The 57,671-nt window shown below is 36.8% G+C and carries 44 protein-coding genes, 2 rRNA genes and 1 pseudogene; 28 read left to right on the forward strand and 19 right to left on the reverse strand.

The window, feature by feature from the left end:
• Together LJY09_RS27055 and LJY09_RS27060 are read right to left on the reverse strand one after the other, a co-directional pair.
• A 23S ribosomal RNA gene (locus LJY09_RS27055) occupies positions 1-2,026 on the reverse strand.
• A 225-nt stretch (positions 2,027-2,251) separates the two neighbouring features.
• Positions 2,252-3,803: ribosomal RNA gene (locus LJY09_RS27060) — 16S ribosomal RNA — on the reverse strand.
• Together the 16S and 23S rRNA genes form the textbook arrangement of a ribosomal RNA operon.
• Positions 3,804-4,832: 1,029 nt before the next feature.
• Between LJY09_RS27060 and LJY09_RS27065 the strand changes: the two genes are divergently transcribed.
• From LJY09_RS27065 to LJY09_RS27080, 4 genes are all read left to right on the forward strand, one after another.
• Complete coding sequence (locus tag LJY09_RS27065; protein ID WP_228307892.1) at positions 4,833-6,173, forward strand: FAD-binding oxidoreductase; 1,341 nt, start codon at positions 4,833-4,835, stop codon at positions 6,171-6,173.
• Between the two features lie 494 nt (positions 6,174-6,667).
• Positions 6,668-6,949, forward strand: coding sequence for a hypothetical protein (locus LJY09_RS27070; protein WP_014462143.1), 282 nt, complete (start codon positions 6,668-6,670; stop codon positions 6,947-6,949).
• 72 nt (positions 6,950-7,021) lie between these two features.
• The gene (locus LJY09_RS27075) at positions 7,022-7,264 is read left to right on the forward strand and encodes a hypothetical protein (RefSeq protein WP_014462142.1); all 243 of its coding nucleotides are present in this window, start codon (positions 7,022-7,024) and stop codon (positions 7,262-7,264) included.
• A 207-nt stretch (positions 7,265-7,471) separates the two neighbouring features.
• Entirely contained in the window at positions 7,472-7,660 is a 189-nt protein-coding gene (locus tag LJY09_RS27080) for a hypothetical protein (protein ID WP_014462141.1), read from the forward strand.
• 152 nt (positions 7,661-7,812) lie between these two features.
• Here the strand turns inward: LJY09_RS27080 and hepT are convergent.
• Positions 7,813-8,216, reverse strand: a pseudogene (hepT, locus tag LJY09_RS27085) (type VII toxin-antitoxin system HepT family RNase toxin).
• 555 nt (positions 8,217-8,771) lie between these two features.
• Here hepT and LJY09_RS27090 point away from each other — a divergent pair.
• From LJY09_RS27090 to LJY09_RS27115, 6 genes are all read left to right on the forward strand, one after another.
• The gene (locus LJY09_RS27090) at positions 8,772-10,019 is read left to right on the forward strand and encodes a S8 family peptidase (RefSeq protein WP_099000270.1); all 1,248 of its coding nucleotides are present in this window, start codon (positions 8,772-8,774) and stop codon (positions 10,017-10,019) included.
• A 212-nt stretch (positions 10,020-10,231) separates the two neighbouring features.
• On the forward strand, positions 10,232-10,912 hold the full coding sequence (locus LJY09_RS27095) for a DUF1796 family putative cysteine peptidase (protein WP_033580836.1): 681 nt from the start codon (positions 10,232-10,234) through the stop codon (positions 10,910-10,912).
• Positions 10,913-11,097: 185 nt separating this feature from the next.
• Positions 11,098-11,748, forward strand: a complete 651-nt coding sequence (locus tag LJY09_RS27100; protein WP_323134981.1) for a DUF1796 family putative cysteine peptidase — start codon at positions 11,098-11,100, stop codon at positions 11,746-11,748.
• A gap of 403 nt (positions 11,749-12,151) precedes the next feature.
• The gene (gene wecB / locus LJY09_RS27105) at positions 12,152-13,243 is read left to right on the forward strand and encodes a non-hydrolyzing UDP-N-acetylglucosamine 2-epimerase (RefSeq protein WP_228307893.1); all 1,092 of its coding nucleotides are present in this window, start codon (positions 12,152-12,154) and stop codon (positions 13,241-13,243) included.
• Positions 13,236-14,222 (forward strand): polysaccharide biosynthesis protein, encoded by a 987-nt coding sequence (locus LJY09_RS27110; protein WP_014462133.1) that lies wholly within the window; start codon positions 13,236-13,238, stop codon positions 14,220-14,222. The genes wecB and LJY09_RS27110 overlap by 8 nt, the downstream gene beginning before the upstream one ends.
• Positions 14,223-15,047, forward strand: a complete 825-nt coding sequence (locus tag LJY09_RS27115) for a dTDP-4-dehydrorhamnose reductase family protein (protein WP_228307894.1) — start codon at positions 14,223-14,225, stop codon at positions 15,045-15,047.
• 204 nt (positions 15,048-15,251) lie between these two features.
• On the opposite strand, the gene LJY09_RS27120 is transcribed toward LJY09_RS27115, so the two are convergent.
• From LJY09_RS27120 to LJY09_RS27135, 4 genes are all read right to left on the reverse strand, one after another.
• Positions 15,252-15,440 (reverse strand): SPOR domain-containing protein, encoded by a 189-nt coding sequence (locus LJY09_RS27120; protein ID WP_014462131.1) that lies wholly within the window; start codon positions 15,438-15,440, stop codon positions 15,252-15,254.
• 309 nt (positions 15,441-15,749) lie between these two features.
• Entirely contained in the window at positions 15,750-16,373 is a 624-nt protein-coding gene (locus LJY09_RS27125; RefSeq protein ID WP_228307895.1) for a DUF1796 family putative cysteine peptidase, read from the reverse strand.
• 137 nt (positions 16,374-16,510) lie between these two features.
• Positions 16,511-17,428 carry an NAD-dependent epimerase/dehydratase family protein gene (locus LJY09_RS27130; RefSeq protein WP_014462129.1) on the reverse strand — a complete coding sequence of 306 codons (918 nt, stop codon included), beginning with the start codon at positions 17,426-17,428 and terminating at the stop codon, positions 16,511-16,513.
• 115 nt (positions 17,429-17,543) lie between these two features.
• Positions 17,544-18,767 (reverse strand): glycosyltransferase family 4 protein, encoded by a 1,224-nt coding sequence (locus tag LJY09_RS27135; RefSeq protein WP_115652734.1) that lies wholly within the window; start codon positions 18,765-18,767, stop codon positions 17,544-17,546.
• 215 nt (positions 18,768-18,982) lie between these two features.
• Here LJY09_RS27135 and LJY09_RS27140 point away from each other — a divergent pair, with 215 nt between their 5' ends.
• The 3 genes from LJY09_RS27140 (at position 18,983) to LJY09_RS27150 (ending at position 22,697) form a co-directional block, all read left to right on the forward strand.
• The gene (locus LJY09_RS27140; RefSeq protein WP_228307896.1) at positions 18,983-19,873 is read left to right on the forward strand and encodes an NAD-dependent epimerase/dehydratase family protein; all 891 of its coding nucleotides are present in this window, start codon (positions 18,983-18,985) and stop codon (positions 19,871-19,873) included.
• A 276-nt stretch (positions 19,874-20,149) separates the two neighbouring features.
• A complete protein-coding gene (locus tag LJY09_RS27145) occupies positions 20,150-20,881 on the forward strand; it encodes a glycosyltransferase (protein ID WP_014462126.1) in 732 nt (243 codons plus the stop codon).
• A gap of 571 nt (positions 20,882-21,452) precedes the next feature.
• A complete protein-coding gene (locus LJY09_RS27150; RefSeq protein WP_115652735.1) occupies positions 21,453-22,697 on the forward strand; it encodes a glycosyltransferase family 4 protein in 1,245 nt (414 codons plus the stop codon).
• Between the two features lie 34 nt (positions 22,698-22,731).
• On the opposite strand, the gene LJY09_RS27155 is transcribed toward LJY09_RS27150, so the two are convergent.
• The gene (locus tag LJY09_RS27155; protein ID WP_014462123.1) at positions 22,732-23,814 is read right to left on the reverse strand and encodes a glycosyltransferase family 4 protein; all 1,083 of its coding nucleotides are present in this window, start codon (positions 23,812-23,814) and stop codon (positions 22,732-22,734) included.
• A 154-nt stretch (positions 23,815-23,968) separates the two neighbouring features.
• Here LJY09_RS27155 and LJY09_RS27160 point away from each other — a divergent pair, with 154 nt between their 5' ends.
• From LJY09_RS27160 to LJY09_RS27170, 3 genes are all read left to right on the forward strand, one after another.
• Positions 23,969-24,685 carry a glycosyltransferase family 2 protein gene (locus tag LJY09_RS27160; protein WP_034327523.1) on the forward strand — a complete coding sequence of 239 codons (717 nt, stop codon included), beginning with the start codon at positions 23,969-23,971 and terminating at the stop codon, positions 24,683-24,685.
• 145 nt (positions 24,686-24,830) lie between these two features.
• Positions 24,831-25,355, forward strand: a complete 525-nt coding sequence (locus LJY09_RS27165; protein ID WP_014462121.1) for a hypothetical protein — start codon at positions 24,831-24,833, stop codon at positions 25,353-25,355.
• A gap of 15 nt (positions 25,356-25,370) precedes the next feature.
• The gene (locus tag LJY09_RS27170) at positions 25,371-25,589 is read left to right on the forward strand and encodes a hypothetical protein (RefSeq protein WP_014462120.1); all 219 of its coding nucleotides are present in this window, start codon (positions 25,371-25,373) and stop codon (positions 25,587-25,589) included.
• Between the two features lies 1 nt (position 25,590).
• Here LJY09_RS27170 and LJY09_RS27175 read toward each other — a convergent pair whose 3' ends face one another.
• A complete protein-coding gene (locus tag LJY09_RS27175) occupies positions 25,591-26,907 on the reverse strand; it encodes a glycosyltransferase family 2 protein (RefSeq protein WP_034327521.1) in 1,317 nt (438 codons plus the stop codon).
• Between the two features lie 243 nt (positions 26,908-27,150).
• On the opposite strand from LJY09_RS27175, the gene LJY09_RS27180 reads away from it, so the two are divergent.
• Positions 27,151-27,585 carry a hypothetical protein gene (locus LJY09_RS27180; protein ID WP_014462118.1) on the forward strand — a complete coding sequence of 145 codons (435 nt, stop codon included), beginning with the start codon at positions 27,151-27,153 and terminating at the stop codon, positions 27,583-27,585.
• Positions 27,586-27,791: 206 nt separating this feature from the next.
• On the opposite strand, the gene LJY09_RS27185 is transcribed toward LJY09_RS27180, so the two are convergent.
• The 3 genes from LJY09_RS27185 to LJY09_RS27195 form a co-directional block, all read right to left on the reverse strand.
• Complete coding sequence (locus LJY09_RS27185) at positions 27,792-28,220, reverse strand: spore coat protein (protein ID WP_014462117.1); 429 nt, start codon at positions 28,218-28,220, stop codon at positions 27,792-27,794.
• Between the two features lie 25 nt (positions 28,221-28,245).
• On the reverse strand, positions 28,246-28,806 hold the full coding sequence (locus LJY09_RS27190) for a spore coat protein (RefSeq protein ID WP_014462116.1): 561 nt from the start codon (positions 28,804-28,806) through the stop codon (positions 28,246-28,248).
• A 138-nt stretch (positions 28,807-28,944) separates the two neighbouring features.
• Positions 28,945-29,160, reverse strand: coding sequence for a spore coat protein (locus LJY09_RS27195; RefSeq protein WP_014462115.1), 216 nt, complete (start codon positions 29,158-29,160; stop codon positions 28,945-28,947).
• Positions 29,161-29,456: 296 nt separating this feature from the next.
• Between LJY09_RS27195 and LJY09_RS27200 the strand changes: the two genes are divergently transcribed.
• A complete protein-coding gene (locus LJY09_RS27200; protein ID WP_154992531.1) occupies positions 29,457-30,278 on the forward strand; it encodes a YncE family protein in 822 nt (273 codons plus the stop codon).
• Between the two features lie 142 nt (positions 30,279-30,420).
• Here the strand turns inward: LJY09_RS27200 and LJY09_RS27205 are convergent, their stop codons facing one another.
• Positions 30,421-31,164, reverse strand: coding sequence for a hypothetical protein (locus tag LJY09_RS27205; RefSeq protein ID WP_228307897.1), 744 nt, complete (start codon positions 31,162-31,164; stop codon positions 30,421-30,423).
• A gap of 169 nt (positions 31,165-31,333) precedes the next feature.
• Between LJY09_RS27205 and LJY09_RS27210 the strand changes: the two genes are divergently transcribed.
• From LJY09_RS27210 to LJY09_RS27235, 6 genes are all read left to right on the forward strand, one after another.
• The gene (locus tag LJY09_RS27210) at positions 31,334-31,483 is read left to right on the forward strand and encodes a hypothetical protein (RefSeq protein ID WP_014462112.1); all 150 of its coding nucleotides are present in this window, start codon (positions 31,334-31,336) and stop codon (positions 31,481-31,483) included.
• 240 nt (positions 31,484-31,723) lie between these two features.
• The gene (locus LJY09_RS27215; protein WP_033580846.1) at positions 31,724-32,380 is read left to right on the forward strand and encodes a PIG-L deacetylase family protein; all 657 of its coding nucleotides are present in this window, start codon (positions 31,724-31,726) and stop codon (positions 32,378-32,380) included.
• Positions 32,377-33,681 (forward strand): glycosyltransferase family 4 protein, encoded by a 1,305-nt coding sequence (locus tag LJY09_RS27220; protein ID WP_049166414.1) that lies wholly within the window; start codon positions 32,377-32,379, stop codon positions 33,679-33,681. Before LJY09_RS27215 ends, LJY09_RS27220 begins: the two co-directional genes overlap by 4 nt.
• Before the next feature lie 3 nt (positions 33,682-33,684).
• Positions 33,685-34,860: a carboxylate--amine ligase gene (locus LJY09_RS27225; RefSeq protein WP_014462109.1), complete on the forward strand. Its 1,176-nt coding sequence runs from the start codon at positions 33,685-33,687 to the stop codon at positions 34,858-34,860.
• Between the two features lie 5 nt (positions 34,861-34,865).
• Positions 34,866-35,921, forward strand: coding sequence for a phosphotransferase (locus tag LJY09_RS27230; RefSeq protein WP_099000285.1), 1,056 nt, complete (start codon positions 34,866-34,868; stop codon positions 35,919-35,921).
• Positions 35,922-36,060: 139 nt separating this feature from the next.
• Complete coding sequence (locus tag LJY09_RS27235) at positions 36,061-36,453, forward strand: hypothetical protein (protein WP_228307898.1); 393 nt, start codon at positions 36,061-36,063, stop codon at positions 36,451-36,453.
• Positions 36,454-36,644: 191 nt separating this feature from the next.
• Here LJY09_RS27235 and LJY09_RS27240 read toward each other — a convergent pair whose 3' ends face one another.
• Complete coding sequence (locus LJY09_RS27240) at positions 36,645-37,157, reverse strand: hypothetical protein (protein ID WP_014462106.1); 513 nt, start codon at positions 37,155-37,157, stop codon at positions 36,645-36,647.
• A 425-nt stretch (positions 37,158-37,582) separates the two neighbouring features.
• Entirely contained in the window at positions 37,583-38,059 is a 477-nt protein-coding gene (locus LJY09_RS27245) for a hypothetical protein (RefSeq protein WP_228307899.1), read from the reverse strand.
• 709 nt (positions 38,060-38,768) lie between these two features.
• Between LJY09_RS27245 and LJY09_RS27250 the strand changes: the two genes are divergently transcribed.
• Entirely contained in the window at positions 38,769-39,326 is a 558-nt protein-coding gene (locus tag LJY09_RS27250) for a DUF4183 domain-containing protein (RefSeq protein ID WP_228307900.1), read from the forward strand.
• Between the two features lie 85 nt (positions 39,327-39,411).
• On the opposite strand, the gene LJY09_RS27255 is transcribed toward LJY09_RS27250, so the two are convergent.
• Positions 39,412-39,696 (reverse strand): DUF4183 domain-containing protein, encoded by a 285-nt coding sequence (locus LJY09_RS27255; RefSeq protein ID WP_224980802.1) that lies wholly within the window; start codon positions 39,694-39,696, stop codon positions 39,412-39,414.
• A 317-nt stretch (positions 39,697-40,013) separates the two neighbouring features.
• Between LJY09_RS27255 and LJY09_RS27260 the strand changes: the two genes are divergently transcribed.
• The 3 genes from LJY09_RS27260 to LJY09_RS27270 all read left to right on the forward strand — a co-directional run bounded on the left by LJY09_RS27260 (position 40,014) and on the right by LJY09_RS27270 (position 41,928).
• Entirely contained in the window at positions 40,014-40,418 is a 405-nt protein-coding gene (locus LJY09_RS27260) for a DUF4183 domain-containing protein (RefSeq protein ID WP_014462102.1), read from the forward strand.
• A 211-nt stretch (positions 40,419-40,629) separates the two neighbouring features.
• Positions 40,630-41,331 (forward strand): DUF1796 family putative cysteine peptidase, encoded by a 702-nt coding sequence (locus tag LJY09_RS27265; RefSeq protein ID WP_224980801.1) that lies wholly within the window; start codon positions 40,630-40,632, stop codon positions 41,329-41,331.
• A gap of 108 nt (positions 41,332-41,439) precedes the next feature.
• Positions 41,440-41,928 carry a spore coat protein gene (locus LJY09_RS27270; RefSeq protein WP_228307887.1) on the forward strand — a complete coding sequence of 163 codons (489 nt, stop codon included), beginning with the start codon at positions 41,440-41,442 and terminating at the stop codon, positions 41,926-41,928.
• Between the two features lie 420 nt (positions 41,929-42,348).
• Here LJY09_RS27270 and LJY09_RS27275 read toward each other — a convergent pair whose 3' ends face one another.
• The 3 genes from LJY09_RS27275 to LJY09_RS27285 form a co-directional block, all read right to left on the reverse strand.
• Positions 42,349-42,876: a P-loop NTPase family protein gene (locus LJY09_RS27275; protein WP_049166418.1), complete on the reverse strand. Its 528-nt coding sequence runs from the start codon at positions 42,874-42,876 to the stop codon at positions 42,349-42,351.
• 152 nt (positions 42,877-43,028) lie between these two features.
• Positions 43,029-55,745, reverse strand: a complete 12,717-nt coding sequence (locus tag LJY09_RS27280; protein ID WP_228307888.1) for a tandem-95 repeat protein — start codon at positions 55,743-55,745, stop codon at positions 43,029-43,031.
• Positions 55,746-55,921: 176 nt separating this feature from the next.
• Complete coding sequence (locus LJY09_RS27285) at positions 55,922-56,815, reverse strand: helix-turn-helix domain-containing protein (protein ID WP_099331500.1); 894 nt, start codon at positions 56,813-56,815, stop codon at positions 55,922-55,924.
• Between the last annotated feature and the right edge of the window lie 856 nt (positions 56,816-57,671).

Raw genomic sequence — 57,671 nt, forward strand, 5'->3', positions numbered from 1 at the left:
TGCCCAGATCGTTACGCCTTTCGTGCGGGTCGGAACTTACCCGACAAGGAATTTCGCTACCTTAGGACCGTTATAGTTACGGCCGCCGTTTACTGGGGCTTCGATTCAGAGCTTCTCCCAAAGGATAACCCCTCCTCTTAACCTTCCAGCACCGGGCAGGCGTCAGCCCCTATACTTCGCCTTGCGGCTTCGCAGAGACCTGTGTTTTTGCTAAACAGTCGCCTGGGCCTATTCACTGCGGCTCTCTCGGGCTATACACCCTACCAGAGCACCCCTTCTCCCGAAGTTACGGGGTCATTTTGCCGAGTTCCTTAACGAGAGTTCTCTCGATCACCTTAGGATTCTCTCCTCGCCTACCTGTGTCGGTTTGCGGTACGGGCACCTCCCGCCTCGCTAGAGGCTTTTCTTGGCAGTGTGGAATCAGGAACTTCGGTACTATAATTCCCTCGTCATCACAGCTCAGCCTTTATGATGAGCGGATTTGCCTACTCATCAGCCTAACTGCTTGAACGCGCATATCCAGCAGCGCGCTTACCCTATCCTACTGCGTCCCCCCATTACTCAAACGGCGGGGAGGTGGTACAGGAATATCAACCTGTTGGCCATCGCCTACGCTTTTCAGCCTCGGCTTAGGTCCCGACTAACCCTGAGCGGACGAGCCTTCCTCAGGAAACCTTAGGCATTCGGTGGACAAGATTCTCACTTGTCTTTCGCTACTCATACCGGCATTCTCACTTCTAAGCGCTCCACCAGTCCTTACGGTCTGACTTCACAGCACTTAGAACGCTCTCCTACCACTGACATCAAAGATGTCAATCCACAGCTTCGGTGATACGTTTAGCCCCGGTACATTTTCGGCGCAGAGTCACTCGACCAGTGAGCTATTACGCACTCTTTAAATGGTGGCTGCTTCTAAGCCAACATCCTGGTTGTCTAAGCAACTCCACATCCTTTTCCACTTAACGTATACTTGGGGACCTTAGCTGGTGGTCTGGGCTGTTTCCCTTTTGACTACGGATCTTATCACTCGCAGTCTGACTCCCATGGATAAGTCTTTGGCATTCGGAGTTTGACTGAATTCGGTAACCCGTTGGGGGCCCCTAGTCCAATCAGTGCTCTACCTCCAAGACTCTCACAACATGAGGCTAGCCCTAAAGCTATTTCGGAGAGAACCAGCTATCTCCAGGTTCGATTGGAATTTCTCCGCTACCCACACCTCATCCCCGCACTTTTCAACGTGCGTGGGTTCGGGCCTCCATTCAGTGTTACCTGAACTTCACCCTGGACATGGGTAGATCACCTGGTTTCGGGTCTACAACCACATACTAAACGCCCTATTCAGACTCGCTTTCGCTACGGCTCCGCCTTATCAGCTTAACCTTGCATGGGATCGTAACTCGCCGGTTCATTCTACAAAAGGCACGCCATCACCCGTTAACGGGCTCTGACTACTTGTAGGCACACGGTTTCAGGATCTCTTTCACTCCCCTTCCGGGGTGCTTTTCACCTTTCCCTCACGGTACTGGTTCACTATCGGTCACTAGGTAGTATTTAGCCTTGGGAGATGGTCCTCCCAGCTTCCGACGGAATTTCACGTGTTCCGCCGTACTCAGGATCCACTCAAGAGGGAACGAAGTTTCAACTACAGGGTTGTTACCTTCTTCGACGGACCTTTCCAGGTCGCTTCATTTACTTCGTTCCTTTGTAACTCCGTATAGAGTGTCCTACAACCCCAAGAGGCAAGCCTCTTGGTTTGGGCTAATTCCGTTTCGCTCGCCGCTACTCAGGAAATCGCATTTGCTTTCTCTTCCTCCGGGTACTTAGATGTTTCAGTTCCCCGGGTCTGCCTTCAATATCCTATGTATTCAGATAAAGATACTGTTCCATTACGAACAGTGGGTTTCCCCATTCGGAAATCTCCGGATCAAAGCTCACTTACAGCTCCCCGAAGCATATCGGTGTTAGTCCCGTCCTTCATCGGCTCCTAGTGCCAAGGCATTCACCGTGCGCCCTTTCTAACTTAACCATTAGCGAATAAATGGTACAACATAAAGTTGTGTTATTTATTGGTTTGATTAAAGAAAAGTTTCACTTTTCCTCAGCAATTACTGTTATCTAGTTTTCAAAGAACAATCGCAACCAAAATTCTTCTTATCTAATAAGAAGAAAGTAGTGTGCTTTCTATAATTGAGAGATTGAACTCTCAAAACTGAACAAAGTGTCAAAACGTACGTCATGTAAAAATCCTTAGAAAGGAGGTGATCCAGCCGCACCTTCCGATACGGCTACCTTGTTACGACTTCACCCCAATCATCTGTCCCACCTTAGGCGGCTAGCTCCTTACGGTTACTCCACCGACTTCGGGTGTTACAAACTCTCGTGGTGTGACGGGCGGTGTGTACAAGGCCCGGGAACGTATTCACCGCGGCATGCTGATCCGCGATTACTAGCGATTCCAGCTTCATGTAGGCGAGTTGCAGCCTACAATCCGAACTGAGAATGGTTTTATGGGATTGGCTTGACCTCGCGGTCTTGCAGCCCTTTGTACCATCCATTGTAGCACGTGTGTAGCCCAGGTCATAAGGGGCATGATGATTTGACGTCATCCCCACCTTCCTCCGGTTTGTCACCGGCAGTCACCTTAGAGTGCCCAACTAAATGCTGGCAACTAAGATCAAGGGTTGCGCTCGTTGCGGGACTTAACCCAACATCTCACGACACGAGCTGACGACAACCATGCACCACCTGTCACTCTGTCCCCCGAAGGGGAACGCTCTATCTCTAGAGTTGTCAGAGGATGTCAAGACCTGGTAAGGTTCTTCGCGTTGCTTCGAATTAAACCACATGCTCCACCGCTTGTGCGGGCCCCCGTCAATTCCTTTGAGTTTCAGTCTTGCGACCGTACTCCCCAGGCGGAGTGCTTAATGCGTTAGCTGCAGCACTAAAGGGCGGAAACCCTCTAACACTTAGCACTCATCGTTTACGGCGTGGACTACCAGGGTATCTAATCCTGTTTGCTCCCCACGCTTTCGCGCCTCAGCGTCAGTTACAGACCAAAAAGCCGCCTTCGCCACTGGTGTTCCTCCACATCTCTACGCATTTCACCGCTACACGTGGAATTCCGCTTTTCTCTTCTGCACTCAAGTTCCCCAGTTTCCAATGACCCTCCACGGTTGAGCCGTGGGCTTTCACATCAGACTTAAGAAACCGCCTGCGCGCGCTTTACGCCCAATAATTCCGGATAACGCTTGCCACCTACGTATTACCGCGGCTGCTGGCACGTAGTTAGCCGTGGCTTTCTGGTTAGGTACCGTCAAGGTACGAGCAGTTACTCTCGTACTTGTTCTTCCCTAACAACAGAGTTTTACGACCCGAAAGCCTTCATCACTCACGCGGCGTTGCTCCGTCAGACTTTCGTCCATTGCGGAAGATTCCCTACTGCTGCCTCCCGTAGGAGTCTGGGCCGTGTCTCAGTCCCAGTGTGGCCGATCACCCTCTCAGGTCGGCTATGCATCGTTGCCTTGGTGAGCCGTTACCTCACCAACTAGCTAATGCACCGCGGGCCCATCTGTAAGTGATAGCCGAAACCATCTTTCAATCATCTCCCATGAAGGAGAAGATCCTATCCGGTATTAGCTTCGGTTTCCCGAAGTTATCCCAGTCTTACAGGCAGGTTGCCCACGTGTTACTCACCCGTCCGCCGCTAACGTCATAGAAGCAAGCTTCTAATCAGTTCGCTCGACTTGCATGTATTAGGCACGCCGCCAGCGTTCATCCTGAGCCAGGATCAAACTCTCCGAAGAAATGTTTGACTTGCTCATTTAAAAAATAAAAATTAACGTTGACGTTTGTCGCTTTGTTCAGTTTTCAAAGTTCAAGCGCCGCCCTTAAGCGACTTTAATATCATAACAATCCATTAAACAAATGTCAATAACTTTTTTAAAAATCGTTATCAACGCTTTCTCTCTTAACGACGCTTTACCATTATAATTCACTTATTTTTAAAAATCAATAGTTTTTTATTTTTTATTTTAGTTGTATTTTGATCTCCTACCTGAATTGGTAACGATTATATTTCAGTTGTAAAATTTATAACTCAACCCAAAATAAGAGATTTGATGAAATAGTGTTCCATAGCTTAAACGAGACTTAATTAAAGTACCATACCCTTCAGAATATATGTTGAAACAAGAAAAAAGCAAAAAGATTAATCTTTTTGCTTTAAATTAACTATTGCTCTATTCTATAAAAAATAAAAACGATTAGTCTTTAGAAGTACAAGGTATATTAGGTACACAATTTGGAACGTCAGGTACACAGTTTGGTATCTTAGGCATACAGTTTGGCACTTTAGGTAGACAATGCGGTATCTTAGGCATACAACGTGGAACATCAGGTATACATCTTGGCATCATTTTTGTCCCTCTTTTCAATATTCATTTACTTATTATATGTATAAACCTAAGGACAAGCTTGTACGCTCGTCCAATATCATAGAAATTTTTCTAACTTAATATATTGACGCAGATAGAAATAAACTTAGTATAATTCCTTAAATCGCATAATCTTCAATTAACGTAATTCATTCAAAGAAATTAGAATCATTCAGTTCAATAATTTTTATCATGTCTAAATAGGTGCAACCTCTTTTTTTTCTTAATCCATAACCTTTCTAATAATAAAAATTTCTTTTCTAAAACATATTTATTACAAACAATACCTTTAACAACCTTGGCATATATTTTTTAGTTACTAGATAACTCACCCAAGAGTTTGTCCTATTTTCACATATACTAATATTAGAAATCTAACCTTTATTGGGAGTGAAATACATGTCAACACCGTTAACAGGACGAGTCATCTTTAAGGGAGATCCTGGCTATCAACAAGCGATTAAGAACTGGAACCCTTATGTTGATGTCTATCCTCTTGTCTTTGTTTTTGCACAAAATTCTTACGATGTCAGTAATGCTATTAAATGGGCTCAGGAAAATAAAGTACCTTTACGTGTCAGAAGCGGACGCCATGCTTTAGATAAGAACCTTTCAGTAGTAAATGGCGGAATTGTTATTGATGTAAGTGACATGAATAGAGTTTGCCTTGATAAAAAAAGTGAGATTGCAACGGTTCAAACAGGAATTCACGTGGGTCCACTTGTAAAGATGCTAGCTCGAGAAGGCTTTATGGCTCCGTTTGGAGATAGCCCCACTGTTGGAATTGGAGGAATTACGATGGGAGGAGGATTTGGAGTAGTCTCACGATCAATTGGCCTTATAAGCGATAACCTTCTTGCCCTGGAAACAGTAGATGCCAAAGGCCATATTCTTCAAGCAGACCAATCTTGCAATAAGGACTTATTTTGGGCTTCTAGAGGTGGTGGCGGTGGGAACTTTGGATATAATACCGAATACACGTTTAAAGTTCACCGTGCCCCTAAAACTGCAACCGTCTTCAATATTATTTGGCCATGGGATCAATTAGAAACAGTATTTAAAACTTGGCAAGAATGGGCACCATTTGTAGACGAACGATTAGGGTGCATACTTGAGATTTACAGCAAAGTAAATGGTTTGTGTCATGCAGAAGGGATTTTCTTAGGTTCAAAAAAAGAACTGACTAAATTGTTAAAGCCTTTACTAAATGCTGGAACCCCAACACAAACAGTTATAGAAACATTGTCCTATCCAGATGCTATAGATTTCTTAGACCCTGACGAACCAATCCCTGGCAGATCCGATCAGAGTGTTAAATTTTCATCGGCTTGGGGACTTGATCTGTGGTCCGAAGAGCCTATTTCATCTATGAAAAAGTTTTTAGAAGAAGCTACTGGTACAGAAGCCAATTTCTTTTTTATAAATTGGGGTGGTGCTCTAAGCAGAGTACCAAGTAATGAAACAGCCTTCTTTTGGCGCCGTCCATTGTTTTATACAGAATGGACATCTAGTTGGGAAAATAAATCCCAAGAAGCTTCCAATCTTGCATCAGTTGAAAAAGTACGTCAGCTAATGAAACCATATGTAAAAGGGTCCTATGTTAATGTTCCAGACCAAAATATTGAAAAGTTCGGAAAAGCATATTATGGGTCAAACTTCGCAAGACTTCGAGAAATAAAGGCTAAATATGATCCTGAAAATTTATTTCATTTCCCTCAAAGCATCCCACCATCTTGTTAATTACTCAAAATTCAATCAAGCCTCAACCTATACAACTGAATATTTAATATAGAAAGAACTATTGACGGAAAAAAGCAGCAATAGTTCTTTCTATATTTAAACCCTATATAGTATAGAAATCTCTTCAATACAATGGCCTGTATATCACACATAAAAATCTTTCACCTTAAAAAATTTATCCAAATATATGAAAAAGAGCTTTACTATTACATATAACCCCTAAACCCCCTTGGCTTTTATAACAGGCTGTTTTAGAAGTCGTAGTTTCCTTAGGAAGGAAATGTTCATCCAATTAGATCTTTTAACAATAAAAACACCCCTTGTACATTTAAATGTACTTACTCTCGTATCACAACAGCCACTAGACCTAATATGAAAGGCTCTTTTTACCAAATATAGGCTTTTTCATATTGCAGCTTGTCTACCTATGAATACACTATTAATGAGTAAAAGTGAATTTACTCACGTCTTCTCCCTAACTTATCAGAAAAGAGGTGATCGAAATAGAAAGGAATAATTCTCATCATAATAAAAAATCTAATTGCAGCTCAAAAAACAAAAAGAAAAAAAGAGAAAAAAACTGCACCTATATTAGCATTTATATTTATAACCATGCAGAAACTGGAGGACAGATTAGTGGTAACCACAGTCAAAATGCTAATCAGGGCGGTCAGGTTGCTAAACATGGGGGACAAAATGCGAACCAAGACGGTGTAATTGTTAAAGAATGTGGAAGAAGAAATAAAAATGCTAAAGTAAAAAAAGTTCAGTTTTGAAGAGAAGTGAAGAAAAAACCATTCTAATAATATCTCGCAAGATCCCTCTAAAATATAAGAGGTATAGAAAAGGTGATTAAAATACAAACATATTATATGAAGTATAATTTTAAAAATGGTATGTATTATGTAGACAAGTCCTTCCCACAAAAAAAGAAGAAAAGAAGTGTAAGTATTAATCCCCCAGCAGAAACAGCCAGTAAGAACCCTAATTCTAAAATAGCTACTCATGCTTATAACGTAGGAATGGGATTTACAAACACTGAGATAATTTCTTCAAGGATAATTGTAATAGATGGCGGTATGAAGTTTTAGCTAGTATGAAAACTCCATTATATGTAAGGGCTTAAAAGAGATTTCATATAACAATTCCCTCTTAAAGTCCTTATTTTCAATCACAAAAAAAGATTAAATGAAAATGATTAAATAGTACAAGCCTTTGCTTAAAACTTACATATAATAAATTAAATATAGATTCATATGATCTGTATTTAATTTGGTATAGCAAGGGGGACACCGCGTATGATTCCAGAGGTTTTGAGAATTCTTGATCCTGGCACACCGATTGCAAGTGTACTTTTAAGCGGTACTCAAATTAATAACGTTATTTTTTCAAGCTTCGATGAGGCAAGATCTTTAGCTTATTTCGCTACTTCAGCAGGAGTGATTGTTTTAGACGCTGAAGAAATCCAAGGTCTGCAAACAGCTTAATTATTTAAATTAGGACAAGCATTTAGTAGGGAAGCTTGAAAGTATGCTTCCCTACTGTCTAAATATATATTAGATACAACTTTAAGAGATATAACTATTCATTTAGAACAAAAACAAAGATTGTAGGCCTAAAGGTTCTAACACAAACTTAATTACATAATATGTAAGTTTCTATACATCTTATATTTACCAATGCCTTTCCAAAGCCCATAATAAAGAATTTGCTTTGTATAGGTAGTAAAATCACTTAAATGTTTGTCCAAAATTTGCTGAAGAATATCTTGATTAATGGCTTGATAATCGTGAACAGCAATATTTTTGAAACCTACCATAGCTTTCATTCTATAAACAATCTCGCTTGTAATAATAGATTGAGACTCCTACATGTCAAAAGCTTCTCTGCTCGTTTTGGGAAAACCCAAACGTTCTTCAGCTACAATGTGCATCGCTAAATCAATAAAAGCTTGGCAAGCGCGTTGTATATTTAAAATAATAGAGTCCTGTTTCGTATAATCCAGTAAGTTTTGGAAATTTTGCTGGTATACGTGTAGGACATATTGCATGTTTCAATCACATTTATTTTATTTAAAATGATATCATTTTAAATAAATACTCCCAGTCTCATCTACTTTCTGCAGTACACCTTTGCACACACCTTTAAAGCCTTCATTTGCTCATTCATACGCAGCGTGTCATCATCTGAATAAATAACAATGCCTGTCGTATAATTTTGGCTAATGGCTTTTCTCATACACAAAATGACGTAGAACAACCTGTAGGAAATCAGGGCATTAAAGAAGGCAAAATTGCAGATTTAGAACACGTTTCTGGACCTTTAGATGACGATGATCTCGAAGAATTTAGCGATTTTTAAAGACTAAGCCACTAGATATACTAGTGGCTTTCTTTCTAATTACAAATTTGGTGCTTTAAAGCGAGACATAACACTCATTATCTAAAGATAAATTAGTAATATGACAGATAGGATAACTTTTCACTTTTAATAACTCTCTTAAAATACACAATTATTTGTTTAAATAAAGACTCTGTCCAAGCCCTTTTAATGCATCGTGAATACTCTATAAAGAGTGCGATTTCTAGGAGGGAACAAATGCTTCATTTATTAACTACTACTTTATCAGTTTCTGTTGTTATCCTGTTGTTTTATGCAGTGAAATATATTATTAAGATTTTAAAACAACAATCAGTCAAAAACCTAAAAACCATTCCAATAAAAAAGGCATCACCACTATTTAAGCGCCGTATCAACGCTAGTACTAAGGAATTTACAGCTGATGATTTTCAGAACTCAAGCCAAATCATTGTAAAGTTCAAAAAGAATGTGTGCTTTGAAAAACAAGTAAATATTCATCGTAAGAATAAATGTACACTGATATATCACAACAAAGATCTTGATTTTCAGGTCTTACATTCTAGAAAAAAGATTAATGACTTAATTAAACGCTATAGTGAATTAACTGAAGTAGAATACGCAGAACCAGATTATACATTTAAAGCTTCATATACCCCGAATGACCCCTTTTTTCCTTATCAATATGGTCCTCAGAAGGTACAAGCCCCAGATGCTTGGGATGTTACTACTAGTAATGGAAATATAAAAATTGCTATTGTAGACACGGGAATTCAGTTAAATCACCCTGAACTATCTATTAAGCTTTGGCCTGGCTATAATTTTGTAGATGGAAATCTAGTTCCTAACGACGGTAATGGACACGGAACTCACGTAGCAGGCATAGCTGCAGCCCTTACAGAGAATGGTTTAGGCATTGCAGGAATGGCTCCGTCAGCATCAATAATACCCGTTCGTGCTCTTGACAACAGTGGAAATGGTCTATTGAGTAACATTGCAAATGCAATTACCTATTCAACAAATGCAGGAGCAAAAGTTATTAATTTGAGCCTAGGTTCAACTCAAAGTTCAATCACTTTAGAGAATGCCGTGAATTACGCTTGGAGCCAAGGAGTAGTAGTTATAGCTGCAGCCGGAAACGAAGCTTCTAGTACCCCAACATACCCAGCTGCTTATCAAAATGTAATCGCTGTGGCCTCTACAGATAGCAATGATCAAAAATCTGATTTTTCCAATTTTGGCACTTGGGTAGATGTTGCTGCTCCAGGTTCAACAATTTTGTCTACTTATATAGGCAGCTATTACGCATATCTAAGCGGTACTTCTATGGCTGCCCCTCATGTTTCAGGACTTGCAGCCTTGCTAGCAGCTCAGGGAAAAACCAATCTCCAAATTAGAAATACTATTCAATCCACGTGCGATGTAGTACCAGGTACAGGATTATACTGGACTTATGGAAGAATTAATGCAAATCGAGCAGTTCGCTAGCATTAAACTTTAAAGAATTCATCTATTGCGGGTGTTAACAATTTTATTTAACACAGGTCTATAAAGGGTATAAAAAGCGCTGAAACCCCGATTATCAGTGCTTTTTATATTATAAGAGCAACTTACTGAATAACCATGTACATGTATGTCTTCTAAGTAAATCTACCAATCAAATATGTGTATATAAAAATTTAAATAATAGGAGAATTAATGTGAATTTACAGGATGTTAAAGGGCAATATGATTTAATCATTAGCTTAGGTAGTGCTTGTAATCCTGCACTACAACTGAATCGATTAAATTTGAGAAGTTTTACCTCAAGTCCACTTGACTGGAGCTATTCTCCGTATCTTTCAGATGTAAATAGACTACTTCAGAATAAGTTTAATGGATTTATGCAGATTGAGAATATGAGTTTAGTAGATGACAGCGGAGATTATGTATATTTTAATGATAAAATGCTTAGATTCCCTCATCAAAATCTATATAAATCAACTAAATCTTATATTATACAGGACACTTATTACAATATCTTCTCAGCTCATGATTTTGCTATAGTGCCTAATAAAGATTGGACCGATATGTATCCAAAATTCAAAAAAAACCTTGATTACAGAGTTAACAGGTTTATGAAAAAGATGATGAGCAGTAAATCAATTTTGTTTATAAGGTGGGGAGCTAAATATGAGGAAGCAACTGAATTACAAAAAATCTTATCCTCTCTTACAAAAGCGCAGATTAGAATACTTATCCTTAATCCCGTAGACGGTATACAGACTCCTACCGAAGTTGACTGGGAAATCAATAATGTATGTATGGTCAATGTACCACTCGATCCAAATAATGTTTCGACTTGGGACTATGTTCTAGATGGAATATTACTACGTCACTAAATGGACGTTATGTAAAAATCTCTCCCGTTTAGCCTCAGTGTCTTTTTAACTAACACTTTCTTATAAAGATATAGTCACTTTGTCCAATCAAATGTACAAGGTTTAGCATTTACTATAATAGAATTGCTAAATACAAAGGGATGATTATATTGAATTTACAGGATATTAAAGGATCTTATGACTTAATGCTAGGGCTAGGTAGTTGGTGTGGTCCCTCCCTTAATTTAAGAAGGCATAATTGGAGAAGGTTTTCATTCCCTTTAGACTGGATGATATCTAATTCAATTGCTGATGTCACTAGGTTGTTAAGAAATAGATTTAGTGGATTTATGGACCTCCAAAATCTGCAGCGAACTGATGGGTATGCTCATTTTCTTGATGACGGAGTCGCAATTTTCCCTGAAGAAGGTGGAACAGAACCAGTTAATGCTCATTTTATTCACGACATGCATTATAACATTATTTCTGTTCATGATTTCCCTATCATTCCAAATGTAGACTGGACTGTAATGTATCCTTCTTATAAAGAAAAGCTTAATCAACGTATCACGAGATTTTTTGAAAAAATTGAGAATAGCCCCTCTGTTTTATTTATTAGATGGGGAGCAGCTACTCCAGAAGAAGCGATAGAATTAAAGACCACATTATCAGAATTAGTAAACGGTTCATTTAATATACTACTACTTCAACCTCTAGATGGATTAAAAGGCGTAATAGATATGAACTGGACAATTGATGGAATTTGTTCAGTTCAAGTACCTCTAGACAACCCAAATAATGAAGCTGTTTGGGACTATGTACTGAGTGGATTAAGTATAACTAATTTTTGGGCGTAATTCCCACAACTATTTTCATACAATTTTATGTAATAAGAATAAAATTAAGCACCAAAGACCTTGTTTCTTTTCAAAAAGGAAGCAAGGTCTTTTCTGATTTTCACCCCCCTGTATTTACTCTTTAAATATTCGTACTTGACGGCCTAAAATATAAGATTTTAGCCACTAGAAGAGAACTTACAGAGAAAGATTTAAACATTGAACCACAAAAAAGCAGCCATCATTCTTATTAATTTAAAGAGGAGGGCTTATTATTTTAGACTTATCACTTTTTATTGGGAAGATTAATAGATTAGCCTATAGCAAGAAAAAAGGAAAAGCATATTTTAATAAATAAGGGGCCGAATGCGAATTAGGAGAGGGTAATTATGCTTATAAATAAGGTGAATAGGGTGTGTAAAGAATGAAAGTTATGACTATTTTGGGTACAAGGCCCGAAATTATACGTTTAAGCCTCATTATTAAAAAGTTAGATGAATATGCTTCACAGCACGTTTTAGTGCATACAGGACAAAATTTCACTCCTTCATTAAGTGAGGTATTTTTTCAAGAGTTAAACATACGCAAACCAGACCATATATTGGCTAATCAGCAGCTCTCATTAGGTGAACAGTTATCGAAGATGTATAAAGAGCTCGAACAGCTATTTTTAAAAGAAAAGCCGGACAAAGTTTTAATATTAGGCGATACTAATAGTGGTTTAAGCGCAATTCTAGCAGAAAGAATGGGTATATCAGTCATTCATATGGAGGCTGGAAACCGTTGTTTTGATTTAGAAGTGCCAGAAGAAAAAAACCGCCGGATTATCGATGCAATCTCAAGCTTCAATCTACCCTATACTCCTCAAAGTAAAGAAAATTTAATTAAAGAAGGTATCCCCTCAAATCGTATTATTATTTCTGGAAATCCAATTAACGAAGTTTTAAAACATTATGAACCTGCTATAAAAAAAAGCAGCATTCTTGAGAAACTGTCCTTAAAAGAAAATGACTACTTTCTGGTTACAGCCCATCGTGCGGAAAATGTAGATCATGAAGATCGATTGTTGGAAATCATGAAAGGCATCAATATGGTAGCTGAGTTTTACCAAAAGAGAATAATATGTAGTATTCATCCTCGTACTAAATCTCGAATAGAAAATATTTCACTGCTAGAAGTTCATCCGTTAGTAGAATTTCATGAGCCTTTTGGTTTTTTCGATTTCGTAAATTTAGAAAAAAATGCTTTTTGTGTCTTAACAGACAGCGGAACAGTTCAAGAAGAATGCTGTTTGTTTTATGTTCCTACGGTAACTATTCGTAAAACAACTGAAAGACCAGAAACCATTCAATGTGGAAGTAACATGCTGTCAGGAATAGATGCTGACCAAATCTTGACTTGTGTTCATGTAATGGTGAACCAATTAAAAAATTGGTCTTACCCTGAAGGATATGGTCATGTAAATGTTTCAGACAAGGTAATTAAAGTTGTACTAGGAGGAATGAAAGGTGTTTAATAATAAGACAATTTTAGTAACAGGTGGCACAGGTTCTTGGGGATATGAACTTGTTAAGCAACTACTAACACATAACCCTAAAGAAATACGTATTTTTTCGAGGAATGAATCAAATCAATTTACCATGAAACAAGAATTTGATAACCATCCTAAATTGAATTTTATTATTGGAGACATTAAAGAAAGAGAAGCGCTAATTGAAGCATGCCAAGGCGTCAATTATATTTTTCACTTAGCTGCTTTAAAACATGTTCCGGTATGTGAAGATCAACCAATTGAAGCCTTAAAAACCAACGTACATGGTACTCAAAATGTAATAGACGCTGCAATAAGCTGTGATGTAGATAGAGTCGTTTATATCTCCACTGATAAAGCGTCAAATCCAGCTAATTTTTATGGTTTATCTAAAGCAATGGGAGAAAGATTAATCATTCACGCTAACACATTAAATACTAAAACTAAATTTGTTTGTATACGTGGCGGAAATGTGTTAGGAACTAACGGAAGCGTTATTCATGTATTCAAGAAACAGATTCAAGAAAAAGGAAAAATCGGTATTACTGATCCTGGGATGACTCGTTTCTTCTTGACATTAGAGGATGCAATAAAGCTAGTTTTCAAAGCCACATTTGAAAGTCTAGGTGGAGAAATTTTTGTCATGAAAATGCCCACTTGTCGGATTATTGACTTAGCCAATGTGTTAATAGAAGCTTCTGGAAAAGAAAAGGTTGAAGTTGAGATATTAGGTGTAAGACCTGGAGAGAAAATTCACGAGCTTCTGTTATCTGAATACGAAAGTGCAACAACTGTTACTTACGACGACGAGTATTATGTTATCCTACCTCCAATTCATATTGAAGGTTTAAAAGAACATTATTTAAATTATGCTCAAGTAAATCTAGAAAAATATGATTCAAGTAAACAAGTAATTAGTAAAGAAGAAATTAGAGAGATGTTGCTGAAAGGCGGGTTTATTTAAATGAAAGTACTAATTCTTGGTGGAAAAGGAATGGCAGGTCATGTAATCACTAGATATTTCATACAGCATACAAACCATGATGTTTTCTGTACATCAAGAGACCCTAAGGATAAAAAGGCTATTTACTTGGACGTAACTAACTTTAAACATGTTGAGGAGACCATAGAATCTATTAAGCCAGACGTCCTTATTAACTGTATTGGAATTTTAAATGAACACGCTAGCCATAATCCAATGCATGCTTTTCAAGTAAATAGCCTACTTCCACATCAGTTAGCTAAATTTGTTGAACGGCATCAAGGAAAATTAATTCATATTAGTACAGATTGTGTGTTTTCAGGAAAAAAAGGAGATTATACAGAAAACGATGTTCCAGACGGTACCTCTGTATATGCTCAGTCTAAACAGCTAGGTGAAATTATTGACGAAAAACATTTAACAATCCGCACTTCTATAATAGGACCCGAGTTAAAGAAGGATGGCATTGGTTTATTCCTATGGTTTATGACACAAAAGGGCTCAATTAAAGGGTATAAAAAGGCACTGTGGAATGGAGTAACAACGTTAGAATTAGCTAAAGCAATTAATTTCTTCTTAGAAAATAATACTTCCGGACTCTATCATTTGCACTCACCGAAGAAAATATCAAAGTTTGCATTACTAGAATTGATTAAAGATATCTTTAAAAAAGATGATGTCAAAATTATTCCTAATGAGGATGTAATATTAGATCGTACTATTATTAGTACTCGGACAGATCTTTGTTATCCAACTCCTAGTTACCAGCAGATGTTAATGGAGCTGAAAGAGTGGATGTCAAAATAACTAGTACTCACCATATGTAAGAAAAACATGATAAGATGGGAAACACTAAAAATGATTTCTCTCATACTAGCTTATGATAAACAGATAATAAAATTCATTGTATACTTCTACAAGAATAAGAATAGACAGCTAGACTATTTTTATAAAAATAGTTTAGCTGTCTATTCTTATTCTAATTTATAGTAAAATGAAAATAAAGTTACGTTAGAGATTAGACTCAGCTTTTTCAACGTGCTCAGGTATCACGTATACAGTAAGACCGTAGCGTTCTTTTATTTCCTTTGCAACTTGTTCTGCTATAATCTTATCAATAAATGCTCCTGTTATAATTCGATAACGTTGCTTTCCAGTTATATCGTATCCTTGTTGCAACTCTATTTGCTTATGATCCATACCCTTTCCCCCTTATCCGGTTAACAAATTAATTTTTTTAACATTGACTTTTATATAGGCACCTCGAAAAGCACCTTAACATTAGCAAGGAAAAGTTTTTTGCACTGCATCTATTTCAATTAATACAACTTGTCCATTAGTATTGTATAGAGGTTATATGTATAGAAAATATTAAATAAGCTTCAAGAGGCAAGTGAGTACATACACCAAGTAAGTATGATGGAGATTTTCTTCCCATTCAAATCTCCTAAGGATATCATTTGAAAAACATAACCTTTTATAAATACATTAAAGGGAGAGCTAACGTACTTATAAAAGGGAAACACCATCAAGTATCCTTTTCCAATAATGATTATTAGCGTTCCATTTATCTTGATTGGGTAATTCAATAGCACAAACTTTATTTAGCGACCATTCTTTTTCAACTAAATCATTCACATCCGTATGATTAATAATCAGAATGCTAAAGTCACTTTCAATCATAGTAGATAAAATGCTCTCAAGCTCTGCAGCTTCTTCACGATTAGCTTCCGTTCTAATAAACAGAATACGCTGGCCAGTAGATAAATTCTCTAAAAACCGTTGAATTCTTCTATCGTACTTCTCTTTAACCTCCCCGTATCCTCCTAAGTGAGAAAGTGTATTTTTATCAGTCTTAAAATCGTGGTTAAACCCTATATTATAAATTTCATCCCACACTAATAAATCCCAATCAGATACGTACTGGATTATCCTTAAATTATCCGGGTTTAAAAAGTCAGCAAACTGATTTTTCAAAAGCATGTTTACCTTTTTCAGATCCGGTGAGGATACCCAATCCAAAATCCCCGCAAAGTTTCTTAAGTTATTGTCTCTCAGTTTAAGAGATGTCAAACATAAATCGCCTAAACTAAAAATGGCGCTATATGCCCCTTTTAAATCTTCTAGTTTCATATGGGTTGCTCCTTAAAGGGTCTTATTGTACAAGGCTATACAATATTAAATGCAGGACTATCCTAAAATGTTAGGGCTAATGAGCATATAGTTAATAAAATAGACAACTAGTTAAGAAATGTAGAAAAGCTTAAATACTAAGCTTTTTTTCTAGAGAAAGTATATGTTTCCTTTAACCCCTCTAAAACAGATACTCTTGAAGACCATTCTAATAGCTTTTGTGCTTTCTCACTGTCGAGACAACTATGTTTGATATCCCCAGGTCTCCCTTCCGTATAAACAACATCAATATTAGAACCATGAATATACTCAAGGTTTTTTAATAAATCGTTCACTGAAGTTTTCTTTGTAGTACTGGCGTGAACAACCTCTTGGTTCCCTTTTTTAATTGCTGCAATATTAGCTTGAACAATATCTTTTACATATATAAAATCACGTGTCTGTTCCCCATCACCATGAATATTAAAGGAAAGCCCTTTGCTCAATCTTTCTAAAAACACTGCTACTACTCCGCCTTCTCCTTTTGGCGTTTGCCGTGGCCCATATACATTTCCGTATCGAAGAATTGTATATGGTAAATTATACAAATAATGAAATAGACGTATATACGATTCAGCAGCTAGCTTCGACAGACCGTAATAAGAAGCTGGCACAGTTGCATCTTGTTCAGTAATTAATTCCTTTTGTAGATTTCCATATACAGCTGAAGTAGAGGCAAATATAAACTTACCTACCGAAGCATCTCTACAGGCTTCCAGCAAATTTATAGTTCCTTTTATGTTCACATCTGCGTCATATTGAGGCGATTGGATAGATCGTGAAACATCTGCCTGAGCAGCTAAGTGAAAGACTATGTCAGGCTTTTCATCTAGAATGATTTGTTTGGCTTTATCACTACATATATCTTCTATATGAAAAGTAGCAAGAGGGTGTATATTATCATACTTTCCAGAAATTAAGTTATCAATTATGTGGACATTAAAGCCTTGTCTAATGAGCTCTTCTACAAGATGGGAACCAATAAATCCCGCCCCACCAGTTACTACAGCCTTCATATACTATTCTCTCCTCTTTAAAGTTTTAATAGTATATGTCACCTATAGGGCTCCTGTATAAGCTACCTACCCAATCATTTCCGAAAAAAGACATTTAGCTTCCTTTTCGATATATTTACATTTCACTCTTATGTGAAAGCACCTCTTTATAAACATCTAGAACTTTTTGAACTGCATCTTTCTGATCCCAATGTTTTAAAGCCCATTCTTGTGCATTGGCTCCTAACATGCCTCTATATGCTGGATCTATTAGCAAATTATAAAGGTTTTCACATAACGATGTGGCATCACCTGCCGGGAAAATTAAACCTGTAGATCCATGCTGAACCATTTCGGGTAATCCCCCTGCGTCACTTACTATTACTGGTTTTTTAGCAATCTGAGCTTCAATAACTGATAAAGGTTGATTCTCTATAAGACTTGGCAAAACAAAAATGTTAGCAAGAGAGAGTAAAGAAGGCACATCGTTTCTATTACCTAAAAATAAAACCCTCTTACCTAAACCGAGCGCTCTACTCTGAGCCTTCAACTCAGCTTTTTGATCTCCATCTCCAACGATCCAGCAGACCCAGCCTTTCTTAATTTTTTTGAGTTCACTGAGAGCCTCTAATAGATGATGAATACCTTTAATTTCAGCTAATCTCCCTGTATAAATAATTACTTGTTGACCAACTGGTGGATGAACATTAGATGGTGTTTGCATTCGCTTTAAAAAAGAATCTATATCATATCCGTAATGAAACACTTTAAGTTGATGCTCATTAACCCTAAATTCCTGAATTAAAATTTCCTTTAACCAATGATTTGCAACTATAGTACAATCAGCAGCCATAGCACCTGTATGTTCAAGTTCATTAAAATATTTAGTAGCTATATCAGCTGTAGGAGCCTTCAGAATGTCTTTGATGTAGCGATTTAACTCGTGAGCAACACAACCATGTATAGTTGCTACCACCGGCGTTTTTACACTCTTTAAGGAACGAATACACGCAGTTGCTACAACATCTTGTGTGTGAATTAAATCATATTGGTTGATATTTAAACGAGAAACACCTCTTGTATAACCAATACGTTCTTTTTCATAAAATTTCACTACTGGATCTTTATATAGAATAGGAGTATTTTTCTCATGTTGTTCCAATTCTTCTACTAATAATAGTTCATCTTTAATTACCTCTATATTTTTATTAACAATATGAACTGATTTATTTCCAAGTCCATGTCCAAGTAAATCTACTTCATGACCCAACCCTTCAAGCTCTTGCTTTAATTGCTGCATATAATTCCAAACTCCACCTACATGGGGAACTTCCCAGAATGTAGCAAGCAGTATTTTCATTATGTTCTCTCCTCTTCCCGTAGCATTCACGTTCTAAAAGTCTCTCTATATAGGTATTCATGGAATTTGTTAATGCTATAGACCTCTGCCTGTATTTTCACTCTATGTTTTAGGATCGTGTCTTGTTGAGCATTAGATGAAATATTTAGCTTTTTAAGCATACATCTATAATAAGTTTTATTTATTAGATTATTATTCAGAGTGGGGTGTCGTGATTGGATAAGAAACCTACGTTACTAATTACCGGTGCTAGTGGATTTACTGGACTTCACGCATGTGATTATTTTTCAAGATTAGAGTTTGACGTCATAGCTATCACAAACATGAATTCATTTTCTAATAAGCAAATTAAACGCAGAACATGCAATCTATCTAATAATGAGTCGGTAAAGGAGTTAATTTCAATAACCAAGCCGGACTACCTCCTTCATTTGGCAGGTCAAAACGCTGTGGGATTATCCTGGGATAATCCCATTCAATCTCTAGAAGTAAATGCAATGGCTACAGCATACTTACTTGATGCTCTTAGAAAAGAGATGCCTTCTTGTAAAGCTGTTATTGTAGGTTCTGCTCTTCAGTTTGATCCAACGGTTCCAGCCATGTTTAATCACCCCTATGGTCTGAGTAAGACCATTCAAACCCTCATTTCGCAATTTTGGTCAAATCAATACAATATGAATGTTGTTGTCGCTAAACCATCAAATCTTATAGGTCCTGGCTTCTCTAAAGGAGTTTGTTCCATTTTCGCTAAAAAAATTATAGCTATGGAGAAAGAAGAGGGGGAAAAGTATCTGAGGGTGAGTAACTTAAATAATCGTTTTGACTTCTTAGACGTACGAGATGCTGTTAGAGCTTATGATTTTCTGCTCAGAAAAGGAGAAAATGGACGTTCATACAATGTCTCTTCTGGAAAAAGTAATTCTTTACAAGATATTATAAATATTTTCAAAAAGATAACTCCTATTAAATTTCAAGTGAAAGTGGATGATAAAAGTCCTTTAAATAATTTTGTTACTTCAAACCCTACAGCACTAACTGACTTGGGTTGGCAACCAACTACGACATTAGAATCTTCTATCCGGGACATTATTGACTTTTATCGTTAGAGATTCTTTCTGTCATTATAATTACCTATTCACCTTTATGGAAAATCAGAGTTTAGGTGCGTAGAAATAGCAATTCTCTTATAAAATCAGGTTTTTTATATGAATGAAGTTTCTGCGAAAGCATGTCACTTAAGAAGGTTTATGCATATTCTAATCAAGAGTGTGATTTCATTAATGAACTTAGAACTATCATCTCCACCTTTTATCCACCTACAAAAGTCATAATTTAGACTACGTTTCACTTATGCTATAAAAATTTTTTTCGGAGGGGAAACAATGGGTCCAAAAGTATCAATAATTATTCCTTTTTACAACTGTGCCTTTGTCGATCAAGCAATCAAAAGTGCCTTAAACCAAACTTATGAAAATGTTGAAGTAATTGTGGTAGACGATGGTTCTACATCCCACACTGCGAAGATAGAGTCCTTTAAAGATAAAATTGTTTATATAAGAAAAGAAAATGGCGGGACGGCTACTGCAATAAATACTGGTTTATTCACTGCTACAGGAGAGTATATAGCCTGGCTAAGCTCGGATGATTATTTTGTTCCTGAAAAGATTTCTAAACAACTAAACTTTATGAAGCAAAGGAACATAGATGCCAGCTTCACTAACTTTGACTATATTAATAAAGATAACCAAGTTTTAATACCTTGGTGCTGTAAACGTTTTTCTAATTTAGAAGAAGTGTATAATGCCTACTTAACGTATAATGCTATAAATGGATGTACCATTCTTATAAAAAAGAAGATCTTTGATGAAATTGGGATTTTCTCTCCGGATTTTCGTTATACTCATGATTATGAGATGTGGTTTCGTATGCTTGTCAATGGCTATGAAATCCATTATTATGATGAAGCACTCACAAAATTTCGTTCTCATGAAAAATCAGGCACCAGTAGATACCAAAATGAGATGAGAGAAGAAATGAAAACTATCGAGTTTCATTACCGCCCTCTGCTGCAAAAATATATAAGTAAATCACAATCAAATCCTTCACAAGATTAGGTGAGTTTATCCTTCTATGATTATCCCTTACACCCTCCTATTTAGTCTTTATTACAAGTATTTCCACTCGTTACTTTCATTTAATAAATGAAACGTATTATTAGGACACAAGTTTATCTTTCACTCTAAAAACTTTACATGGAAATGTGTAAAGTTTATTACATACAAATCTGTATGGAAACTTTAATAAACAAACTTTGTAAAAAAGAATTTGCAAAAATTGTTATTATATTTATCTACTATCAGCGTGCACTCGTCCGTGCCAATTAAAAATTTTGGACATATTATATAGATAGGAATTTGCAAAATAATAAAAATTTAAGCATATATCAATTTTGAGAAAAGAAGGGACATACATGAAGAATAATAAGGATTCGTTATTTGATGAAAATCTAATTGAGTTTTTAAATGAAGTAAAAACTAATTTACCTACCAATTATAAGATACCTGATCCTGGGGTTGTAAGTATAATTCTTTCTCATACTCAATGAGGTGCTTTAGGCGTTGAAAATTCTTATTCTTCTCCTCTTACTATTGAATAGAGAGAAAATAATTAAAGGATGATTATAAAATGAAGATTTTATTAGTTTCCTATTACCCACTCCCCTATACCGGAGGCGTTTGGACATTTGTATCATCACTCCAACAGTCACTGAAAGAGTCAGGTCATACAGTTCATATCCTTAGCCAGACCCCTGATTTAAATAAATATCGAATCATTGGACAAAAACCAGAAATAGATATTGCTGTTCTTTCTCCCTATATTGAAGAAAAATTGCTTACTGAGCTTCCTTCACTTCCAATGAAGAGTTGGATATACAACACTGAATTATTTCGTTATAGCTTAGAGCTTTCCGCAGCATATTACAACCTTCAGCAATATGACCTTATACATGCGCTAGATGTCACAGCAGCAAACGCTATAAATCGAGTTAAACCTTCTCATATTCCACTTGTTACTAGTGCTCTTGGAAATTTATCACGTGATATCTTTTTCACACTCAAAACCATGCACCCTCATAAAACAGACGAACAAATAGAAGCTACATTTGAATATCAATATCACCAGGTGATTGAGAAGTTAGGATATCAAGCCAGTGATTTCATTCATAGTCCAACCGAATGGATGTCTCGTAATATTGCAGATAATTTTTCTATTCCTTCAGACAAAATTGTTACCTTTCCATATGGAATTAGTAATCAACAGTTCCTTGGGGATGCCATGGAGAAGCCACTTATCGGACCCAAGCAGAGTAAAAAAATTATCCTTTATATGGGAAGGCTTGTCTATTTAAAAGGCATTCATCACCTCCTAGATGCCCTTGCTCTCTTAAAAGAAGGTAGACAGGATTGGGAATGCTGGATACTGGGGGAAGGCGAAATTAAAGGGGAATTAGAAAAACAATGCACAAACTTAGATCTAAAAGATAAAGTTAGATTTTTAGGTGCCTCGAATAATGTTCTTCATTTCCTTAGAGAAGCCGATATCTTTGTTCACCCTAGTATTCACGATACTCAGCCTTATTCTGTTATGGAAGCCCAGCTTGCAGGCCTTCCTGTTCTTATTAGCAATACAGCTGGATTACCTGAAATGATTGAAGTGGGAAGGAGCGGGCTAGTCTCTTCTGTAGGAAATATTTATGAACTGTATGAGCAATTAAAGTATTTGCTTGCAAATGATTTACTTCGAAACCAGCTAGCTTCTTGTACAAAAGAGTGGGCTCAAGATAAATGGGACCTTAACAAAATGGTTACTAATTTTTTGTCGCTTTACGAACAAGCAGAAAAACTTAACACAGAAAATCAAGAAAAATAAAATACCAGATACTAGAAAATATCTGGTATTTTATTTACTTACTGAGGTTTAGTCCCAGTGATTGAATCATTGAAATAAAATTCACACAGTATAAATCTGGGTTGAAATTTACTTTTACGTGCTCAAAAGCATCTTTACGTATCTTTTCTCTTAACTGAGAATCCGTCATTAACTCCTTTGCCTCTTTAACAGCTTCGGTAACGTCACCTAATGTATAGTATTTCCCCGTTTTATTATGAATAATTGAGCTTCTTACGCCATCGGAGTCAGTGGTTAAAACCGGACATTTACAACTCATCGCTTCAAGAAGAGAATATGGGGCTCCTTCTACCTTTGAAGTAGAGCATAAAAACCCGCCTGATTCCCCTATCATGGAAAAATAAACGGCCATTTGATCATTCGGAACGTTTGCATGAAGAAAAAGATGTTTTTCTAAATCTAACTGTTTAATTAATTTTTCAAATTGACCTCTTTCCTTAGCTTCGCTTAGAGTAGGGTCTTCAAACATATGTAATCGTATGTTTGAATTGTGATTATGGATTAATTCGCTACCGATTTTTAAGAACTCTCTCCAATTTTTGTTATCTTCGATTCGCCCAATCCATGCGACGTTAGGCTGATGACTAGTAGGTACAGCTTTATAGGAGAACTGATTAGTATCAAAACAATTGTTGAAACTAAACTTTGGAAATGAGGGGTAGAGTTCATCTAGTAATTGCACGATATGAGGAGTCTTGGGATTAAGAAATCCTGAAGCATAGTTAGTGACAAGAGGTATAGCATCTGTAAGAGCAGATTTTGCTGTACTTTTTGGGCCGTACCCTTGTATTTCAATAATCATTTTCCCTTGATATCCAAGCGATCTGAACCGAGGAAGAGCTTGAAAATCTGAGACAATGACAATGAGACTATAATCTCCTTCATCAAGTATTTTTTTAATTTCATGGTCTTCATTCGTTACAAACGTTTGGGTCCCATGGTCATTTATGCTTTTCTTTCTATTTTCATAATAAAGGCAATGAGCATTAATGTTGTACTTTTTAAGGGCTTTACACCTTTGACGATTTAACGTTTCTACTCCTCCACTTGGAACATAAAACACGAATAATACATTCATTTTCCCTCTCCACCTTTACGTGTAGAATTAATAAACTTCTATTTCATATGTAAACCGTGTTACATATGTTAATAAATGCGATGTAAATTTAAAAATTGTTATTTTCCCTAAAAACATAATCACAGATTTTTAATTCTTGAAAGGAGAAGTGAATATGTCAAAAGTATCTATTGTTGTGCCATTCTTTAATTGCTCTTATATCGATCATGCACTAGATAGTTTAACTAAACAGACCTACACCAATATTGAAATTATAGTAGTAAATGATGGATCTACTAAGCATACGGATAAAATCCTTCCCTATTTAGATAAAATCATCTATATTACAAAAGAAAATGGTGGCACAGCGAGTGCTTTAAATGTAGGAATTCAGCAAGCAACAGGTGATTATATATGTTGGCTTAGTTCTGATGATATTTATGATCATCATAAAATCGCCATACAACTAGAATCGATGAAAACTCATAATGCCTTTTTTAGTCACACAAATTACTACGCCATCAATTATAGAGGACGAATTATTAGTCCGCCTTTAGGTATTCAGACGTTAAATAAATTAGATCTTATCACTAGAATAAGCAAAGGAAATATTATTAACGGCTGCTCAATTATGATTCACAAAAGTGTGTTTGACCATGTGGGTCTTTTTGACGAGACACTTCTTTATACTCATGACTATGACTTATGGTTACGAATCATTCAAATATTCGATTTACAATACATCCCTCAGCCCCTTTTGTTATCAAGGATACATGAAAATATGGGGAGCAAAAAATATGCTTCTTTTATAAAAGAAGAAAACAAAATTGTAATTAATCGTCATAAACACGTAATGGAACAGCTAGCGTTAAAATATAAAGAACACTCTTAATTACTATTTAGTTCTTGCTACTGTATAAGAAAGGCGGATTTTTAAGTAAATTAGGTAAACCGCCGAGCACCTTAAAATCGGATAAGCATATTATAAAACATAGATAATAATGCAAAAACTTTGCTTTAAGAAAGGATGAATTCTATTGGCACTATCAAGTGAAGCAAGAGCAGCGTTGTTAAAAAACCTGCTTTCATTACCTCAAACAGTCAACACAACTACTACTTCTGCTACAGACCTTTTAAATGCTGTCAACCCTGCTACTACTGTAACTAACGCCTTAAATACTATTAATCCTACTACTGTCGTAACAGATCTTTTAAATACTGTTAATACAACTACAACTGGCCTTTTAAATACCGTTAATACGACTACAACTGATATCTTAAACACTACTACGGGTCTTGTAAGTACTACTACTACTTCTGCTAGTGATCTTTTAAGAAATCTTCTCTCCATATTAGCAGGACTACCAATTTCATCTGGTTCAGCCCCGATTAGAAACGACTTAAAAAATCGTGTTAATCAAACAGTTCAACTATCTACACCAAATGAAACCATTACAGGTGTTTTACTTGCTGTTTTATCAGACTACGTGGCAGTTGCTGAAAGTGACGGATCGTTAAACTATATCCCACTTTCTAAAGTTGAAACAGTATCATCACTTTAAGGAAGGAGTCATACTATGTTTGAAAGTACTTTAGTAGCTGAATTAACAAAGCGTATTGGTACACCAGTCGAAATCGCACTAGCAGATGGCTTTGTTGAAGGAATTATCACTGCTGTAACAAATGGCCTTATTACAATCCTTCAAACTGTGGGATATGGATATGGCGGAACTACTCTTCCTTTAACTATTGCTCTTCCATCAATTACTTCAATTAAAATTTCACCGGTTGCGTAAACTAGTCAAGGTATTTTAAGAAATCACTCCAACTGGAGTGATTTTTTTTCGTGATACTTAACGGATGTTCCCTTACGTTATAAACTGTCATATCCTTATATAACAATCGATGTGTTTTTATTAGATCATTTAATACACTTACATCCTCATACATTCGTCCTCCTTCAAAATCAATTAAAGGAAACCCGTTATTTTGTTTTAAAGTCGACGTACGATAGATGCGAGGTCCTAAGGGAAATACATAGGAAAGAAGGTCGTTTCTATTGAGAATCGCTCGTCCTTTCCTTAACCCTTTATACCTTATATTTTCTTCTCCATTCTGCTTCCATGCTCTTAAATTACCGTAGAGAACAGCTACATCTTCCTTTAAATTTTCTAAACATCTTCTTATAGTGTAAAATGCATCTGGGTCTAGCCAGTCATCGGCATCTAACTCCATGACAAATTCTGTTTCAACATATGATAGAGCCGCATTAAGAGCCCTTGCTTTCCCACCGTTATCTTTACTAAGAAACCTAAAACCTGGTGTGTTTTTAAAACTTTTTATAATCTCTAGGGAATGATCGTTTGATCCATCATCAACTACTATTATTTGTTCTGGAAGACTACTTTGCAGAATACACGAGTTAATAGCTATCCCTACATAATTAGCCATATTATAATTAGCTATAATAACAGCAATTGAAGGAGCTAAGTTCTGTTTCTCTAACTTTTGCTGATACTTCTCTATAAAATTTAACTTTTGAAGATTACTACTGGTTTTATCTATGAATGTTTGATTAACCAATTTATTCGGTGAAGAAGCGATAGATAGTTCATCTACTGTTGAAAGCCAAGATGGAAGAACAGATTCTTTAAATGGAATGTGGCATCTCAAAGAGAAGGGATGTTGTTGGAGAAAAGAAGCCTTTGACAAAAACGGTCGCTGTATAACTTTATTATTAATTGTGATATCGTAAGTCATTACAACTTTCTCATCATCTAATGCTAATTGATGCTTCGTAATACTATTATCTAAATAATCATAACTATACAAGAACATGACATATTCACAAGACAGTGATTGAATGTGATGATTTAATGTTAACCCTAAATCATTATCAAGTAAGTTTATACATTTTGTCTTTGCACCTTCAAAAGTCAATCCTAATTGGTTTAAAGACTCCGGTATGTCTAAGATAATAATTTCATCTATACGATTATTAATAAGATGCACCGAATCTATAGCTTTTTTTATCGAACTTGAGTTTACATATCCAATTAAAAACAAATGAATATCCTTCATATATACTCCTCCGCCTTTAAGAATTCTAGCCATCATGAGGCCTCATTAAGCTGTTTTCCTGACACCTAATTTATTGCTTTACATATGATCATTCTATGTGTATCTCTCAGTATGTATGGTTTAAATTCGAACACTTTTTCATTAAAAGAATCCTTAATCAGATGTTAATCTAATTAATAACAGTTTAAATAACACTATAAGGTAATTAGTTTGTCCAATCACTACAGGTCACCATTTCATATAGTAATAGTACATAGAAAGGAGGTTAAAAATACCATGACGATATTATTAGATTCTAGAACATCTCAAAATGCTAGTATAGCTAACTCTATTTCTATCCCTATTACACTTCTCTCTAATCCAGGTCTATTCGGTCAAATTGGCCTCAACGTTACAAGTGCTACAGGTGCTATTCGTACTCAATTAAGTGGTACTGTAGCTTGCCAATTACCACTCCTCCCTGTCGCAACTACTGTTACAATTACTATTGTAAGAGGTACTGCCTTTAACGACCCAGTTGTCTACTCTTCATCGGAGGCGTTGAATATTAACCTTTTAGGACCACAGCTTTTTACGTTTACTGCTTCAGATTTTAATGTACCAAAGCCAGCTTCTAATCTTTTAATTTACACAGCTTTCATCACTTGTAACATCCTAGGAACTGTGAGAGTTGGACCAGAAAGTTTTAATGGAGTTGCTTATTCGGATTAAGAATATTATTCAATTTTATTTAATAAAAAAGTCTTCGCTTTTATAAACGCGAAGGCTTTTTTACTTTCTTTTATTTACTAAAACACGCACGAATAAATTTAGCTAAATGCATTCACAGAATAAAATTCCCTGTTTATTCTGTTTTCCTATATAGGATTACAATAATTTCCCTTCCTTGTTTTTACGCTCAGAAGGTTAGTTACATATTAAAGGATGTCTAATGTAACTAAGATAGCGATTAATACTTGTAATAGTACTTGAAGATTTACAGCGATATCTGTGTCAGTAGCTGTAACATTTACATTTGTAGAGTTTTCAATAATTGTTTTTTGAGAATTTTTTTGTTTAATGCTAGCGAATTGTTTTAGTTCTTCAACGACGCTGTTTCCTTGCACATTATCACCGATTGTAATACGAACTACTACTGCAATAGCTATCTGTAAAGCTACTTGAATAGTCGCTGCAATTTGAGTATCTGTCGTTTGTACTCTAACACCTTCTGAATCTTTAACAATAATTTTCTCAAAAGATTTTTGTTCAGTAGCAGCTATTTGATCAGCTTCTTGCCATACGTCTCTACCACTGAACCGTTTATTTTCACAATGGTCTAGTGCTCTCCATTTTCTTTCACCCATTTTTCTCACCTCGTTTAATTTTTAATTAAAGAACATCGACAAGTACAATAATAGCTACTAATACTTGTAACAATACTTGAACGTTAAGAGCCACGTCTGTATCAGTCGTTGTAATTTCTACGTCTTTAGAATTCTCAATATAAATTTTTTGTTTATTTGTTTGCTCTATTTCAGATAGCTGTAATAAGTCTTGAAGCACACCATCTTTTTGAACAGTATCGCCGATGGCAATACGGATTACAATAGCGATGGCTACTTGGATAGCCACTTGAATACCGATAGCTGCTTGAGTATCTGTTGTAGTGACATTAACATCACAAGAATCTTTGATCCAAATTAATTCATCTGATTCTTGGTCAATTAAAGAAAGTTGATCTGCCTCTTGAACTACTTCTGCATTAAAACTTTCAAAACTCTCCCTACTTTCGAAACTCTCACGACTATTATAGTAATCATATTCCGTAGATTCACTTTCATAGTGATCTACTTTACAGCCATCTTTACAATGCTTCTTAGGATCATCTTTTTTATGTTTGCTTTTGCATTTTTTCTTTACATCGTAAGAATAATACTTTTTAGATGACATAACTAACACTCCTTTTTCATGGTATGTATTAATATATGAACATACCAATCAATAGGATTGGGCCAATTGACCATTGAGTGCAACCATTTTAAAAAACAACAAAAACGCCTATTTAACGGCGTTTATAAATAATATAATTTATTTTTTTTTGTTGGTAGCATTTGTTTGTTTTACAAACTCATCCACTCGTTTTGACAAATCTTCAACCATTTCTTTAAGCATTTGTTTTTTCTCTTCAGATAGGTTTCCTTTAATTTTTTCTTTATCTATGCCATGTTTAGAAAAAACATCGTTTACTAATAAGTCCATTAACTTATTTGGAACAATCTCCGGTTTTTTAGGTGAATCACTCATATTAATCGCTCCTTCTATATAAGGTCGTTATTCATAACAACATATGCAGGAATGGCCTAAAAGGAAACAATTCCCCCTTGTTTTCACATGTTGTTGAAGCGATTTTTTACTCACCAATATTTTCATTTAAATAAAAACAGTAGCATTTCTATCTTAGGTTAACTGTACTAGCCATCTCTGTCGCCTAAAAATTTAAGATAATAAAATAAATTTAACATCATATATTTGTACATAAGGTAAGTGCCTTATGTTTTCAACAATTTTCTTAACAGTATTTATGAAAAGAGTTGAGTTAAATGGGAAAAAAAGCAAAGGTTGTGCATGTTGCAGGTGATTTTTTATCTCCAAAAGGAAAATCATCTACTAATCAAATTTATACAATAAATGAGGATAACAATACGGTTTCTGTGATGGATGGATTAACTGATGATTTAATTGCCACTATAAATGTAGGACGTCAGCCAGCAAACGTAAATGGCAATCCATCTACTAATCGTATTTATGTGACTAATAAAGGTGATAATACAGTTTCCGTCATTGATGCAGGTACAAATACAGTTATTGGAATTATTCCAGTTGGGAGTCAACCTTCAGGTGTAGGGGTTAATCCCTACACGGATAGAGTTTATATCACAAATGCTGGGGATGATACTGTTTCCGTCATTAATGGTGCAACCAATATTGTTGTTGCCACAATACCTGTAGAAACCCACCCAATTAATTTAGATGTCCATCCCTATATTAACCGTATTTATGTAGCTAATAAATTTAAAAATACAGTCTCTGTCATTGATGGATTGACGAATGCTGTAATGGCTACAGTGCAAGTCGGTGATCAGCCTACTGACCTAGGGGCTAACCTATCTAACAATCGTATTTATGTAGCTAATAAAAATAGTGATACCGTTTCCGTCATTGATGCAGGTACAAATGCTGTAATTGGAATAGTACCTGTCATAGAACAACCTTCTATGGTTGATGTTAACGCAGCCAATAATCAAATTCACGTAACGAATGAAGAAAATAGTGTAGTCTCTGTCATTGATGGTGCCACTAATATTGTCATTGCTACCCTCCCTGTCGGTGATCAGTCAACTTATACAATAACCGATACCTAATATAAGAACATAACGTGGATACTTATGTTCTATAAGAGGTGGCATAACCATGATTTTATTTTATAACCTGTAGCAACAATAATCTTATAGAAACACAATTATTGTTGCTACAATTAATGATTTCAAATATTTCTTAAGGAGTTCACTCTTTATCAAAATTTCTCCATTTTTGATAAAGAGAAGGTTGAATATCTTTAAGATGAGATAAAAATTCTTTTGATAAGTTTAATCCCTTCAAATCTTTTAGTAATTTAATAGGAGTAGGTCGCTTAGAACTAAAAGCTCTTTTAAGATCAATTATTTTTAAATTTCCCTGTTCAGTTATTAGAACATGCCGTAATTCCGTATCTTGTCTACGAAAACTTAATTTCTTTAATTCATTAAAGAGGCTTATCAATTGTATAACCAAAGCCTTTTCTATATATTGATTTTTTTTCAGATGTTTTGCCAAGGAAATTCCTTTTATATATTCCATGACTATGTAATTTGGTCCATAATCGTAGAGATGAGGAATAATAAAAGACGACTGCCCCACTTTTATTGCTTCTAACTCTTTTTTATATACCTCTTCCTTAAAAAATACTTTTACACATCGATTATCAGTCAATTGATAAATAACACCATCTTTGCCTTGTCCAACTACCTTATACCTTTTAAAATTCATAAGTTCATTTTCTTTTTCTCCTATTAATTTCTGAGAAGAGTGCCCAAATGCTTTATCATTCAACAAGTCTAATTTTTTAACGCTGTTAGACGGAACAAGCTGGACATTATTATTACTCAGCAGCTGATACTTTTTCTTATTGTGCCATTTAAAGAGAGTTTCTTTCGGAAGCCTATCCCACCTATCATGATCACTACGATAATGAAAATATGATTTTCCCATTCTGTTCCTCCTTCCCCATTTGTTATTCTATTCGTTTATAAATAAATTGCTTGTATACTTATCCATCTACATATAAGTTCGCGAAAAATTTTTGTTCAAATCCAAGACAAGCACCCTCTCCTGTTACCAACGGTTACATACTATAGTAATGAAAGAGGTGAATATTGATATGAAGTATAAAGAAGATTGGACTTTGGAAGAGAAAGATCATAAAAATCCTTGTAAAAAGTGTGAGAAACATAAAAAACATGATTCTTGTAAGGATACTTGTAAAGAAATGAGAGTTATAAATTTATGGAAATTAAACTCTAAGTATTAATTTTACCTAAAAAAGAAATAAGACCTATTGGCATTTAGCAATAGGTCTTATTTCTTTTATGGCTCTACTTTTTCTTACTACTAAAATTACATAATGAAAGAAGCAACAAATATGCCTTCTATATTAATTAGTATAGCTCTAATTTTTAATTCTCCGCCAATGACGGTTTCTAATATCTGGATAAGCTCATATATTGTTTATAGTACAAGTATAGAAGAAAAAGCTACAGGAGGCACAGATATGAGCAATTGTATATTAGTAATCGGGGCTCATCCTGATGATGAACTATTAGGAACCGCAGGAACCTTAAAAAAATTTGTAGATGAAGGGTATAAAGTAATTTCGGTAATTACTGCTTTGGGCAGAAAGGAAGAAGCTCATCATATTCAGAAATTTGGTCGACTTGCTAATAAAGAAATTGGTATTGAAGAAGTAGTATTTCTTGAGCATGTCAATTTGGAACTAGAAATGATTCCTCTTCACGAATTAACGAAAGAAATCGAGCAGCTTATCAAAAAATACAAACCGGTCAAGATTTTTACACATCACTATGGAGATCTAAATAGAGATCATCAGATCACTTTTCAGGCGGTATTAACTGCAACTAGACCACTCCCATATACTTCCCCCATAGAATTAATTACATTTGAAACCGTTTCGTCGAGTGAATGGGGTGCTTTCTCTTGTGAAAAGACATTTAAACCAAATTTTTTTGTAGATGTTACGGCCACCATGGAAAGTAAACTTAATGCCCTTAAACATTATGATCTCGAAATGAGATCGTTCCCTCATCCTCGTTCTTATGAAGGTGTTAAGTACTTAGGAAGGCTAAGAGGCATGAGCATTGGCGTACCTTATGCTGAAGCTTTTGAAATTATAAGGAGGGTTTGGAAATGAACCATGAAATTGCCTTTCCCTACCCCTATCTAATCGACACGTTAGACCAATATTATGGACTTAAGTCGCGCTCTTCTAGAAAAACCATTTCAAAAGAAAATTCGAAAAGAAGAAGCTCTTCAAGAAAAAATTCGAAAAAGAAATTTTCTATTTTAATTGCTACCTTTTGGAGCTTCCCTCACGTGGGTGGACTGTCGAATTATATCTCTACTTTAAGTAAAGGTTTAAAAAGTCAAGGACATAAAGTAGACATTATTTCTCCTAATCAATTTTCAATGTCAAAAGTAAAGCAATTCCGAGAAGTTGCTACCCCAAATTTAAAACATTTTTTTACCAAACGTTATGGAAGTTACAATGACAGAATTTTAAATCATCAAAGACTTATATATGTATATGAAAAAATGCTCGAAACAATAAATTTAGAAAAATATGATATTCTTCATGCACAAGATTTATTTACAGCAAATATCTTGGGAAGATTTAATGAATTCTATAATAAACCCTTATTTTACACGCCCCATGGAATGTTCACATCTAATAGACTCAAATTTAACATCATTAAAAAGTCGTCTGTAGAAGAAGCATATTTTACGGAGCTTGAAAGTAAAGCAATAGAATATGCAAGTCATATTATTGTTTTAAGCGATTCGTTTCGTGAACCATTAATAAAGCTAGGAGCAAAAAATAGAAACATCACTACAGTTATTACGGGAATTGATTATCCAGTGAACCAAAGGGAAGGAAAAGAAAAGGATTCACAAAAGCTAGTTATTACATGCGTAGCTAGGCTTGGTCCTCGAAAAGGACATAATTATCTGTTTGACGCACTGGCACGTCTAAAAAAATATACTTCCAATGTAGAGGTATTAATCGTCGGTGATGGACAAATGAGAGAGAAATTAGAAAAACAGAAAAAGGCTCTGGGTTTATCAATGGTAAACTTTTTAGGTTCTAGAGACGATGTACCTTCACTCTTAAATAAAACTGACATTTTTGTACTTCCAACAATCAATGATAGCTTACCCATTTCAATAATTGAAGCTATGCATAGTGGTACTGCTGTAATTTCCACAAATTGCGGAGGAATTCCTGAGCTGATAAAGCATAATAAAACAGGTATTATTGTCGAACCTGGGGACCCTGAACAGCTAGCACATGCATTAAAATTTCTCATTACAAATAAAGAAGTGCGAAATAAAATGAGCACAACTGCGAAAAACCATGCTAAAAACCACTTAACTGTAGACAGCATGGTAGGAAAAATAAAACATTTGTACACTGATTTTTGGGAGATGAATTAAAGTATGAACCATGAACACTCTGCAGTTATTCTTGATTTGAGCGCTAACGGGATTGGCATTATTAGAAGCTTAACAGCAAAAGGTATTAATGTTTACGCTTTTGACACAGAAAAACCATATAAAATAGGAAAATCACGCCTAGCTACTTGCAGTATATGCCCTAGTCCTGTAACTGAGGAAAAGAAACTATTAAACTTCTTAATTAACCTCTCTAAAAAAATTGGTTCAAAACCTGTCTTGTATACAGGAGCAGATGACTACGTACAATTCATTTCCAAAAACCGAGACGAATTGCTAAATTACTTCTTGTTTTTATTACCTGATGATAATTTAGTTGAGCAAGTGCTTGATAAAAACAAAACTTACGAGCTCGCCGTCAAGCATAATATTCCATGTCCAAAAACATATGTAATAGATAGTAAAGAGGAACTTGAAGAGGCTATCTTAAATGTTGAATTCCCATGTATTTTAAAACCTGTTCTCGGCCACGAGTTCAGAAAGAAAATCAACAAAAAAGCAATTGTATTTGATACTCCTGAGCAGTTAAGGAATGATTATTGTTTTTATAGAGAATGCGGACAATTAGTTATTCAAGAACTGATTCCTGGAGACAATCAATGCTTTTATAAAGTAGCTACTCTCTATAATGAAAATATGGAACTACTTGCATTATTCTCCTTACAAAAAAACCATCAGTTTCCTGCCGAATTTGGAACAGGTGCTCATATCGTCAGCAAAAGAGTTCCTGAACTTATCGATATATGTCTCCCATTTTTTGAAGAAATAAAGCTCAAAGGCATAGGCATGGCTGAATTCAAAAAGGATCCAAGAGATGGAATTTATAAATTCATTGAAATAAACCCTCGCTTTTGGCTTACCCATAGTCTCACAGGCCCCTCAGGTATTGACTTTGCCTACACCTATTATTTATACCTCACTAACCAAAACCCAGAGCCTAGATTGAATCAAATAGACGGTATTAAATGGATTTACCTTATAAGGTATTACCTTACTTTCCTTCAAAAGAAAAAAACTTCCGAAATGACATTCAAAGATTTTTATCTGGGGCTGCAAGGTCAAAAAGAGTTTGCTCTATTTGCATGGAATGATCCAATGCCATTTTTCAGAAGCGCATGGTCTCATTTAGTTAATACGTGGAAACGTAAGCGAAAGGAATGATTACTATGTATGATCTTAAGGCCCTCTATTATCAGATTAAAGATTTAAAAATAGCAGAAAAACTTTCTTATTCGATGGGTGAGAAAATTACAGTTATCCCTTCAGAAATTAAGTGTTTAAAATCAACAAAACGAAGTAGTATATATAAATTACTGCTTCAAAGAAAAAATGGTTATTATCCAATTATCTTTAAGGTCTACAATTCGACAGCCTACAAAAATGAAGTAGAGATTAATATTTACAAAAAATCTTACCCCATTTTAAAAGAGTTTTTGCCTCGCATTTATCTTGTAGAAACAGTCAAAAATGAAACCTGGGTCTTTATGGAATTTGTTAATCAAATACGTGGACAATTGACCTTCTCTCCGTCTCACTTTCAATATATTATTCCCAGTATAGCTAAACTTCATGGTCAAACTTTTGAAAATAGGTTTAAAAAGAATGAAAACGTTTGGAGAGATTGGCTACCTGTTTATACTTCTACAAAAAAGAATAGGGCCAAATCTATGAATCAAACAGTTGACCTATTGCATGCAGCAATGAAAGATGATCGTATTGGCCATATTATAAAACCTTATTATTCATCATTAATTAAGCTATACAATAAAGGACCAGATTTCTTTCCTGAATTAACTAAAAATGGATTAGCTATTACGCATGGCGATCTACACATGCAAAATATATGTAGCAAAAATGTTACTGGACATACACCATGGCCTATTCAATTCATTGATTGGGAGTCAGCCAAATACGCTCCAGTATGGTTTGACATGGTTGTATTAGTGGAACTATTGTTAGGCTTCAGAAAAGACTGGCAACCAAATGCAGAGAAAATACGTACTCAGTGTGTGGGTCTATACGTGGCTGAAATGAAAAAACACGGAATTACCTTTAAAACAAACCCTATGATTCTTTATAAAATGGCCTATCTCCAGCGAACCTTGGAAAGAGGCCTTCACACTCAACTGAGAAGGATTGCTGATAACCGTGAAGGTGAACTTTTAAGTTACCATCTTGAAAAAATTTCAACATGGGGTAAAGAGTTAGGAATATATCAATAAATGCTTTTTTTATGCTGCTTTTAGACTATTAACTTAAAAATAGTCTAAAAGCCATTTTTACCTCAATGTACAAGCAATTTTTCTGTTTGAAAATAGAATATATAGAAACACCAATTTTAAACAAAGGTAGGGAATTCATTTGACTAAATTTTATTATGATCAAAATGATGAAAGTAAGCACTGCTTAAAAGCGATGTATGACCTTCGTAAGAACAAAGATGAAAAAGATAAATGCAAAGACAAGCATGAAAAAGATCATGGCAAAGATAAATGCAAAGACAAGCACGAAAAAGATTATGGCAAAGATAAATGCAAAGACAAGCACGAAAAAGATCATGGCAAAGATAAATGCAAAGACAAGCACGAAAAAGATCATGGCAAAGATAAATGCAAAGACAAGCACGAAAAAGATCATGGCAAAGATAAATGCAAAGACAAACATGAAAAAGATTATGGCAAAGATAAAGTTGTCTTTTACGAAAAAGACTATGCTAAAAATAAATGTAAGTGCAGTAAAAGTTATTACAATTAAGTTATTTAATTCTAACCCTAATTACTTGTAACTAAATAATGAGTAAGGACTATTAGCTCTCGGGTTAATAGCCCTTTTCTTTTTTTACAGAATGTCTAAAATATAGATGCAGTAAACTACTTGAGATTTTCTAGTAATAAAAAGCCACCTTGCACAATTTGCTTTGTGCAAGGTGGCTTTTTATTACTGTTCTAGAAGCAACAACCTTTGTTCGGTTTTTTATTTTGATTACTGCAACCAATACAAAATGTTTTTTGGATAAAGACATTTAAAGTTCCAGCCGTAGTAGCAGAAGGATTCGAAACAGTTAATTTTTCAAAGTTTTCAACTTGAAAAGCTCTTGTAGAACCTGCAGGTATAGTCGCTGAGATCGGTAGTCTAGATCCTCTAACAAAAATTGATACCGTAAGACCAGTAGCTACACCAACGCCAGTAGCTGCAGCTGATAACTGAAGAAGCGTTTTGTTATGGTTTCTAGTAAAGTCTTCAAAAACAGTTACATCTATAGCATTGGCAGGAACTGCAATAGTTAACGGGATATTTCCTGTTAAATTGGTTCCAGAACCCTCAATTGTATGATTTTCAATAAAGAATTTTTCATTCTCTTTTTTCTTATTATATGAACCCTTAGATGGGTAAGCAGCTTCTACATAATATAATTCATCGTTTTTATTATGGTGACGATAGCTTTTTATAATAATCACTCCTTTTTTATTTATATACTATTTTATTCATTTGTTTATAAAACGTTTGTGTGCTTGTCCAATAATAGTCATTTTCATAAAAAAAGTGATTATTCGACTATCTAATTTCAGGTTAACAACACGTTAAAGGAATTATTTGTATGTAGAGATAAGAAAATTAGAGTAGAAATTTCGCAGAGGTTGGTTGTTTGATAAGCTAATAGAAACAGTAGTAGTGAAGTTTCAGGCGTAAACAAAGATGTAAAATTCAAGTACAATACAATGCTTTAATTGCAGAATTTCACCCCCTCACCATTTGGTGAATAGAAAATGCATTCATGCAGGATTATTTTAACAATTAGAACATTCACCTTTTGTGCCCTCTCAGGTGTTTTCCTGGGATCAAAAGGTGAATCTCTACACCTATACAAATTCATATAAATTGTTTACAGAGTTAGTTTACGTTCATTAATCATTTCGTAAACTATATCTTCATTGTTTTCTAAAAGCTCTTTAGTAGTGGTACTATGGTTTTTGGCATGGCGAGAAAAATTCGCTTTGCTATACCATTGATGACATAAAGGACAAGGTAATTCGTTTTCAACTTCATAATTAATTGACGTCCACCTCGTAGAAAAAAAAGGAGATTTAGCTGTATTTTCTTTTGTATACAAAGTGTTTTCACTATGTATACGATTTTGTATTCGCTGTGTAGTTGCAGCAACTTCATTTGTACTGGCGTTGTATAGAACATCTTCTAATTCTTCTTTAATGAGCAAATATCCAGCTTCAGACATAGATAACCCTAACTCTTCACAACGTTGTCGAAATTGCTCATATATGCTTTCCGGTAACCGAATGGGCAAAACCTTACTTGGTTCTTTTGCTTTTGATTGCCGAGCGTACTTATCCAATTTCCCCAACCTTATCACCTCATTTATACAATTTGTATATACATTCAATACAAATCTTTATTGTTCCTGCTAACGCCTTAACTACATCCTGTATACGCTATGTAGTTAAGGCGTTTTAGAGTGAAACCTATTTACTTAATAAACTTGGTGGATGAAGAGGTAAAAATTGTATCGATAATGCTCCTAAACAGTGAGCCCGGATGATGCTAGTTATCAGTAGGATTCACTCTTAGGTTATAGATTCTATAGCACTTATACTATCATTAGGCGCTCATTTACCAAGTAAATGAATACCATAAGTATTGGAAGTTCTATTTGAAGAAACAACTGAAAAACTTACAGTTATTTTAATATTTGTTAACAAACCTATATATAATCATTTCAGATAAAGAAGACACGTGTGAATGTATATGTTGGACAAAAGTCGCTAGAGTAATATTTCTTCATCTTTTCCTTATAACAGCTATAAAAGGTCAAGTTATAATTAACTACTCTAATGTATAAAGAACCTCAAGGTTACCTTTCTTCTTTTATCCTTCTTGTATGTCTACTCTCCCCTTCACTGATTTAAGGTAGATGAAATTGCAATAAAAGGAGGTATTGACACTTGATACGTAGATACGTTCTCTGTAAAAAGATCTCTTACAAAAAAAAGAAACGAAAAGCTCATTGTTACAGATCACCCCATTCTGTATATGTTTCCAATTCACAATCTATATTGGTATTTTGTTCCATCCATAACCTCTGTAATCAAAAGTACAGAGGTCCTCGAGGGCCTCAGGGACCTCAGGGGTCTCAAGGGCCTCAGGGGCCTCAGGGGTCTCAAGGGCCTCAGGGGCCTCAGGGGCCTCAGGGGTCTCAAGGGTCTCAAGGGCCTCAGGGGCCTCAGGGGCCTCAGGGGTCTCAAGGGTCTCAAGGGCCTCAGGGGCCTCAGGGGCCTCAGGGGCCTCAGGGGCCTCAGGGGCCTCAGGGGCCTCAGGGGCCTCAGGGGCCTCCACTCTCAGATTTAATTCCCTCCACTAATTTATTATATTTTACTTTTTCAGATGGTCAAAAACGCCTATATACCAATAATGATGGGATAGCTCAATACGGAACCACTGAAATATTGGCACCTGAAGAAGCTTCTTATATCAATTTATTTATTAATGGTATTCTACAGCCTCATATTAATTATCAAATTCAAAAAGGAAGCTTAACTTTACTCACAGAAGAAGTACCTTCAAAAGGGGTTCCTATTATTATCCAATTTGTGTTAATTAATAAGGAAGTATAAAAAAGTTTATAAATTCTAAGATAGTCATAAAAAAAAGAACTGACTTCCCCAGTTGGGAAATCAGCTAAAAAATAGAATACATTAGTTAGTTTACAACAAACTCAACCACAATAGGGGTAGCAGATGAAAGGGTGTCTCCATCAGGAATGGTAATAAAACTAGTAGTAACTGTTGAAGTATCACCTGTTTGAATTTGCCCGTTAATATAAAGATTATAATAAGCAGGAGCAGTTGGAAAAGCTGTAGCAGCTGTTCCTCCATCAGTAGTAAAAGCTGTAGCAAGAATACTATAGGTAGCGCCAGTACCTGTTCCTGCTCCTGCAGTGCTACTAAACCTTAAAGAATTCATAAAGGGCTTAACGATTGGCATTTATGATCCTCCCTTCTTAATTATTGAATTATTTATCGCTCTTCTTTTTCTAAAATTTTAAAGTGCTTCTTTACGAATACACTTTGAAATCATTAAAGGAAATATAAAACAACGCTAATTCTCTATTTATTATTCTTCTACTTTAATTTAGAAACGGCAAAAGACCTAAATGGTAAAAAGATTCTTCACCATTTAAAAATTTGGACTACCTCTATAGACTATTGACCGTGGCAAATAATAGAAATCTGACTATTAATAGATAGAGGGGATATTAACATTCTTTCTACATCCTATGCTTCGAAAGGAGAATAAGACATATGCCTATTATTAAACCTGTTTTTACAGCCACTAGTACAATTGCTGGAGATATTACAGTAGCAACAGCAACGAGTGTGGCTCCTACCCCAGCAAGATTTACAACATTTGTAACGGCCCCAATGGTTGCAGGAGGAGTCACATCGATACCTGCTGGAAGCTTTATTGATGATGTAGGAGCAACAATCACAGCTTTGCCGGATGTAACAGCTAATTCTTACGCTAATATATATATCAATGGAGTCATGCAACCTACTAATGTCTACACTTTATCTACTACAGCATTAAACATTGATGATGCTGTAACGATTGGAGCACCTGTAATTGTAGAATTTGTTACTCACTCTGCAACTTCTACCTCAACTCCAACTAGTACGTTATCTGTCACTACCGTAATTAATACGTAAACCCATATCCAATAAGAAAACATGACAAATCTATAATGTTGTCATGTTCTTTTACATATAAGACGTTAAGAATTTGAATTTCAATATAAATTATAAATAACTTTTTCGACATATAATTCTCTCAAAAAGGTGATTTTCATAAATATACTTTTTATTGTCCAAGCAATTTAAAATCCCTTTATATATATTAATAATGTAAGAAAATAAAGGAGTGATTAATATAAACTTACAAGATATCAAGGGCTCTTATCATTTGATAGCTGGTTTAGGAAGCTGGTGTGGGCCAGCACTTTATTCGGAACGTCGCAACTTGAGAAAGCATTCGTTTCCCCTCGATTGGATGCAATCTCCTTATCTCCCTGATGTAAATACATTATTAAGAAATAAGTTTCAAGGTTTTATGGAAGTAGAAAACATAGTTGAAAAAGACATACTCGCTAATTATATGGATGATAACGGATATCCTATTTTTAAACCAGGAACTTCTGAATCAATAAGATCTCATTATGTTACAGATATTAAATATAACATTGACTCTGTCCACGACTTTCCCATGATTCCTAATCAAGACTGGTCTGCCCAATATCCACCTTATAAAATAAGATTAGATCATCGTATTCAAACATTTCTTAACCAAATCGCGCAAAGTCAACGTACGTTATTTATAAGATATGAATGGATGCCCACAAGCTACGAAGACGTAATTAACTTAAAATCAATTTTAACAGACATGACTAACGGTAACTTTAACCTTCTGTTAGTTGAGACTGTTGACGAAGAATTACATGGAGTAAAAGACATGAATTTTGGAACACCTGAAGACAAAATTTGTTGGGTTCAAGTTTCGCGAGATAATTGCACCAATACTTCTGTTTGGAATGATTTATTAAGCGGAATAACACTATTAAATTAAACGTTACTCTTTTTTCCTATAATATATAAAAGAAAAGGGACAAGTATACAAGCAAACCTCCTTAATTTTCATATTAATATAATAGAAACATATAAAGGAGGTTACACTTTGAGTTGTTCTAAAAAAAGAAAGTGCTACTGTAGTTGTCTAAATTCCAAACCTTCAAGAAAAAAAGAAAAAAATTGTAAAAAAACAAGATGTGCAGAGAAAAATTATTTTTGTTCCAATAAATATAATAATGCACTTATTGAAACTGATACAAGACAAGAGATCCTCAGTGATCAAGTTTCTGATTCAATCATTCTCGTGAAAAACTCCTGTGATGTTACTATTACTGCAACAGATACACAGACAACCATATTTCTTCAAAGCTTCATACAAATATTAACCATTTTCTTACTTTCAATAGGTCTCGATGCCAATTCAATAAGGCTGTTTTTACAAGAAGTTTCTCAGACCGCAAGGTCACTTCAATTAAATAGACAAAGAGTTATCGTTAAAAACAGTAAAGGTGTCAATGTAACAACATCCAATAACGATACAGCTGTTTTTATACAAAATCTTTTACAAGCGTTGACCTTATTACTAACTCCTTAGAAAACCATTGACCGTTTAATAACCTGTTAATAGAATTGTTGAAAATACTATGCGAACAGAGTTATGACAAGTAGTATCTTCAATATATCCTCATAAACTAACTAACAGTGTACAAGCTATTGAAAATTCTTTGCTACTACAGCCTGTACACTATTTTATTACAGAGAAAGTTATCTAAAGCCACTACATTTATAGAATGCCTATATTACAACAAAAAGCAAAACACTTTTTATAACCTCTATGTAAACGATTTTCCATAACTATAAAAGAGTTTTTCATTCATCATAAATACATATGTAATACTCATAAAAAAGAAGCGTGTTAACACACATTCCATATCTAGGGACAAATAAGTAACGCTTGAAGAAAGAAATGGAGTAATTCAGTAACTTATAAATTACCTATAAGTAAACGTTTTTTCTATCCGTATTTCCCATTTCTTAATGTAGCAAGTAATTGTTCTAAATTGTATTTTCTCGCAATAGGAAATAAGCTTTTCCCTGGTTCTCCTTCATACTTCTGAAAAAGATCCAATATAATAGGTCGGTTTTCTTCATGAAATTTATCAATTTTGTAAAAGCTTTGTTTAACCAATTTTTCAGTTATTTTTATGTGCATTTGTTTATTCTGTTCTCGTATTAAAAATCGTTCTTTAGATTCTTTAGGGACAACATCTAAAAAAATAATAATATCGGCTTTACTAAAACGTAAATCATACGTATCTAGATATCCCCATCCCTCAACAATCCAACTTGCTGTATTTAACACCTTTTCCAACCTTTTTTTAAAATATCTCTTTCTTTGCCGAATTTGCGTTATTTTTCTCATTTTAGGTTCTCTAAACCACAAATCTAAATGATGGATAGGTATATGTAATTTTTCACTTAACTGTGTAGCTAGTGTAGTTTTACCAGAACAAGAATTTCCTAATATAACAATTTTATACACAAATATCACCTCAATTCATGTATAAAATTAAATCAAGCTATTTATTACCATTTCTATACATTCAATTATGCTCGTTACGTACAAAACATCGTGAATCTTAATTCAAAAAGCTATCCAACAAATGACTTGCTGGATAGCTTTTTAACTGTTACTTATTTTCTTATAACAAATTTAATAGTAACTTGAACCGATTCTCCTTCTATACTAACTATCTGCACAACAGCTGAATCCTCTCCTATAAAGTTTACGTTAGGGATGTAAATAAACTCGCCTGTCTCCGTATTAAGTTTAAATTTACCATTCTTCGTCCCTTTGACGATTTGATATTTAAGAGGTAGGTTTTTGACTGTACAAGCATCGATTTCACCACATATTTTCTTGTTAATGGTTCCTTTTATACATTGATCAGATACCTTTATAGGACATTTACCTTTTGATTTAGTTTTGCGTGGATCTCGCAACGATTTCTTTTTAGTATTAGATTTACCAGGAACTGGTGTGGGTGCGGGCGACACTCTTCTTTCCACGATGAAAGTAAGTGCTGCTTCACTTGAAGCTCCATCCGAATTAGTAACTCTTATAATCACCGTATCGGTCCCCACAAAATTAACATTAGGGACATAAATGAACTGGCCTGTATTCTGATTAATTCTAAACTGGCCGTTTTGAGGACCTGTTATAGCTTGATAAGTTAGTGGTAAAGAATTTGGATCAATAGCAATGAACTGACCAGTAGTAAGGGTATTAACAAATAACTTAATTACTTGCCCTACCACATTAGGAGGCTGAGGGTCTCTGCCTACTACAACTGTTACCACTACGAGTAATTCTGTTCCTAAATCATCTCGTACTAATACAGTAAAAGTGTCTGTTCCTACAAAATTAGGTGCAGGCTGGTAGACAAACCTTCCAATGGAATCAACGGTTACGCTACCACTTAAAGGAGCTGTTGCTAGTGTGTAATTTAATGGACGTTCTAGCAAATTAGTTACCTGAATATTACCAACCACTTGAACACCCTGCAAAGTAGCAAAGGTATTATTTCCTGGAGTAATTATATTATTGCTTGCAGTAGAATTAATGGTAACAATTGAAAACGCTTGTTGTCCGTCACTGTTTCTTACAGATACCACAAATTGATCCTGACCAATAAATCCTAAATTTGGTGTATAACTAAACGTTCCATCTGATCGTAGTACAAGTACTCCATTTGTTGGTGGGGTAGCCACAGCAAAGGTAAGAGGTCTTCCAAGTGCATCTGTTGCGATGATTTGGCTTTCAATAATTTGACCAGTTGGTGTGGTTAAAAGCTGATTTTCAACTGTAATTGGATCATTAACTCCCTGAATCAAAACAGTAACACTAGTTGTTGCTGACTGACCAAGATTATTTGTAACAATTACTGTGAAAGAATCTATACCAGTAAATCCTGGATTCGACGTATAGCTAAATGAACCGTCCGGATTAAAATTCACTGTTCCGTTTGCTGGTAGACTCTGAACTTGGTAGGTTAATGGATTACCCAATGCATCCACTGCCGTAACCTGACCGGTAACAGGTTGATTCGTTACTCCTTGAAGCGTAAGAGGGGTAACAACAATGCTATCTTGTTGTTCTTGAACAACTATCCGCACAATACCAATTGCAGAGTCGCCTCTGTCATTTTGAATTAATACAGTAAAACTATCTACTCCAAAAAATGCTGGACTTGGTGTATAGCTAAACGTTCCATCTGCATTTACCACAGCTGCTCCATTGGATGGAGATGCATTTAAAGAAAATCTAATTGGTCTCCCAAGATTATCAGTAGCCGATATCGTCCCTGAGACAGTTACACCTTGCTGAGTCTGTACTGTGATGTCTTGTGGTGTAATAGTACTTTGAACCGGATCAATTATAATTGAAACTGAAGCAATTGCTTGATCTCCTTGATCATTTTGAACCAGAACGTCAAATTGATCTGTTCCACTCACACCAGGAGTCGGTGTATAAACAAACGTTCCATCTGGATTTAAAATAACCGTTCCATAAGCAGGGAGATTGTTAAGGGTGTAGGTTAGTGGCCTATTTAGCTGATCTCGAACTGAAAGTTCACCATTTACACTCTGCCCTTCTACTGTTCGAACAATGGTATTACTGGCTACAATTTGATTAGCCAATTGTGTAACAGTTATTTGAACCGTAGTAGCTGCATTTAAACCCGTTTCGTTTTGAACAGACACTGTAAAAGAATCCGTTCCGACGAATCCTGGATTTGGTGTATACGTAAAAGTGCCGTCTGGGTTTAGTATTAAAATTCCATTCACTGGTCCGCCAAGTAAGGTATAAGTTAATGCTTCTCCTTGTGGGTCAATAGCTACAATACTTCCTGTTACAGGCTGCTGTTCGGTTGTTGATAGTGCTTGATTAGCTACAATTGGCGCCTGTTCTATCGGTCCCTGAGTGACAACAGAAATAGTTGCAACAGCTGTATTGCCAAGAACATCGCTTACAAGTACTTGAAATTGATCTGTTCCAAAGAATCCAGTATTTGGCGTATAGATAAATGTCCCATCTGGGTTAACTATGACAGATCCACTATTTGGATTAGACGTAAGCGTATAAAACAATTGGTTTCCACTCAAATTTGTAGCACTTACTTGCCCAGAAACTGGCGTATTGAATAAAGTCGTTATTTCACTATTTACCACTGAAATTCTGTCTCCTACTACTACTGTCACAACAGCATTAGCAATACTTTGATTTCCAGCTGAATCTATAACAACGATATCAAAGATATCTTCTCCTGTGAATCCAGGATTGGGCGTATAAACTAAAGTTCCATCTTGATTTAATACAACAGTTCCATTTGATGGCGGAATGGCTACAGCATAACTTAATGGAGAGCCTGCTGGATTCACAGTAGCAATAGACCCACTTACAGGTTGATTTGCTAAAGTAGTTAAAGTTAGCCCTTCAGCGCTAATCGGTAAATCTTGAGACTGAACTTCTACAGTAATAGTTCCAAACCCCTGGTTTCCAAGAGGATCTCTGGCAAAAACAGAGAATGAATCTGTTCCTACAAAACTTGGGTTCGGCGTGTACGTAAATGTTCCATCTGAATTAATAATGGCAGTACCATTAAGTGGTGCTAAATTTAGACCATATACTAGTGGATCTCCTTCAGGGTCAAAGGCAGGAACTTGCCCTGTTACAAACTGACCCTGTACAGTTGATAGTGATAAATCTACGACAATCGGTGGTTGGTTCACTCGAATTACACTGATAGTTACAAGAGATTGTGCACTAGCTCCACGACTATCCCTTACCTCCACTGTGAAAGAATCCAAACCAATAAAATTAGGATTTGGGGTATATAAAAAGGTACCATCTGGATTTACCACAGCTGTTCCATTAAAAGGAGTACCCGATAAACTAAAAATGAGTAAGTTATCGTCTGGATCTGTGGCAAAAACTTGCCCACTAATTGCTACATTTTCTATAGTCTGAAGGATAACATCACTTGTAATTGGCGAACTGTTCACGTCGATAACTGTAACATTTACAATAGACACTGCTGTGAGACCTGTTGAATCTTCTACAATAACCGTAAATAAATCTGGACCTACATAATTAGAATTAGGTGAATATATAAAACTGCCATCTATATTTACTACGGCGCTTCCATTGACTGGAGAAGTGCCTAAACGATAAGTGAGCAAATCCCCATTCGGATCGCTTCCTACTACCTGGCCAGTTACAGATTGATTTTCAGGAGTAGTAATCGAATAATTTGGGACAGTAGGTGGTTGTTCAACTGGAATAACAACAACAAATATGTTTGTGATGATAAATTCTCCTGCTGCATTGGCTATACGCACAGTAAACGTGTCGTTTCCAGTGTAATTTTCATTTGGCGTGTACGTAAACGTTCCATCACCATTGACCACTGCCACTCCATTGGTCGGTGGATCCTGTAACGCATACGTGAGCACTCCTCCATCTGGGTCAGTTGCTACAATTTGGCTAGTAACAGGTGTTTCTTCAAGGGTAACAATCGTAATCTCGTTTGGGCCTACTGGTGGATCATTTACTGGTAGAATCGTAATTGTAATTGTGGAAATGGCCGTGCCTCCCTGGCCATCACTTACCACCACACTAAAGCTATCTACTCCATTATAATTCTCATTTGGCGTATAGCTATAGCTGCCGTCTGGATTTACTACCACCGTCCCATTTGCTGGACCTATCAGTAACCTGTACGTCAGTGGGTTTCCGTCTACATCCGTTGCTACCACTTGGCTATTCAAATTCGTATCTTCATTGATCACAAACGCATAGTCTGGCACCACTGGTGCATCGTTCACCGGCGTTACTATTACTAGTACATTCGTGACTATGAACGCACCCGACGGGTCGCTTATTAGGACTGTGAACGTATCATTTCCAGTGTAATTTTCATTTGGTGTGTACGTGAACGTTCCATCACCATTGACCACTGCCACTCCATTTGTCGGTGGGTCCTGCAACGCATACGTCAGTACTTCTCCATCTGGGTCAAACGCTGTAATTTGATTAGATATGGATGTATCTTCATTAGTGACCAACGTCACTACCACTGGGCCTACTGGTGGATCATTTACGGGCTGAATCGTAATTGTGATGGTAGAAATGGCTGTTCCTCCTTGGCCATCGCTTACCACGACACTAAAGCTATCCACTCCATTGTAATTTTCATTTGGCGTATAGCTATAGCTGCCGTCTGGATTTACTACCACCGTCCCATTTGCTGGACCTGTCAGTAACCCGTACGTTAGTGGGTTTCCGTCCACATCCGTTGCCACCACTCGGCTATTCAAACTCGTGTCTTCGTTGATCACAAACGCGTAGTCTGGCACCACTGGTGCATCGTTCACTGGCGTGACTATTACTAGTACGTTCGTCACTATAAACGCACCCGAAGGGTCGCTTATTAGGACTGTGAACGTATCATTTCCAGTGTAATTTTCATTTGGCGTGTACGTGAACGTTCCATCACCATTGACCACTGCCACTCCATTTGTCGGTGGGTCCTGCAACGCATACGTAAGTACTTCTCCATCTGGGTCAAACGCTGTAATTTGATTAGATATGGATGTATCTTCATTAGTGACCAACGTCACTACCACTGGGCCTACTGGTGGATCATTTACGGGCTGAATCGTAATTGTGATGGTAGAAATGGCTGTTCCTCCTTGGCCATCGCTTACCACGACACTAAAGCTATCCACTCCATTGTAATTTTCATTTGGCGTATAGCTATAGCTGCCGTCTGGATTTACTACCACCGTCCCATTTGCTGGACCTGTCAGTAACCCGTACGTTAGTGGGTTTCCGTCCACATCCGTTGCCACCACTCGGCTATTCAAACTCGTGTCTTCGTTGATCACAAACGCGTAGTCTGGCACCACTGGTGCATCGTTCACTGGCGTGACTATTACTAGTACGTTCGTCACTATAAACGCACCCGAAGGGTCGCTTATTAGGACTGTGAACGTATCATTTCCAGTGTAATTTTCATTTGGCGTGTACGTGAACGTTCCATCACCATTGACCACTGCCACTCCATTTGTCGGTGGGTCCTGCAACGCATACGTAAGTACTTCTCCATCTGGGTCAAACGCTGTAATTTGATTAGATATGGATGTATCTTCATTAGTGACCAACGTCACTACCACTGGGCCTACTGGTGGATCATTTACGGGCTGAATCGTAATTGTGATGGTAGAAATGGCTGTTCCTCCTTGGCCATCGCTTACCACGACACTAAAGCTATCCACTCCATTGTAATTTTCATTTGGCGTATAGCTATAGCTGCCGTCTGGATTTACTACCACCGTCCCATTTGCTGGACCTGTCAGTAACCCGTACGTTAGTGGGTTTCCGTCCACATCCGTTGCCACCACTCGGCTATTCAAACTCGTGTCTTCGTTGATCACAAACGCGTAGTCTGGCACCACTGGTGCATCGTTCACTGGCGTGACTATTACTAGTACGTTCGTCACTATAAACGCACCCGAAGGGTCGCTTATTAGGACTGTGAACGTATCATTTCCAGTGTAATTTTCATTTGGCGTGTACGTGAACGTTCCATCACCATTGACCACTGCCACTCCATTTGTTGGTGGGTCCTGTAACGTGTACGTCAGTACTTCTCCATCTGGGTCAGTCGCTACGATTTGGCTAGTAACAGGTGTTTCTTCAGGTGTAACAATCGTAATTTCGTTTGGACCTACTGGCGGATCATTTACTGGCAGAATTGTAATCGTAATCGTAGAAATGGCCGTGCCTCCTTGGCCATCGCTTACCACGACACTAAAGCTATCCACTCCATTGTAATTTTCATTTGGCGTATAGCTATAGCTGCCGTCTGGATTTACTACCACTGTTCCATTTGCTGGAACTGCCAGTAACCCGTACGTTAGTGAGTTTCCGTCCACATCCGTTGCCACCACTTGGCTGTTCAAACTCGTGTCTTCATTGATCACAAACGCGTAGTCTGGCACCACTGGTGCATCGTTCACTGGCGTGACTGTTACTAATACATTCGTCACTATGAACGCACCCGAAGGGTCGCTTATTAGGACTGTGAACGTATCATTTCCAGTGTAATTTTCATTTGGCGTGTACGTGAACGTTCCATCACCATTGACCAATGCCACCCCATTTGTCGGTGGATCTTGTAACGCATACGTGAGCACTCCTCCATCTGGATCAGTCGCTACGATTTGGCTAGTAACAGGTGTTTCTTCAGGTGTAACAATCGTAATTTCGTTTGGACCTACTGGCGGATCATTTACTGGCAGAATCGTAATTGTAATTGTGGAAATGGCTGTGCCTCCCTGGCCGTCTGACACCAATACCGTAAACTGATCTATCCCATTAAAATCAGCATTTGGGGTATACGTGTACATCCCATCTAAGCTCACGTTTACTATTCCATTTACCGGAGCATTTTGTAGCGAATAAGTCAGTGGATTGCCATCAATATCAGTGGCAATTACCATAGAAGTTACTGATGTGTCTTCATTCGTTGTCAACTGATAATTAGGAACAATCGGAGGATCATTTATTGGAATAACTGTAACGATAACTGAAGAAGTAGCATTTCCTCCTAAATTATCAGTTATATATACTACGAACGCATCTGAACCGGTAAAGTTTGCATTCGGTGTATACGTAAATATTCCTGTATCAGAATCAATCGTTACTACTCCATTAATAGGTTGATTTTCAATAGTATAAACAAGTGGATTTCCATTTACATTAGTAGCAATTATTTGATTTGTTACTGGTGTGTCTTCATCAGTAGAGATTTGTAAATCTTGTGAAGTCGTAGTTCCATTTGTTTCAAGTACTCTTACAAAAATGGTTGATAGTGCAGTCGCTCCTTCTGGGTCTGTTATTAGTATGGTAAATTGATCATTACCTATAAAATCGTTATTAGGTGTATAAATGAATGTACCATCTTGACTTATAACAACATTACCGTTATTTGGAAATAGTTGCAGAGTATAGGTTAGAGTAACGTTGTCGGGATCTGAAGCAGGTATGCTACTTGTAACAGGAAGGTTAATGGTCGTTGTAACAGATCTATCTCCTCCTACTGGCGGATCGTTTACTGGGACAATCGTTAAGGTTACAGTAGAAAGAGAAGTTCCTCCTTTATCGTCTGACACTAGCACACCAAAAGTATCCATTCCGGTGTAATTTAAATTTGGTGTATAAGTAAATACTCCGTTTGCCCCTAATACAACACTTCCATTTGACGGAGGCGGATTCAACAGAGTAAATGTCAAAGGATCCCCATCGGGATCAAAAGCTGGAATTTGATTTGTAAGGGGTGTATCTTCATTAATTGTAAATGCTAAATCAGCGGTGATTGGAGGGTCATTCACTGGAATTACGTTTATTGTAACGGTCGAAACCGCCGTGCCCCCCTGACCATCTGAAACCAATACTGTAAATTGATCTGTCCCATTGAAATTTAGGTTTGGTTGATAACTAAACGTTCCATCTGCGTTCACGGCAGCTATTCCATTTGTTGGACCATTTTGTAGCTGATAACTAAGAGGATTTCCATCCACATCTGTCCCTACCACTGCTCCTACCACAGGGCTGTCTTCTTGCGTACTAAACGTGTAATTTGGCACCGTTGGTGCATCATTCACTGGCGTGACTATTACCGTCACCGTTGAAACCGCCGTGCCTCCTTGGCCATCTGACACCAACACGGTAAACTGATCCGTCCCATTAAAGTTCAGGTTCGGCTGGTAGCTAAACGTTCCATCTGCATTCACCACGGCCACTCCGTTGCCTGGTGCCGTTTGTAGGCTAAACGTTAACGGATTTCCATCGGGATCTACCGCCACTACTTGATTGATTAACGTGCTATCTTCCGCAATCGTAAAGCTAACATTGGACGTAATTGGGGGATCATTGACAGGGATAACGTTGATGGTCACCGTTGAAACCGCCGTGCCTCCCTGACCGTCTGACACCAATACCGTAAACTGATCCGTCCCATTAAAATTCAAGTTTGGTTGATAACTAAACGTTCCATCTGCGTTCACGGCAGCTATTCCATTTGTTGGACCATTTTGCAGCTGATAACTAAGAGGGTTTCCATCCACGTCCGTTCCTACCACTGCTCCTACCACAGGGCTGTCTTCTTGCGTACTAAACGTGTAATTTGGCACCGTCGGTGCATCATTCACTGGCGTGACTGTTACCGTCACCGTTGAAACCGCCGTGCCTCCTTGGCCATCTGACACCAACACGGTAAACTGATCCGTCCCATTAAAATTCAGGTTCGGCTGGTAGCTAAACGTTCCATCTGCATTCACCACGGCCACTCCGTTGCCCGGTGCCGTTTGTAGGCTAAACGTTAACGGATTTCCATCAGGATCTACCGCCACTACTTGATTGATTAACGTGCTATCTTCTGCAATCGTAAAGCTAACATTGGATGTAATTGGGGGATCATTGACAGGGATAACGTTGATGGTCACCGTTGAAACCGCCGTGCCTCCCTGACCGTCTGACACCAATACCGTAAACTGATCCGTCCCATTGAAATTTAGGTTTGGTTGATAACTAAACGTTCCATCTGCGTTCACGGCAGCTATTCCATTTGTTGGACCATTTTGCAGCTGATAACTAAGAGGATTTCCATCCACGTCCGTTCCTACCACTGCTCCTACCACAGGGCTGTCTTCTTGCGTACTGAACGTGTAGTTTGGCACCGTCGGTGCATCATTCACTGGCGTGACTGTTACCGTCACCGTTGAAACCGCCGTGCCTCCTTGGCCATCTGACACCAACACGGTAAACTGATCCGTCCCATTAAAATTCAGGTTCGGCTGGTAGCTAAACGTTCCATCTGCATTCACCACGGCCACTCCGTTGCCCGGTGCCGTTTGTAGGCTAAACGTTAACGGATTTCCATCAGGATCTACCGCCACTACTTGATTGATTAACGTGCTATCTTCTGCAATCGTAAAGCTAACATTGGATGTAATTGGGGGATCATTGACAGGGATAACGTTGATGGTCACCGTTGAAACCGCCGTGCCTCCCTGACCGTCTGACACCAATACCGTAAACTGATCCGTCCCATTGAAATTTAGATTTGGTTGATAACTAAACGTTCCATCTGCGTTCACGGCAGCTATTCCATTTGTTGGACCATTTTGCAGCTGATAACTAAGAGGATTTCCATCCACGTCCGTTCCTACCACTGCTCCTACCACAGGACTATCTTCTTGCGTACTGAACGTGTAGTTTGGCACCGTCGGTGCATCATTCACTGGCGTTACTGTCACTGTTACTGTCGAAACGGCCGTGCCTCCTTGGCCATCTGACACCAACACGGTAAACTGATCCGTCCCATTAAAGTTCAGGTTCGGCTGGTAGCTAAACGTTCCATCTGCATTCACCACGGCTACTCCGTTTCCGGGTGCCGTTTGTAAGCTAAACGTTAACGGATTTCCATCAGGATCCACCGCCACTACTTGATTGATTAACGTGCTATCTTCTGCAATCGTAAAGCTAACATTGGACGTAATTGGGGGATCGTTGACAGGGATAACGTTGATGGTCACCGTTGAAACCGCCGTGCCTCCCTGACCGTCTGACACCAATACCGTAAACTGATCCGTCCCATTAAAATTCAAGTTTGGTTGATAACTAAACGTTCCATTTGCATTCACGGCAGCTATTCCATTTGTTGGACCATTTTGCAGCTGATAACTAAGAGGGTTTCCATCCACGTCCGTTCCTACCACTGCTCCTACTACAGGGCTATCCTCCTGCGTACTGAACGTGTAATTTGGCACCGTCGGTGCATCATTCACCGGCGTTACTGTCACTGTTACTGTCGAAACGGCCGTGCCTCCCTGACCGTCTGACACCAATACCGTAAACTGATCCGTCCCATTAAAGTTCAGGTTCGGCTGGTAGCTAAACGTTCCATCTGCATTCACCACGGCCACTCCGTTGCCCGGTGCCGTTTGAAGGCTAAACGTTAACGGATTTCCATCGGGATCTACGGCCACTACTTGATTGATTAACGTGCTATCTTCCGCAATCGTAAAGCTAACATTGGACGTAATTGGGGGATCGTTGACAGGGATAACGTTGATGGTCACCGTTGAAACCGCCGTGCCTCCCTGACCGTCTGACACCAATACCGTAAACTGATCCGTCCCATTAAAATTCAAGTTTGGTTGATAACTAAACGTTCCATTTGCATTCACGGCAGCTATTCCATTTGTTGGACCATTTTGCAGCTGATAACTAAGAGGATTTCCATCCACGTCCGTCCCTACCACTGCTCCTACCACAGGACTGTCTTCTTGCGTACTAAACGTGTAATTTGGCACCGTCGGTGCATCATTCACCGGCGTTACTGTCACTGTTACTGTCGAAACGGCCGTGCCTCCCTGACCATCTGAGACTAACACGGTAAACTGATCGCTTCCGTTGAAATTTAAATTTGGGGTATACGTGTAAGCTCCACTATTAGTTACGGTAACTGTTCCGTTTGTTGGTGGAGATTGTAATTGGAAGGTAAGTAAGTTACCATCTACATCTGTAGCTTGTATCTGACCAACTAAAGGGGTATCTTCATTAGTAATAACTGCATAGTTTTGAGTAACGGGATTATCGTTTACAGGTGTATTTATGATGGTAACTACAGAGGTAGCTGTTCCTCCTTGTCCATCGTCTACAATAACTGTAAATTGATCCGTCCCGTTAAAGTTTAAATTTGGGGTATAGACAAACTGTCCATTAGGATTAACAGTTACTATTCCATTAGTCGGCCTCGTACCAATACGATAAGTTAGAGGATTCCCATCGATATCACTACCAATGACTGTTCCAATTGCTACAGTATCCTCAGGATTTGTAACAGTATAATTGGGAACTGTAGGAGGAGTGTTGATAGCTGTTACGCTATTGACAGGAGAAGCACCTGATCCTGTTAATACATTTCCTGGTGTACTTTCAAATTGGTAATTAACAAAAACTTGATTACCTAGAGAAGAAATTGATGTCAGAGGGCCAACTACTCTAACCTGATATGTCAAAATCCGAGTTTGATTAATATTTAATGTACCAAGCGACAAACCATTTCGGATATCTGCATTTGTCTGAATAACCCCATCTACTTGCAAACTATTAGGGATAAAGGTTGTTGCTGAAGACAATGGATCTGTAGCTATTAGAACATTGGCAGAAGCCGTTCCAGTATTACTTACTTGAACCGTATAAGTAATAATATCTCCTGTTCGAGCAGACGTAACATTAGCAGACTTTGATACATTTAAAACAGGTGCGTTAATATCTACTTGAAGAGCTAAAGCACTAATAACGTAAGTATCTCCACTGGTTGTTCCACGTACGACGGCACTGGTTTGGTTGTTTGATAAACGAGCTGAGACGTCAATATTGGTAATATCCCACCCCTGCCTCGCACCAGATAAGCTACCTCCGGGTGTGCTATTTAAACTTCCAAATTGTCCACTTGTATCTAATACACCACTATCATTATTAATCTGAGAAGCAAAAAAGTTATTTATAGGATTATTTGGTCCCGAAACTGGTTGCAAAGTTGCAGTAGTAGGGCCAAATTGAAGCTGATCACCCACTATAGCTGAATCGCCTTCAATAGCACTTACTAATAATCTACCACTGACTGTTCCTGAAGTAGGCGTACCAAACCCAGTTACAGCTGCAGTCGAACTTCCTGTAGATGAACTTGTTAATTCTGCGCCAACAAAAACAGATAAGTTTCGAGATTTTTGTAAAGGGTCAGCATACACTACGGCCAATGTCCATCCAGCTGCATTGGCATTATTTTCTGTTGTACTTTGTGTTCCTGGAACCCCCAATACTGAATACGTCCCTGCTTGAGAAATCAAATTTGTAACATTTGCACTACGAACATAATAAAAGCTTGAAGTTGTTAAAGTAAAACGTGTAGCTGTGTCTGGCTGTATACTAACTGTTCTGGTCGGCGTAATAAAAGTCACAGCATTATTTAAAGCTGCGCTAACATCCTCTCCACCATACAGGTAGCTTCCCCCCCATATTAATTCTGCATAAAGAATTTGAGTAGTGGTCGATGGAAGTCTTAAAACGGCACTAGAAGAATTCTGCAAATAATTTGCAGTAGTTCCCGTAGGAAATGACCCATCTACGGAACTTGGGTTTACACTGAAAAAGGTTCCTATCGACCCTGCTGTTCCGGGGGCATTAGCATTGGCTTGCTTATTTAAGCCGAAAGTGTTTCCTGTAAATGTAACAGCCCCATTAGCATTCGTTAAAAACCGATTAACATATGGCATTTACTCACCTCTTATAACAAAATAAATCGTAACAGTATATGTAAAGTACCAATAGAAATGTGTATATAGACCCGTCTTATTTTAGGTACAAGAGATAAAATTTTTGGGATTTTTAAATTGTAACAACACTCATTCTGACTTAAAATATGTATAAATAATATTATTTGTTTTTTAATCTAGGAGTCTAAAAAATTATAAAACAGCTTACTATCCCCGTTTCGCTGAACTTCTTTTCTACGCTCAATAACAAATATTCCTCGAACTGTTCCAAAAAAGTAAGCTGCAAAGTTAGTTTTTATACGATTTCTTTTATAAGCAAAAACCGTCTCTTTAAATGCTTGAACAGGAAGAAAACTTATATCTTCCAACGGCTTTTCTAAACGGCTCGCTTTGTAAGCTAGTCGAACTTTCCCCCATAAATCATAAATATCATCTGCACAAGGAAAAAAAGGTCTCACAGTATCTTTAAAAGTTTTTGGAATAAAAAACGGCACATAATCTGACGAGAGCTTAAAATTAACATCATTACGTATATATTTATTTAAATCTTTTAAAGATAAATTATAGGTAGACTGTTTTTTTGTGTCTTTATTCTTACTCTCCCAAGCGTTCTCAGTATTTTCTGTTTTAACATCTGCTTCAACATTAGACTCTAAGTCAAGCTGTAAATACTTAACCCAGTGATTAAAAAAAGGGTGGTTCACAAATAAGTGCACTGGATTTCCCTTTCCATTGTTACGAGGGCAGCGACGATATACAGTAATAATTTGCCCTTGTTTTCGTAGTTCTTTTAAATGACGATCGATTGTTCCTTTTGACTTTTCGTAGGTTTTACCTAAATATGTACTACCAGGAAAGCAAAATCCTTTTTCCGCAGCAAACCAACAAAGCCGGTCTAAAGATTTTCTAGTTCCTTCGTGGAGACGATAAAATTTTTCTCCATAAAGATTGATAATTTCTTTAAGTAATTTTCGTTTCATTGATTGATGTTGAGAACGGTTTTCTATGAAACTCTGATAATTTTTCATATAATCAAATTCTTCTGTCGTAAGCATACGCGTAGTAGACATTAGTCTATCCTCTCCTTTTCAGGAACAAAAAAAGACATCGCATCCCAGGAAATAGGAAAACGATGTCGGATTTTTTGATAGACTACGCCCTTGAAATAAATCTAATTATCCGATAAAATAAAGGCGTAACTAAATTTATGTATTAGGACTTCGACAGGTGTTTCCCCTAGGTGTTTTAGGGTTAACGGTGTAAGGGTGTTGGCGCACCACTTGCACACGTTGGAGTCTTTTTATATTCCGCACTGTTTTGGTGACTCTATTATACCGTCTATTAATCTTATAATTCAATAAGAATTCATGAACTTCTCATAAAACCTCTGTATTTTAACTATGATTAAAAGTTACTTCGTTTGGATATACTCCTAATATTCTGAAAAACTCCCTACAAATGTATCCTTTTACTTAATTATTAATCTGGAAAATTATAAAATAAAACAACTACTACTCTCTTATGTTGTTTTACTGTTTTATATATTGTTTTATATATTTGTTTTATTGTTTTATTGTTTTAGAGGGCTCATAAACACTGATATTACAACGTTTATAAGCCTAAACTATCACTAATTTTGCGCGAACTATCACTAATTTTGCGCGAACTATCACTAATTTTGCGTGAAACTATCACTAATTTTGCGTGAAACTATCACTAATTTTGCGCGAACTATCACTAATTTTGCGTGAAAAATGCAAATATGGCTTAAGTATCACTAATTTTGCGTGGACAATCTAGATGTGCTTTAAGTATCACTAATTTTGCGTTGAATATGCAGACATGCCTCAACTATCACCAATTTTGCGTGTTAAAATGAAGATTGAGTTTAATAAATCAAGAATGAGTAAGGTTTCTAAAGTTAAC

The organism is Priestia sp. J2 (assembly GCF_020790095.1).
In the GTDB taxonomy this organism is placed as follows: Bacteria; Bacillota; Bacilli; order Bacillales; family Bacillaceae_H; genus Priestia; species Priestia zanthoxyli.

What these genes read in the sequence shown, in the direction of transcription:
- LJY09_RS27065 (WP_228307892.1), top strand. Translation starts at nt 4,833, where the DNA reads ATGTCAACACCGTTAACAGGACGAGTCATCTTTAAGGGAGATCCTGGC.
- LJY09_RS27080 (WP_014462141.1), top strand. Translation starts at nt 7,472, where the DNA reads ATGATTCCAGAGGTTTTGAGAATTCTTGATCCTGGCACACCGATTGCA.
- LJY09_RS27090 (WP_099000270.1), top strand. Translation starts at nt 8,772, where the DNA reads ATGCTTCATTTATTAACTACTACTTTATCAGTTTCTGTTGTTATCCTG.
- LJY09_RS27100 (WP_323134981.1), top strand. Translation starts at nt 11,098, where the DNA reads ATGCTAGGGCTAGGTAGTTGGTGTGGTCCCTCCCTTAATTTAAGAAGG.
- wecB (WP_228307893.1), top strand. Translation starts at nt 12,152, where the DNA reads ATGAAAGTTATGACTATTTTGGGTACAAGGCCCGAAATTATACGTTTA.
- LJY09_RS27115 (WP_228307894.1), top strand. Translation starts at nt 14,223, where the DNA reads ATGAAAGTACTAATTCTTGGTGGAAAAGGAATGGCAGGTCATGTAATC.
- LJY09_RS27120 (WP_014462131.1), bottom strand. Translation starts at nt 15,440, where the DNA reads ATGGATCATAAGCAAATAGAGTTGCAACAAGGATACGATATAACTGGA.
- LJY09_RS27125 (WP_228307895.1), bottom strand. Translation starts at nt 16,373, where the DNA reads ATGAAACTAGAAGATTTAAAAGGGGCATATAGCGCCATTTTTAGTTTA.
- LJY09_RS27130 (WP_014462129.1), bottom strand. Translation starts at nt 17,428, where the DNA reads ATGAAGGCTGTAGTAACTGGTGGGGCGGGATTTATTGGTTCCCATCTT.
- LJY09_RS27135 (WP_115652734.1), bottom strand. Translation starts at nt 18,767, where the DNA reads ATGAAAATACTGCTTGCTACATTCTGGGAAGTTCCCCATGTAGGTGGA.
- LJY09_RS27145 (WP_014462126.1), top strand. Translation starts at nt 20,150, where the DNA reads ATGGGTCCAAAAGTATCAATAATTATTCCTTTTTACAACTGTGCCTTT.
- LJY09_RS27150 (WP_115652735.1), top strand. Translation starts at nt 21,453, where the DNA reads ATGAAGATTTTATTAGTTTCCTATTACCCACTCCCCTATACCGGAGGC.
- LJY09_RS27155 (WP_014462123.1), bottom strand. Translation starts at nt 23,814, where the DNA reads ATGAATGTATTATTCGTGTTTTATGTTCCAAGTGGAGGAGTAGAAACG.
- LJY09_RS27160 (WP_034327523.1), top strand. Translation starts at nt 23,969, where the DNA reads ATGTCAAAAGTATCTATTGTTGTGCCATTCTTTAATTGCTCTTATATC.
- LJY09_RS27170 (WP_014462120.1), top strand. Translation starts at nt 25,371, where the DNA reads ATGTTTGAAAGTACTTTAGTAGCTGAATTAACAAAGCGTATTGGTACA.
- LJY09_RS27175 (WP_034327521.1), bottom strand. Translation starts at nt 26,907, where the DNA reads ATGGCTAGAATTCTTAAAGGCGGAGGAGTATATATGAAGGATATTCAT.
- LJY09_RS27180 (WP_014462118.1), top strand. Translation starts at nt 27,151, where the DNA reads ATGACGATATTATTAGATTCTAGAACATCTCAAAATGCTAGTATAGCT.
- LJY09_RS27185 (WP_014462117.1), bottom strand. Translation starts at nt 28,220, where the DNA reads ATGGGTGAAAGAAAATGGAGAGCACTAGACCATTGTGAAAATAAACGG.
- LJY09_RS27190 (WP_014462116.1), bottom strand. Translation starts at nt 28,806, where the DNA reads ATGTCATCTAAAAAGTATTATTCTTACGATGTAAAGAAAAAATGCAAA.
- LJY09_RS27195 (WP_014462115.1), bottom strand. Translation starts at nt 29,160, where the DNA reads ATGAGTGATTCACCTAAAAAACCGGAGATTGTTCCAAATAAGTTAATG.
- LJY09_RS27200 (WP_154992531.1), top strand. Translation starts at nt 29,457, where the DNA reads ATGGGAAAAAAAGCAAAGGTTGTGCATGTTGCAGGTGATTTTTTATCT.
- LJY09_RS27205 (WP_228307897.1), bottom strand. Translation starts at nt 31,164, where the DNA reads ATGGGAAAATCATATTTTCATTATCGTAGTGATCATGATAGGTGGGAT.
- LJY09_RS27210 (WP_014462112.1), top strand. Translation starts at nt 31,334, where the DNA reads ATGAAGTATAAAGAAGATTGGACTTTGGAAGAGAAAGATCATAAAAAT.
- LJY09_RS27215 (WP_033580846.1), top strand. Translation starts at nt 31,724, where the DNA reads ATGAGCAATTGTATATTAGTAATCGGGGCTCATCCTGATGATGAACTA.
- LJY09_RS27220 (WP_049166414.1), top strand. Translation starts at nt 32,377, where the DNA reads ATGAACCATGAAATTGCCTTTCCCTACCCCTATCTAATCGACACGTTA.
- LJY09_RS27225 (WP_014462109.1), top strand. Translation starts at nt 33,685, where the DNA reads ATGAACCATGAACACTCTGCAGTTATTCTTGATTTGAGCGCTAACGGG.
- LJY09_RS27230 (WP_099000285.1), top strand. Translation starts at nt 34,866, where the DNA reads ATGTATGATCTTAAGGCCCTCTATTATCAGATTAAAGATTTAAAAATA.
- LJY09_RS27255 (WP_224980802.1), bottom strand. Translation starts at nt 39,696, where the DNA reads ATGCCAATCGTTAAGCCCTTTATGAATTCTTTAAGGTTTAGTAGCACT.
- LJY09_RS27260 (WP_014462102.1), top strand. Translation starts at nt 40,014, where the DNA reads ATGCCTATTATTAAACCTGTTTTTACAGCCACTAGTACAATTGCTGGA.
- LJY09_RS27280 (WP_228307888.1), bottom strand. Translation starts at nt 55,745, where the DNA reads ATGCCATATGTTAATCGGTTTTTAACGAATGCTAATGGGGCTGTTACA.
- LJY09_RS27285 (WP_099331500.1), bottom strand. Translation starts at nt 56,815, where the DNA reads ATGTCTACTACGCGTATGCTTACGACAGAAGAATTTGATTATATGAAA.